The organism is Mesorhizobium sp. M0590, assembly GCF_040320905.1.
Taxonomy (GTDB): Bacteria; Pseudomonadota; Alphaproteobacteria; order Rhizobiales; family Rhizobiaceae; genus Mesorhizobium.
Genome location: NZ_JAMYQN010000024.1, coordinates 1 through 55304, shown reverse-complemented (window position 1 = coordinate 55304; position 55304 = coordinate 1). Strand labels below are relative to the sequence as shown.

Here is a 55304-nt window from a genome sequence, read left to right as displayed (position 1 = left end):
GATGACGCCCGACCTGTAGCGTTCCTTGCCTTCCTTGAGCGTGCCTGCTGAGGGCATGTCGATCTTGTTCATGGCAGGTCTCCTGTTTGCCGCTCAGGCGGCTTTCGCGGTTGCGATTTGGGGGTCGAGCTTTCCTGCGGCGTAACGTTTCGCCATCTCATCCATGGCGATCACCCTGATCTTCGACGCGTGGCCTGCGGTGCCGAAGCGTTCGAAGCGATCGCGGCAAAGGTCGCGCAGGGCGTCCATGGCGGGTTTCAGGAATTTACGCGGATCGAATTCGCGCGGGTCCTCCGTCGCAACGCGGCGGAACTGCCCGGCCATGGCTATTCGGCAATCGGTGTCGATGTTGACCTTGCGCACGCCGTAGCGGATGCCGCGCTCGATTTCCTCGACCGGGACGCCAAAGGTCTGGGGCATCTCGCCGCCATAGTTGTTGATGATGTCCTGCAGTTCCTGCGGCACGGAGGAAGACCCGTGCATGACCAGATGCGTGTTGGGCAGCTTTTCGTGGATCGCCTCGATCACCTGCATGGCCAGGATGCCGCCGTCAGGCTTGCGGCTGAATTTATAGGCACCGTGTGAGGTACCGCAGGCGATCGCCAGCGCGTCGACCCGGGTGGCGGTCACGAAGTCGACCGCCTGGTCGGGATCGGTCAAAAGCTGGTCATGGGAAAGCGCACCTTCGGCGCCGTGCCCGTCCTCGGCCTCGCCCTGGCCGGTTTCCAGCGAGCCGAGCACGCCGAGCTCGCCTTCGACCGAAGCGCCGACCCAATGCGCCATGCGTGCGACACGTTCGGTGATGGCGACGTTGTAGTCGTAGCTCGCCGGCGTCTTGGCGTCCGCCATCAATGACCCGTCCATCATCACCGAGGTGAAGCCGTGGCGGATCGCCGACAGGCAGGTGGCCTCGTTGTTGCCGTGATCCTGATGGATGCAGAGCGGAATGGCCGGATGGATTTCGGTCAAAGCCTCCATCATCTTGGCCAGCATGATGTCATTGGCATAGGAGCGGGCGCCGCGCGAGGCCTGGATGATGACCGGCGCATCGCAGGCCCTGGCGGCCTCCATGATGGCGAGGCCCTGTTCCATGTTGTTGATGTTGAATGCCGGCACCCCGTAGCCGTGCTCGGCGGCATGGTCGAGAAGCTGGCGAAGGGTGATGCGGGCCATTGTCGGTTTCTCCTAGATGATGAGCTTCAGCGCCGCTGCCGCGACGGCTTCGGGCGTGATGTCGAAATGCCGGTAGAGATCCGGGGCAGGGGCGCTGGCGCCGAAACCGGCCATGCCGACGAAAGTGCCGGTGTCGCCGATCCAGCGGTCCCAGCCGAGCCGTGCTGCGGCTTCGATGGCAATGCGGGGCGCCGAGCCGAGGACGGCCTTGCGGGTGCCGGCGTCCTGCTCCTCGAAAAGCTCCCAGCACGGCATCGAGACAACCGCCGCGGCGACGCCGTGCTCGGTCTCCAGCCGTAGGGCGGCGGCAACCGCGATTTCGACCTCCGAGCCGGTGGCGATCAGCGTCACCGCGCGGTGCCCGGCTGGCTCGCGCAGGATGTAGGCACCCCGGCTCGACCGGTTCTCGTCGCTGTGTGGCTCGCCGCTAGGTGCTTGGCGCAGCATCGGCAGGTTCTGGCGCGAGAGCACCAGCACGCTCGGCCGCTTCTCGCTTCTCAGCGCCAGTTCCCAGCACTCCGCCGTTTCGATGATGTCGGCCGGGCGGAAGACGTTGAGGTTTGGCGTCGCCCGCAGCATCGCCAGGTGCTCGACCGGCTGGTGGGTCGGGCCGTCCTCGCCGAGACCAATGGAATCATGCGTCATCACATAGATGACGCGCTGGCCCATGAGCGCCGAGAGCCGCATCGCGCCGCGCGCATAGTCGGCGAAGCACAGGAACGTGCCGCCATAAGGCACGAAGCCGCCATGCAGTGCGATGCCGTTCATGGCTGCGGCCATGCCGTGCTCGCGGATTCCATAGTGGATGTAGCGGCCGGCGTAGTCGCCCGGCGCGATGCGGTTCATACCCTTGGTGATCGTCAGGTTCGAATGCGTCAGATCGGCGGAGCCGCCGACGGTCAGTTCGGTTGCGCCATTGATCGCAGCGAGTGCCATTTCCGAGGCTTTTCGCGTTGCAACCTTGGTGGCCTTCCCGACATGCTCCTTGCGGAAAGCGCCGAGTGCTTCGAAGACCGCGTCGGGCAGGGCGCCAGCGACCGCGCTCTCGAAGGCCTGCCGCCGTGGTGAGGCGGCAAGCCGCTGCTCCCAGGCGCGGCGTGCCGCTTGACCGCGGCCGGCAATCTCGCGCCAGGCGAAAAGGATATCGTCCGGCACCTCGAACGGCGCGAAGGCCCAGCCGATGTTTTCGCGCGTCGCGGCGATCTCCGCATCGCCCAGCGGCGCGCCATGCGTCTTTTCCGAACCGCCCAGATTAGGCGCTCCCTTGCCGATCACCGTGCGGCAGGCGATCAGAGACGGCTGGTCCGATTGCTGCGCCGCTTCGATTGCCGCCGCAACGGTTTCGGTGTCGTGGCCGTTCACCGACTGGACATGCCATCCAGCGGCTTTGAACCGCGCCGGCTGGTCCATCGATGTCGACAGGGAAGTGGGCCCGTCGATCGAGATCGCATTGTCGTCCCAAAAGACGATCAGCCGGGAGAGCTTCAGGTGACCGGCAAGATCGATCGCCTCGTGGCTGATGCCTTCCTGCAGGCAGCCGTCGCCGGCGATCGCGTAGGTGAAATGGTCGACGAGATCGGCGCCGTGGCGGGCAGCAAGCATGCGCTCCGCCAGCGCCATGCCGACAGCGGTCGAAATGCCTTGTCCAAGCGGGCCGGTCGTCGTCTCGATGCCAAGCGCATGGCCATATTCCGGATGTCCGGCGGTGCGGCTGCCCAGCTGGCGAAACCGCTGCAATTCTTCGATAGGCATGTCTTCAAAGCCTAGCAGGTAATGCAGCGCATACTGCAGCATCGAGCCGTGCCCGGCCGACAGCACGAAGCGGTCACGATCGGGCCAGTTGGGGGCCGACGGATCGATATTGATGAAGCGGCTGAACAGCACCGTTGCGACATCGGCCATGCCCATCGGCATGCCCGGATGACCGGAATTGGCCTTTTGGACACTGTCCATCGCCAGTGCGCGAATGGCGTTGGCCATGTCGCGCTCCGAGACGGCGGCGACGGGCTTCAGTGCTGCTGCTTGGCTGTTCATGGCGTCCTCCTCACGACACACGGTTCTTGCGTTCGATCAATTGCAGGATGAGCGGCGTCAGGATCAGCTGCATGGCAAGGTCGAGCTTGTTGCCGGGCACCACTATGGAATTCGGCCGCGACATGAACGAGTCGTGGATCATCGAAAGCAGGTAGGGGAAATCGATGCCGCGGGGATTGGCGAAGCGGATAACCAGCATCGATTCGTCGGGCGTCGGTATCCAGCGCGCGATGAATGGATTGGACGTGTCGACGATCGGCACGCGCTGGAAGTTGATGGCGGTCTGCGAAAACTGCGGGACGATGTAGCGGACATAGTCCGGCATGCGACGCAGGATCACGTCCATCACTGCCTCGGTGGAATAGCCGCGCGTTGCGCGGTCGCGATGGATCTTCTGGATCCATTCGAGATTTATGACCGGCACCACGCCGATCTTGAGATCCGCGTGCCTGGCCAGGTTGATCTTGTCGGTGACGACGCAGCCATGCAGGCCCTCGTAGAAGAGCAGGTCGCTCGGCGGAAATTCGCGCCATTCGGTGAAATGTCCCGGCGGCGTGCCGTACTGCTTCTCCTCATCCTCATCATGGATGTATGTGCGGGTCTTTCCGGTTCCCCGGCGGCCATATTCCTCGAATACCTCTTCGAGGATTGCCAGTTCATTGGCCTCGGCATGGAAGTGGGTGAAATTCGGATTGCCCGCCTTTTCCTCCTCGGCCACCTTCGCCTTCATCGTGGCGCGGTCGTAGCGATGGAAAGCATCGCCTTCGATGAAGGCGGCCCCGATGTTCTCGCGCCGGAAGATCAGCTCGAAGATGCGCTTGACAGAGGTGGTGCCTGCGCCCGACGACCCGGTGATGGTAATGATGGGGTGCTTTGCCGACATGGTCTTCAGGCCCTGAAAAGGCCGCGGCGGCTGAACAGCGGCGCGCGCTCGCCGATGGCGCTCGGCTCGGTGTGGTAGCGGGTGATGCGCGCGACTTCCCGCGCCGATCCGAAAACCATGGGCACGCGCTGGTGAAGGTTCTCTGGTTCGATTTCGAGGATGCGGGTGATCGTATCGGTGGCGGCACCGCCCGCCTGTTCGACGAGATAGGCGATCGGGTTTGCCTCATAGACGAGGCGCAGTCGCCCCTGGCGGTAAGTCTTGCGCTTGTCGCCTGGATACAGGAACACGCCGCCGCGCATCAATATGCGGTAACAGTCCGCGACCAGGGAGGCGATCCAGCGCATGTTGAAGTCCTTCTCACGTGGGCCTTCGGTGCCTTCAAGGCAGTCGTCGATGTAGAGCCGCACCGCCTCGTCCCAGTGCCGGTAGTTGGCGGCGTTGATGGCGAATTCCTGGGTACGCTGGGGGATGACCCGGCTCTCATAGGCCTGGACGAAGGTGCCGAGCCTGGTCGAGAGAACGAAGACATGGGTGCCGCTGCCGAGCGACAGAACCAGCGCCAGCTGCGGGCCGTAGATGAAGAAACCGGCGCCCAGCTGGTTCACGCCTGCCTGCAAAAACGAGGCGGCCGGATTCCCATCCGGCGCACCAATTGCAGGGAGGAGCGAGAAGACCGTTCCGATCGACACGTTGGTGTCGATGTTGGAAGAGCCGTCGAGCGGGTCGATGGCGATGGCAAGAGGCGCTTGCCTGTCGAGCAGCACCGGCTGCTCCAGTTCCTCGGAAGCGTAGAGCGCGACCGGAGCGTGGCGCATGGCGTCGAGGAAGATGTCGTCGGCGAAGACATCGAGATCCTTCTGGATGTCGCCGTCAGCATTGGCGCCGCGGGTTCCCGCAAAGGCCGTGCCGAGCACCCCTTGATTGATGGTGTTGCGGATCGTGGTGGCCGCCTGCGTCAGCTGACGGATGGTCGCTACGACGGCGGAGCGCAGTTCGTCCGGCTCGCCAAGATAGGAGTTCAGAAAAGCGTCGAGCGTTGCCGCTGGCATCGTAACCTCCCGATCCAGCCGCCTCTCCTCGGGTCGGCTGGATTGGGAAAGGAGAACAAACGACGCTGGATAAGTAAAATTCAATAACTTTACTCGGGCAGTAAAAAAATTTTAGTATGCCATATGAGAAACCTCACGCTTAAGCAATTCAAGACCGTTCAGGCAATCATCAGCCACGGAAAAATCGTCAGCGCGGCCAAGGTGTTAGGCCTGTCTCCTCCAGCGGTGACGATCCAGTTGCGGCAGGTGGAGGAGGAGTTCCAACTGGCCTTGTTCGACCGGACGTCGGACGGCATGCGTCCCACTGCCGCAGGTCTGGCCTTCGTCGAGACGGCACAGGCCATCGAGGAGCGGCTTCGTCTGCTCGAAGACAAGATGGATGCAATCAAGGGCGTGCGCGCCGGCAGCTTGCGGCTCGGCGTCGTTTCCACGGCCAAATATTTCGCACCGCGGCTGATGGCCGCCTTCATGAAGGAACATCCCGATATCGACATGCGCCTTGCCATCGGCAACCGCGCCGAGACGATCGACAATCTGAAGAACCACGACATCGATATCGCGCTGATGGGACGCCCGGCCAAGGAAATCCCGGTGCGTGCTTCGGTCTTCGGCGATCACCCGCTGGTCATCATCGCACCGCCCGACCACCCGCTGGCGTCGGCACGCGACATTTCCAAGGAGCGGATCGCCGAGGAGCATTTCCTCATTCGCGAGCCCGGCTCCGGAACGCGCATCTCACTGGAAATATTTTTGAGCGACGTGCCCGGCCGCATCGACGATCTCGGCGTCGAGATGGGCTCGAACGAGACCATCAAGCAGGCGGTGATGGCCGGGCTCGGCATCGCCTTCATCTCTGCCCACACCATCGCTGCCGAAACCGAAGCTGGCCGGCTGGTCATCCTCGACGTCGTCGGCATGCCGATCCGTCGGCAATGGTTTTCGGTGATGCGCAGCGATCACGCGATCTCGCCGGCGATGGCGACCTTCCACGATTTTCTGATGCGCAAGGGCGCGATGTACCTGCCACTGTTCGGCAAGCTCTATCCGCACGAGGAACTGAGCAGTAGAGGTCGCGCGAGTTAGGGCGCGCGGTCCAGGCAAACGCTTCAGATAAACGATGGTGTGTATCAGCGGCGGCTGTGACCTCCTGACCGATGTTCACGAGCCGAGGCATCGCTGGTGGCACGCATTTGCGGAGCCGAGGCGACCGCCCTCCAAGCGCTGGCCCACGCGGTAGCGCCCCCCGCGTTCACGGAACGGGTGGGCTTTGACTGAGCGTCTGCTAGCCTACAATTGGTTCGGCGACAGCTTCTTCGAGGCCAGCTGCCGCTTGGGCGGCAAGACCGCCGGCCGCTGCTTGTGAATCGTAAAATTCCTCAAGTGCATAGACTCTGCCCCACTGCAGGGTGAACACGTGGAGACCACGGTTGACGTACGACGCGTCGCCATTGAGCAGCGTTGCGGTGCCGTCCCACTGGGCAAACACGGTAGTATGCCACGGCCAGCCCTTCACCCAGATGTGGTTGACCGTGAGATGGAGATTGGGCAGGACGCGGCCGAGGCGCTCAAACCAGCGGCGCATGGCTTCTTTGTCGTGGCGCTCACCACCAAGCGCGTGGGCGCCGGAAACGCGGTGATGGACATGCAGCGCGAGTGCCTTCACCGCCTCATCCCAGCGATGGTTGTTGACGTGGTCGAAGCTCTCTCGGATCGATTTCTCGACAAAATAACTGTATAGCATTTGACCTCTCCCCAAACTTATTCGATGGCGTGATCGAGGCACCGTCTGGCGAGCCGAGCGGACGCGAGAGCCCACGGCCAGCAGCACGCCGGCTGCGGTCTGAACTTCGGCTCAGCGTATTGTCGCGTCGGCTCGCAGATGCATGTCAGTCTCGGTCGAGACCGTCACCTCATCTCCGGACCTTGAGAACGCGTAGAGCGAGTCCTGGTGGCCCGGCATGGAAAAGGCCACGGAGTCGTCGTCGGCGAGACCCATGACGACGCGCAGCGGATCGCCCCCGGTCTTCAGCGCGAAGGTGGCGGTGACCTCCAGGAGGCCGCCGTCGACCGGGACGTAGTAGACCACCATGTCAAGGTGTCCCTCGTGCAGGCTGCCGCCCTCGATCGGGCGTCCGATGGTGGCCTCCTCGGCAAAAGCCGGGGCCGCAAGAAACAGCGCAGCCAGGAGCGATGCGCTTAAGGTTTTGCGGATCATTTCGTATCTCCTTTTTAGATTGCGTTCGAACTCTATATAGGCTATAGATTACGAACGCAATCAAAAAAAGAGGTCAACAATGCGCGTAAGTCGTACCCGGGCCGCAGAAAACCGAGAAACCGTAATCAACGTGGCAAGCCGCCTTTTTCGGGAGCGCGGCTTTGATGGTATCGGCCTTAAGGATCTGATGAAGGGTGCCGGACTGACCCAAGGCGCGTTTTACAAGCAGTTCGCATCCAAGGACGACCTGGCGGCGCAGGCGTCCAGGCGGGCGATGGAGAGCGCCACCCGTCGATGGTCGGCCGCGACTGCGGCAAACCCTGATGATCCGCTTGGCGCGGTGATCGCGTTCTACCTCAGTATGGACCATCGCGGAGAAAAGATGGACGGCTGCCCGATCGTGGCGCTCGGCTCGGATGCCGCCAGACAGGGCAAGGACGTGAAAGCGCCGTTCGAAGCCGGGATCAAGGAGCATCTCGAGATCCTCGGCCGTTTCATTGCTGAGACCAGTGACGGGGAGTTCGATGGCAGGGCCATGGCCATTCTCTCGACGATGGTCGGTGCGCTGATGTTATCGCGCGTCATCAACGATCCTGACCTCGCGCAGGCCTTTCTGGATGCGGCGGCCAATCAGGTTCGTGAATCAGCCGGCACTTGAACGGCGTCGCGGCGCCTGCGGCGCGCCCAAACTGACAGGAAAATAGATGCGACGGATTGTTGTTACGGGCATGGGAGCGGTTACGCCCCTTGCTGCCGATGTTGAAACGTCCTGGTCGCGTCTCCTGGCCGGCCGCTCGGGCATCCGGAGGCTTGCGGATGATGTGGTGTGCGACCTGCCGGCGAAGGTCGGCGGGGTGGTGCCCTCCACAGAAGAAGATCCGGACGCTGGTTTCGATCCGGAAGCCATCCTTCCGCCGAAGGATCAGCGCAAGGTAGACCGGTTCATTCTCTTTGCGCTGGCCGCAGCACAAGAGGCGCTCGCCCAAGCAAGATGGGCCCCCGTCTCGGAAGCGGATCGCTTGCGCACGGCCACGATCATCGCCTCGGGCGTCGGCGGGTTCCCGGCCATAACCGAGGCGGTGCGCACGGTCGACCGGCGCGGCGTCCGCCGTCTATCACCTTTTACGGTGCCGTCCTTCCTGGTGAACCTCGCGGCAGGCCACGTCTCGATCCGCTATGGCTTCAAAGGTCCGCTCGGTGCACCCGTGACGGCGTGCGCGGCCGGCATTCAGGCGATCGGCGATGCGGCTCGCCTAATCCGCGCCAACGAGGCCGATATTGCCGTGTGCGGCGGGACGGAAGCATGCATGAATCTTGTCAGCCTCGGTGGGTTTGCCGCGGCACGCTCGCTTTCGACGTCCTTTAATCACCGTCCTGATGAGGCCTCCCGACCGTTCGACAAGTCGCGGGACGGCTTCGTCATGGGCGAAGGAGCCGGCATGCTGGTCATCGAGGAATTGAGCCACGCGCTGGCGCGCGGCGCAAGACCGCTGGCCGAGCTTGTCGGCTACGGCACGACGGCGGATGCTCATCACGTCACCTCCGGTCCCGAGGACGGCGACGGTGCGCGCCGGGCCATGGAGATCGCAATCGCCCAAGCAGGGATTTCGCCCCGCGAGGTTCGTCATCTCAATGCCCATGCGACCTCCACGCCGGTGGGCGACCTGGGTGAGATCGAAGCGATCAAGAGCGTGTTCGGGCGCGATTTCGCGATAGCTGTCAGTGCAACGAAATCGGCGACCGGACACCTGCTCGGAGCCGCCGGCGGGCTCGGAGCAATCTTCGCAATCCTGGCGCTCAGGGATCAGATGGCACCGCCGACCCTCAATCTGAGCGCTCCCGATCCGGCCGGCGACGGGATCGACTTCGTCGCAAACCGGGCCCGGCCGATGGCGATGGGCTATGCAATCTCCAACGGCTTCGGCTTCGGAGGCGTTAATGCCAGCGCGCTGTTCCGGCGCTGGACGGATGATCTGGCCGGCGCGAGTACCGGAGGCGCTCATGATTGACGCCTTTCGCTCCGAGCTTTCGTGCTTCTCCCACGCCAATCCAAAACGAAGAAAGAAGTGACCTCCATGAACAAGACCAATCTAGGCGTCGCCCTGGTGACGGGGGCATCCAGCGGTATCGGGCACACAACGGCCAAAGCCCTGCTGAACGCGGGCTTTCGCGTGTTCGGAACCAGCCGTCGCGCGGTCGTCGACCGATCCGATGGCGTTACCATGCTGGCCTGTGACGTAACCGATGACACGTCCGTGGCGAAACTTGTCCAGGACGTGCTGGCCGAGACCGGGCGCATCGACCTGCTTGTCAACAATGCCGGCGTTGGCCTGCTTGGTGGCGCGGAGGAGTCCTCGATGGCCCAGGCCAAGTCGTTGTTTGACGTGAACGTCTTTGGCGTTATGCGAGTAACCAAAGCGGTGTTGCCGACAATGCGCCGCCAAGGCAAGGGCAGAATCGTCAATTTGAGCTCGGTGCAGGGGTTCATTCCAGCTCCCTATTTCGCGCTTTATTCGTCGACCAAGCATGCCGTTGAGGGCTATTCCGAATCGCTCGACCACGAACTGCGTACTTTCGGAATTCGCGTCGTGTTGGTGGAGCCCGCCTATACCCGCACCTCATTTGAAGAAAATCTCGCCAGGCCGGATCAGTTGCTTGACATCTATGACTCTGCGCGCGCCGGCATGAATGCAGCTGTGCGGAAAGCGATGGAAAAAGGCGATGCGCCGGAAGTGGTGGCCAGGACCGTTTTGGTGGCTGCGACCGATCCCGCTCCGAAGAGGCGCTATGCGGCTGGAAAAATGGCGCGCCAGGTCAGTTTCCTGCGCCGTTTCGTCCCCGCATCCGCTTTCGACAAGAGCCTGCGAAAGCAGAACGGACTGCCGGTCTGAGGTCGACAACAATGATATTCCTGTTTCGGTCGAGCCCATGCGAGAGCGCGTTCCAGGAGTCACATTTTTTGGCACTGGCACAGCCGGACGCGCATCTTCGATGCGCGCGCGTCCGCGACCGAGCCCTGCGGTCGTTGGCGTTAGATTAGCGCCATGTTATATTGCGGCGCGAAAGAGCGGGGGCCACGTTCCTTTCACACCCGTAAGTGATCCGTATGTGCGATCCCTGCAGACTGGTCGGTATCACGGAAACTCCCGGGCATGGGGTTCGGGAATCGAAGGGGACAAGGGGTAATGCTCTACACGCTCGTTATGATGGTCTGCCTGACGGATGTGCCGCAGACCTGTGAACAACGCGAACAGATGGTGGATGGCCTGGCGATGAATCCCGGGACCGCCTTCATGCAGGCGCAATCGCTGGTAGCCCAGTGGATCGAGACGCATCCCGGTTATTTCGTTCAGCGCTGGCGCGTGCTGCCCGGCCGTGGATCGTGATATCCGCCGCGAAGATCGAATGAGGTTCTATTTCTTCGCGGCGAGCGTTTCCGAGACGGCCTTGGACAATTGATAAAGCCGCTGCTCGATTATCGTCGGCACTTCACAGACGTAGGTCAGTGATTGGACGCGTTCATTGAAAATTCGCGTTGCGAATTTCAGCTGTTCGGTTCGCCGATCGATCTCTTCGGGATCCGCATCGGGCTTTGTCCGCAATGCATCGACCTCGGACGCTTCCTTGCGCAACGCGGCGGCCATTTCGAGCTGCTTGTGGGCGTAGCGGGAAATGCCGGAGATCACCTGCGAGCGCTCGGCGTCCAGGTGGTCGAACATGCCTTGCACCATCATCGCCATTTTGGGTGCACGTTGCTCGGCCGGCAAGGAGGCCGCGAAATCCCTGATCTTCTTTTGAGCTTCCGCAATCGGCATCCGGCGAGCTGCCACTTCCTCGATCAGGGCGGAGATGGTGGGGTCCTTCGACCAGTCCTTCGCGGCTGAAGGAAGATCCGGTCCGCTCCAGATCTGGCCGAGCGAGAGTTGCGGCACCTTGCGCTGCATGCAGGGCCAGTCCGGATCGGTGTTTGCCGCCATGGCGTTGACGCCCGGCGCGAGCATGGCGACCAGAGCCAGACCGCGAACATGGATCATTCGCGCCATCAGGCATTTCCTCCCGTGTCCTGTTTGCGGGTCATCAGGCCGCGCGAAGGGTCGTAGGCGATGATGGCGGCGGCAAGGAACAGCAGCGTGCAGCCGGCAACGACGCCCAGCGACAGCCAGTCAACCTGGCCGTAGAAGGCGAAGCGGATCAGTTCGACGGCGTAAGTAAATGGATTGGCGAGGCAGATTTTGTAGAGCAGGGGGCTAGCCTCCTGGATACGCCACAAGGGATAGAGTGCCGGAGAAGCGAAATAGCCGGGAAAGATGACGAAGTTCATGATGCCAGCGAAGTTTTCGAGCTGCTTGATCATTGAGGACAGAAGCATGCCGAGCGCGCACAGCATCATGCCTGACAGGAACAGCGCCGGCAGCACGGTGAGATAGCCAAGCGGCGGCGCCTTGACGCCCCAGAACCAGGCAACGATCAGGAACGCGTAGACCTGCGCGATCGACACGGCGACACCGGCGAGCATCTTCGAGATCAGTAAAAACCAACGCGGGAAGGGGCTGACCAGCAGGGTGCGCATGTTGCCCATTTCGCGATCATAGACCATCGACAGCGAAGACTGCATGCCCGAAAACAGCAGAATCATACCGCACAGGCCCGGCGTGATGTAGACCTCGTAGAGCACGTAGGTCTTGTAGGGCGGGATGATCGATACGCCGAGCACCTGCCGGAATCCGGCGGCAAAAATGAACAGCCAGACGAGCGGCCGAACCAGCGAGGATATAAAGCGCTCGCGCTGATGCAGGAAGCGCAGGCACTCCCGCACGACGATCCCTTTGAGGCAAACGAGGTAGTGGTGGAGCCCAAACTGTTCGAACTTCACCGGCGTGAGGGCGGCGACTTTTGCGGGCATTGCGGGAGCGCTCATGGCGACATCTCCGCGATGCCGCTTGTTTCGATGCGGTTGAGCCTGGAAAAGGCGTCGCGGATCGAACTGGCACCGCTCGTCGCAACGACATCGGCCACCTTACCCTTGGCAACCAGGTCGCCCTGCCGCAGCACGACGACATGGTCGCCGTCTTCGACCTCATCGATCAGATGCGTCGCCCACAGCACGCCGATGCCCTCGGTTTCGACGAGTTTGCGGATGGTGGCCAAAATGCCCGCACGCGACTGGATGTCGAGACCGACCGTCGCCTCGTCGAGCAGCAGCAGGGAAGGGCGGTGGAGCAGCGCCCGCGCGATCTCGATGCGCCGCATTTGGCCGCCGGAAAGACTGCGTGCCTTGTCATGCTGACGGCCCTGCATGTTGACTGTATCGAGCAGCGCGGCAATGCGCTGCCGGGCTTGGTGTCCGCCAATGCCATGCAGCGAGGTGTGGTAGGAGAGGTTCTGGTGGACGCTGAGGTCGAGGTCGAGCGTGCGTGCCTGGAATACGATGCCGACACGCCTGAGCGCTTCGCCCGAAGCGCGGCTGACGTCATGGCCGAAGATGCGGATCGATCCGCGGCGGGTGCCGTAAAGATGGCTGATCAGTGAGAACAAAGTTGTCTTGCCGGCCCCATTGAGGCCGAGCAGAACGGTGAAAGTTCCCGGCGCGATCGAGAATGAGACGTCCTGGAGCGCTCGCTTCGGACCATAGGAATGGCTGATGCCGGCAACATCGAGCGCTGCCACCTCCTCTCCAGCTCCGCTTGTCCTCACATGCTGCATGCCGCTGGCTCCTTCGGGGCGCGCTGGTCATCTAGTGCACTTGCAACATCCCCGCGGCAAATAGTCATCACGTCGGCCTCTCTGATCATTGCTGCGGTCTAGTGGGGCGATATGGCCACGCCCCAAGGCTGCTGGCCCACCGTAACCGATTGAACCGGCTCGTCCGTCGCCGTGTCGATGAAGGTGATGTCGTTGGAATTGCCGTTGGTGGTGATCAGCGTCTTCTGATCGGGGGTGAAGTCGAGATGCCAGACGCGCTGGCCGACCAGGATGTATTTTTCCACCTCGTAGGTTTCGGTGTTGATGACGGCGACGTGGTTCGCTGGGCCGAGCGCGACATAGGCTTTCTTGCCGTCCGCGCTGATTGCGATGCCGACCGGCTGGATGGTTTCGGGCCGCAGTCCCGCAATCGCGAACTGGATCTTCTTCACCACCTCGCGTTTGAGACTGTCGATGACGCTGACGGTACCGCCGATTTCGGCACTGACCCAGATCTGTGATCCGTCGGGCTTGAATTGCGCAAAGCGCGGACGCGTGTCGACCAGGACGTTGTCGGTCACCTCATGGCTGTCGGTATCGATGAAATGCGCCATGCTGGTGGTTTCGGAGGTGTTGACCATGGTTTTGCCATCGGGACTGACGGCCATGCCTTCAGGCTCCACCCCAACGGGAATCTCGGTCATGACCTGCTTGCTCTCGATGTTGATCGCGGTGACGAGATTGTCGTCCTCGTTGGCGACGTAGAGCGTCTTGCCGTCGGGCGAAAGCACAAACAGTTCGGGATCGGGGCCTGATGGCAGCGTGCCAACGATCTGCAGCGTCGCGGTATCGATGATTTCGATCGTATCGTCATCGCTGGCGCACAAATAGATGAACTTGCCGTCATGCGAGATGGTGATACCGCGCGGCCTCTGGCCGACTTCGACGGTCTTCACCACTTGCATCGTCGCCGTGTCGACGACCGTTATCGTATTGTCTTTCTCGTTGGAGACATAAACGGTGTAAGCCCACGCCGGATTGGCCATGAAGCCGAGAATGGCGAGTGCGCAAGCTCGTCTCTGCACGAAAATTCCTCCCGATTGGTTCTACTTAAGGACGCATTTCGTTTCCGGCTGATCGACGCCGAGCGTATCGAGCTCGGAGATTTGGTGAAGATAACCCTCCTGTGGCGATGTCGAGACCACGGATTTGGTGTCGCCGAGCAGGATTGGCTGGCGAAGCTGATGGTTCCACTTGCGGAAGGTCAGCTTCTGTCCTTTGAAGGCGGCGACCGAGAAATCGTCCGAGCGGATGTAGTCGCTGATCTTCTTCGGATCGTCGCCATTAGTCCGTGTGCTGGCTTCGCCCACCGCCCGCACCGCCGTCCAGGCCGACATATCCTTGGACAGCATTCGCCGGCCGGTCGTCCTCAGGAAACGGCTTTGCATTTGAATGCCACCCCATTGCTCGCTCGCGGGATGCCAGGACGATGCGACAAGACCGGCCGTGCCGGCGACCAGCCGCGGTGTCCAGGTGCGGTAGGGCACGTAGGTTCCGAACACCTCGCTCTCATCGGCGACAAGCACCACGTCATGCTCCGGCAGATCCTGCGTGAACACGGAGATCTGCTGCTGTATCTGCGTGGCGCCGGTGTCGGTGCGGCGCGCCGTGCCGGTGTCTTTGAATTCCTTCTCGGCGACGATCTGACCGCCGAAGCGGGCCGCCGCGCGGCGCAACGCGTCCGCATAGAGATGATCCTGCTCATGCGAACCGTAGAGCAGCACCCAATTCGGCCATTTCTTTACCACGAGATACTGCGCCAGCGCGTCGGCCAGCATGCTTCGTGTCGGCGCGACATGGAAAATATTTATGCGGCAGTCTTCCTCGCGCAGGCTGTCGTCTGTGGCACCGACATTGAAGACCAGAACGCCCTTGTCGCGGGCGATGTCGGCGATCGACAGCAATTGCCTGGCCGAGAGGTCAGCGACAACATAGCGGTCACCTTTGGCAATCAGATCGTTGAACGCCTGAACCGTGTCGGCGTCCGGCTTGACCTCGGCTATGTCGAGGCTGAATTTCTGGCTGAGGAACTTTCCTGTCGTGTTGTTATCGCCGATCGCCACATTGGCGCCGGCGACACCTTCGTCGCGTGGCGGCAGGTCCAGCAGGGAAAGCGCCAGTTGCGGCGCGTAGGCCCGCAAATAACCTATTCTGATTTCGGTTATCTTTCTTTCCGGCCTGTCGGCTGCGAGCGGTTGCTTGCCCGTCACTTCCTGGGCCATCACGCCTGTAACGTTGGCGGTCTGGAAAAAAAAGCACAAAAAGGCCGCGAGAGTGCCTGGCACCGCGCTCGTCATCGATAAAACTGCCCATTCTTGCACTAAAGTCCGATTGTTCCCGGACCAGCGCGAATTCAAGGTGCCCACAATGAGCTTAGCGGACGCCACAAGATTTATCAAAGCCGTGCAAGTGGACTTACGTGTCTGCTTTAGTCCTATGCCTTTTCGAGGATACGGCGATGAATGAGCGTGTTGCGGTCTCATCCGCAGCAATGGCGAAATGAGAAACTCTATGGGTCGTCATGGGAGGATTGCCTGATGAAAACGCGCGCCGCTGTCGCCGTCGCCGCCGGAAAGCCGCTGGAGATCATGGAGGTCGACCTCGAAGGTCCGCGTGATGGCGAGGTGCTGGTCGAGATCAAGGCAACCGGCATCTGCCACACCGACGAGTTCACGCTGTCGGGCGCCGACCCGGAAGGCCTGTTTCCGGCGATCCTCGGCCATGAGGGCGCCGGCATCGTCGTCGACGTCGGCAAGGGCGTCTCCTCGGTCAGGAAGGGTGACCATGTCATCCCGCTCTATACGCCGGAATGCCGGCAGTGCCCGTCCTGCCTGTCGCGCAAGACCAATCTGTGCACCGCCATCCGCGCCACGCAGGGACAGGGCTTGATGCCGGACGGCACCTCGCGCTTCTCGATCGGCAAGGACAAGCTGTTCCACTACATGGGCTGCTCGACCTTCTCCAACTTCACCGTGCTGCCCGAGATCGCGGTGGCCAAGGTCAATGCCGACGCCCCGTTCGACAAGATCTGCTACATCGGCTGCGGCGTCACCACCGGCATCGGTGCTGTGATCAACACGGCCAAGGTCGAGCAAGGCGCGACGGCGGTCGTGTTCGGCCTCGGCGGCATCGGCCTCAACGTCATCCAGGGCCTGCGCCTTGCCGGCGCCGACATGATCATCGGCGTCGACCTGAACAACGACAGACGAGCCTGGGGCGAGAAATTCGGCATGACGCATTTCGTCAATCCGAAGGAGATCGACGGCGATGTCGTGGCCCATCTCGTCAACATGACCAAGCGCGGCGCCGACCAGATCGGCGGCGCCGACTACACGTTCGACTGCACCGGCAACACCAAGGTGATGCGGCAGGCGCTAGAATCGTCGCATCGCGGCTGGGGCAAGTCGGTCATCATCGGCGTTGCCGGCGCCGGCCAGGAGATCTCGACGCGGCCGTTCCAGCTGGTCACCGGCCGCACCTGGATGGGCACCGCCTTCGGCGGCGCGCGCGGCCGCACCGACGTGCCGAAGATCGTCGACTGGTACATGGCCGGCAAGATCGAGATCGATCCGATGATCACCCACACGCTGAAGCTCGAGGACATCAACAAGGGCTTTGACCTGATGCATGAAGGCAAGTCGATCAGGAGCGTCGTGGTTTACTGAGGACGAGAAAGCCGCCGGCAAACCAGCCAGCGGCCGAAAAATGCAGATGTTCAACACGGGAGGAGACAAAAATGCCGGAAAAACTGCATCCTAAAATCGACAATGGACTGCCACGGGAAAAGGCCGACTTTGCCGGCGGCACGCTGGTCTGCGCCTGCACCAGCAACCCGGTCAAGGTGAAGGTCAAGGGCCAGATCGCCCATAACCATGCCTGCGGCTGCACCAAATGCTGGAAGCCGGAAGGCGCGCTGTTCTCGGTCGTGGCGGTTGCCGGTACAAACGACGTGACGGTGACCGAAAACGGCGACAAGCTGAAGATCGTCGATCCGGGCGCGCTGATCCTGCGCCATGCCTGCACCGGCTGCGGCGTCCACATGCACGGCCCGGTCGAGCGCGACCACGCTTTCAAGGGGCTGTCGTTCATCCATCCCGAACGCTTCCAGGAAGACGGCTGGGCGCCGCCGGGCTTCACCGCCTTTGTCTCCTCGATCATCGAGTCCGGTGTCGATCCGAGCCGCATGGACGGCATAAGGTCACAGCTGAAGTCGATCGGGCTCGAACCTTATGATTGCCTCAATCCAGGACTGATGGACTATATCGCCACCTGGACGGCCAAGAGATCCGGCGCGTTGCCGGCCTAACGACTGATCAGACACTATCCTTGGGGGCCGGACGAAATCGCCCGGTCCCACGCGTTGGAACGAACGCAGGCGAGCGCGTAGACGGACACGATTCGTAAGTCATTGCCGACGTGCTGTCAGCCTCGGGGGGCGTTGGGCTCAACGGGAATACGCTGAAATTGGTCCAACCGGATCGTATAGCTTCAAGATCAGCGACTGCGATCAGTTGGTTCTGGCTTGGCGCGGCCCAGATCGTGGACTACAGCTTGGATATCGCGGGCAAATTCGCGCCCAAAGCGCGATGGCGGCAAGGTGGTGCTCCTTACCAGTACGGCATCGAGCGCCTAGCGGGGCTTGAACGGCAACACCATCAGCTTGCTGCGTTTTGTCCAGGAAACCAGCCCGTATACCAGCGCGACCCCAGGCCAGCCGATACCATCGGTGCGGCCGCGAACAAGGCGGGCGTCGGGGAAGCGTCGTGTGGCGGCCGGCAACAGTGCGAAAGCCGGCGGTCACTGGCTGTCACGCGAAGCCGGAAGTCGGTCACGACCTGTCTCTGTTTCAATGGATCTGTCGCCGGCACATTCGGCCGATTTGGGCCACCGGGCAAGGCATTGCATTTCAGAACGGCCACATCTCCCGCATGCGCCGCGGAAATCATGGGCACATTCTGCTTTAGCCGGCCAAGATGGCAATGTACTATTTGCCAATAAGCTGACCATGGTTGCAGGATTATTCTAGGCCAGACCAAACCGAAATGAAGCTGATGACCGATCGCGCCAGGTTCCTGATCATTGACGACCATCCGTTGTTTCGCGAGGCGCTGCACAGCGCCGTGCAGATGGCCTATCCGGAGGTCGACACGGTGGAGGCGCGCTCGATTGCCGAGGCGCTCGAGCTTCTGACGGATGCCAAGCCGTTCGACCTGGCGCTGCTCGATCTCAGTATGCCCGACGTGCATGGGTTTGACGGGCTGCTGCAGCTCAGGACGCGTTATCCGCGCCTGCCGGTGGTCATCGTCTCCGGCTATGAGGAACCGAAGATCATTTCCGAGGCGCTGTCCTACGGTGCGGCCGGCTTCATCCCGAAATCGGCGCGCAAGAGCGACCTTGCGGCCGCCATTCGCTCGGTGATGGAAGGCGCGATCTATGTTCCCGAGACTTATGAAGGCCGGCCGCGCGACGCCGACAGCACCGACCGCGCCGAGATGGTGCAGCGCCTGGCTACGCTGACGCCGCAGCAGCTCAAAGTGCTGCAGATGCTGCGCCAGGGCCTGCTCAACAAGCAGATCGCCTATGAGCTGCAGGTCGGCGAGACCACAGTCAAGGCGCATGTCTCCGAAATCCTGCGCAAGCTCAACGTCTACAGCCGCACACAGGCGGTGATCGAGGTCTCGAAGCTCGACAATGCCGAGCTTTTTCGCGATCCGGCGGGGTTTTGAGAGCGCTCGCTAAAAAGCGCACTGTCACTGTAGTCGACCGCACTCGTGTCACCGCAATCGAACTAGACTAGCCACGGCTCTCACGTTCCTGACACCAGCTAAGCAACCCGCGCCTCTCTAGTCAGATCAAATTCACGCGGCGATTGCTCTGCAGCAGTTAGCCGCTTTCCCGCGTCTAGTAAAATGGCGGCCCCCGGTCCAACGTAGAATGCTTTAGTTTTACTAAATTGCTTTTTGAATGCTCTATTAAAAGCTTCATTAGCTCCTGAGCGAGCGGCGTGTCGGAGACCGTAGCCACGCGGCCATTTATCACAACATCTTCAGCCCATCGCCCACCAGGGGAAAAAGTTACTGTGTCCGGATTGCTAAGCTGATCTAGCGAATACCGGATGCCGGAAGGTGTTTTTATCGGCCTCACCTCAATGGGCACAGCGTGGCCAGTGACAAGAAATGATCGACCGCTAGAAGCCGATTCAGTGGTTGATTGCCCAAGAGTTGGAATTTGCATTCTATTGCTAAAAAGAGTCGAATTCCATCTTGGGAAAATGACCCATGAGGATGTATTTTATCGAAATTTCACGTTCTACTGCCTCCAATACGGGAAGAAGATCGTCCTTTAGCGCGAAGAAGTGAATCTGCTTCATATGAATTACCGCCTAGGCACAAGTAATGGCTGGAATACGGTGACCCGTATGCTGGGAAGATACGACCAGTTCAAGCCAGCAGATGTGCCAGCAACGCCCTCAATTGCGCTGGTTTCAGCGGCTTGCGCATCAGCTCGATGCCGGCGGCGCGGGCGGCGTTGGCGACTGTCTCCGAACCGTCGGCGGTGACGATGAGCGCCGGCACGGCGCGACCGAGATAATCACGGACCTCGGCGATTGTGGTGGTGCCGAGGTCGCCGCCGTCGAGATGCTGGTCGGCTATGACAATATCTGGCAACCAGTCGGTATCGCCAAGCATGTCGAGCGCGTCACCGGTCGAGGTGGCGGGGCGCACCAGGCATTGCCAGCGCTCGAGCAGGGAGGTCATCGCCTGCAGCACGTCGATGTCGTTCTCGACCAGCAGCACCCTTGTGCCGAACAGACCGTAGCCGCGCGGCCGTTCCATGTCGACGGTGCTGGCGATTGGATCGGCCGTGTCGCCGATCCCGACCGGAACGTCGATATGGAAAATCGTGCCATGTCCGACCTTCGACGAAAACGTGACGGGATGGCCGAGGGCCGCGGCGATGCGGCGCACGATGGCCAGCCCCAACCCCAGCCCGCCGGCGGCAAGCCCGGCATCGGTCGGGATCACGCCGCGATGGAATTCCTCGAACACCGCCTCGCGCTGGTCGTCGGGGATGCCGCAGCCGGTATCGGCGACGTCGATGCGGATGGTGTCGCCGCGATGCCTGGTGCCGACCAACACGCCGCCCGAGCGGGTATAGCGCAGTGCATTGGACAGGATGTTCTGCAGGATGCGGCGCAGCAAGGTTCGGTCCGAACGAACGAGCGCATCGACCGGCCGGAACTTCAGCGTCAGCCCCTTCATCTCCGCGACCGGCTGAAAATCCGAGCGCAGAGACGAAAACAGCGTCTCCAGGCTGACATCGGTGATGTCGGGCTGCACGACGCCGGCATCGAGCTTGGAAATGTCGAGCAAGGTGCGGAGCAGGTCCTCCATCGTCTCCAGCGATCGCTCGACCTGGCGGACCAGCTTTCTGCCTTCCTCGCTGGTCTGTACTTCGGCAAGCGCCGAGACCGACAGATGCGCGGCGTTCAGCGGCTGCAGCACGTCATGGCTGGCGGCCGCCAGGAACCTGGTCTTGGACAGGTTCGCCAGCTCGGCGTTTTCCTTGGCTGCGTTCAAGTCGATGTTCGACTGCTCCAGCCGGCGCAAGGTCGAATGCAGCTCTTCGGTGCGGCTGCGCACCCGGCTTTCAAGCGAAATGGCGGTCTGGAACAGCGAAAAGGCATTGCCTTGCTGGTCCATGGAACGCTCGACGCGGCTGATCAGCGCGGCGTTGATCTTCTTCAGCCTTTCCAGGTCGTCGATGTTCCTGAGCGGCATCCCGGATTTCCTACTCCGCCGCTTCGGCCGCCTTGCGTTCGCCGAAGGCGATGCCGGTGAAGGTCTGGTTCAGATGCATCGAACGGTACTGTTCGCCATAGGTGCCGAAGCCGAGGACGTTGTTGACCTTGTAGAGTTCCGAAATCTCGCGATAGACCTGCCGATTGCGCGCGTCGAGCCGGCGCAGCACGCAGTCGAAACCGAGGATCAGGTCAATGCCGCCAAGCCTTTCGCTGACGTCGCTGAGCGCGGCGCGGGTCGCCTCGACCATGTCCTTAGGCTGGGCGACGGCAAGCACGACACCATCGTCGATGGCGCAGAAGAACGACAGCGAGCCGTCCGCGTGCATCTTCTGGATTGAACGGCAGTAAAATTCGCCGCCGACTTTCACCACCACCGGGTGTGAGGCAAAACTCAGTGGCGTCAGCATCTGCGCGACGACGCCGACCGAGGCGGCATATTCCTCGGCGGCAATGGTGGCGTTGAATTCGCGCACGATGCGGTGGTCGGGATCGGATGCCGTCACCACCAGCTTCTCGTCGGTGGGAACGAAATTGTCGGTTTTGAACACGTGGAAAGGAATTTCCGTGGTGATCAGCACGATGATGGCGCTGTCGGAGGTCACTTTGCCGTTCGAGATCAGCCGCGTTGTCTCGAATTTCAAATCATCGCCAGCCGACCCGCCGATCAGTGGGATGTCGTCGAGCCCCCAATGGATGGCGGAGGTCACCGCTTCTTCGGCATAAGACAGGCCATCGATCAAGCAGAGCGCGAAAGTGGTGTCGGCTCGCTCGTGCCCGAGGCGCTCGTGTAACGAACGCCTCAGCGCCTCGACTTCGCCGGTAATCCCGTCCATGCCTGATGAGGACAGATTTTCGATCATGGTGCTGGCTGCCGAAAACGATACGGAGGGAAGCAGCATAGCCAGGATCTGGCCTTCCTCCAGCCCCTTGGGCGTTATCTCACCGGCTGTCGAGCAGCCGGCATAGTGGAGCGCCGGCGCGTGGGTCTTCAGCGCTTCCGACAGGGCGACGGCCTCTATGAGGCTCTGCGAGAAAAACAGGAGGGCAAACCCGGCGTCAATGGCCGCTGCTTCCGCTGCCACCGCCCGGGCGAACGCATCCGCGTCAGATTCGTCGGTCGTGAGCACCGAAAGGCCGCATGCATAGCGCGCCCGTGACTTGGCCAGCGGCTTCCTCCTCCATTTCCTCCAACGCTCTTTTTTGTGCGCGTCTGGCGCGCCGGCGTCGAGGTCATTGTTGTCTTGAAGCGGTGCTTTGGCAATGAGCCAACATGATGGATTTGAAGTTTCTGCCGTTTGACGGCGTCCGCGCAGCCACTCACAGACGAAAGGCCGCATCGCACCGCCATCCGTGCAACGAAGGCCCAGCTGAATTTGCCGCAGGCGAATGTCCACGGATCACGGCTGGCAGGCTCGACGTGCCAAGAATGGGGCAGGATATCGCGCTTAGCGGTTGCCGCTTTGGACAGGGTGCCAGTCTAGCCTGGCGGTTGTCGTGGTCAATCCGGGGCAGGTGACAGCCTACGCCAATGCGCTCGGCAAGCGGGCCAGGACCGACACCACCGATGCTGCTGTAACGCTGCCTTCGTTGGGTCGAGCAAGCGGCAAGTGCCCGTTGCGCGGCACCGAAGCCGAGGCCCTGGCCGGGCTCGTCGCTCGCCGCCGTCAGATTGTGCGGATGATCGCAGCCGAGAGAGCTATGCCCGCACCGCCATGGCAACGCAGGCACCAAAGAGCATCCAGCCAAAAGGAAAAAGACCGGCTGGAGAAGGTGTTGTTTCGCGGTTATTTCCGATCGCTTAGACTCAATTAGGCGACTTTGAGATCTTTCATCGCCTTTTCAACGACATCCTTGATCGGCCTCGATACATCTTCGGCAGCCTTGGTCGTCACGGCCTGAAATTCCTTGGCCTGCTCGACGGTCTTTTCGAGCTGCGTGCGCAAGAAGGCAGTCTGGAGTTCGATGAACTCGGACGGCGACTTCACGGCAACCAGGGCTTCGAGGTGCGAGAAGCCGGCTTCGGCATTGGCGCGCAGAGCAGCAATTGTCTTCAGCGACAACTCGTTGCCGACGGTCTTGGCGGTTTCGAAGCTCGACTGCAGAGCCTTCTGGGTCGTCTCGGTGCCTGACGCAAATTTCGCATAGGCTTCTTTCGACTGCTCGACGCCCTTTTCGGCGACAGCGCGGACCTGGTCGGCAGCCTTCGACGCGTCGAAGGTGGGGAATGAGGTATTTTCAACGGTGTCAGCGGTCTTGGCCATAGTTTCCATCCTTTCCGGTGGACGGCCTTTCACAAAAGCCGTCTCGTTCATTTACGAAACTGACGTTACGGCATTTATAGTGCATTGCAATATTTTTGTGCGACGCACCATCCCTCTTCCAGCGTTCCGAGGGGGCATGCGGAGGGTCGGTGGCATCTCGAGATCGCCGGTTCTGCAGGAAGAACTCTTCTGGACGGACCACCTGATCCAGCATAGCCTCGCAACAGAGCACGACGTTTTGCCACCTGGGTATCTACTTCAGCCGCTATTCGGCAACCGTCCAAGTCTACGTCAACGAAAGCGTTAAATTCGTGCGCCGCAAACTTTCAGTCGGCGTACCCGCTGGGCACAAGGCGATCGCTTTCCTTAGCGCGCCATCGAGAAGTTGCCTCGATATGGCGGTGGTTGACGCGAAGGCGCGCCTCTACCGCTTCCAGTGCGCCGTGAAGTGACCACCCCTGGTGGTCTATCGGTTAGCCAAGTTCCGGATCAGTGCGGATGCCTGAAGAAGACAACCGCTTTCTATCATCCAGGCATACAGTCCCACATGATCCGACGGGCTGAGGCCGGTGGGCAAATGCACGATAGGCATTCGAACCGACTCATCGTCGATCACCAACTCAACGGATCGAAGATCCGGTGGCACGTTTCCGGGAATTGCCAAAATTGGGGTGTCCTTGTCCCAGACCAAGCTTGTCGCCAGCGACTCTTCATTATAGGCAACCGAAACATCCGCCCTGTGCCCCGGTGGGCGCCAAAGCTCCAGTTTGAGGTCATAAACGCAGCCTGTCAGACGATTTTCGACCGGCACCATCCAAGGTTCCAAGGTGGCGGCCGTCGTGTCGGAAACGCCACGAGACCCACCTATGGTTTGGAGCTGACCAGCGGCATTCCCCAATAGATCCGAAATCGCAGTCAAACTCGAAGAAGCGCCCGCCGCCCCGTTAGAGGTTGATCCAGAACCCGATGCGTCGTCAGTCACCACAACATCCGCAGGTCCCGGCAACGCAGTGACCGAGCCATCGTCACCCATCAAAGTGACAGTCGATCCACCCTCGATATGCACGAGGTCGCCCAGTCTGAACAGTTTGCCGAGCTGAGGCCTGTCCGCGGGAGGATCGACAGCGACAACGACATACTCGCTGGCCGCAAGAGCGCTCGAGCAAGAACCAACTGCTGCGATGGCCGCAGCCAGTAGGAAAATGATTTTGGGTTGCCGATACATGACGCACGTTCAACCATACGCTTGTTTTACTTGCCTTCAAGATAGATCCTATCGCCAGCCTCACCCTGCTTCAGTCTTCCAAGGTGATAAGCAACGAGGCCATCGTTGGGATATTGAATGGCCAGCGATGCAAAGGCAGCAGCGGCAGTCTTGTCACGCGCGGACATCAGCAAATAAGCTTGCGAGTAAGCCTCCACCATCTCGCGATTCATACGCCCGTCCTCCAGCAACTCGAAGGCTGAGATCCACTCAGTCTTGCCTTTCAGACACAACACACCGGATGGCCGAAGCAGGTAGTCATCGGAAGAGTTCGCCACCTCCTCGCTGATGCAGTTCATGGTACCTAGAAACTTGTTCGCGCCTTCGAGCCTGGCAGCGGTGTTCACCGTATCGCCCATGGCCGTGTAGTTGAAGAATCGATTGCCCCCAAAATTTCCGACAACTGCAGGTCCTCGATGGACGCCGATACGAGTGACGCCAACGTCGTGGCCTCTAGACTTTACATCTGTCCGAAATCTTCGAGACATCGCGACGGTAGCGAGCGTTAGTTTTAGGGCCCTTTCGGCTTGGTCCTCCTGCACACCCGGTGCACCAAAAAAACCAATGACTGCATCGCCTATCAGTTTGTCTATCGTGGCTCCATGTTCAATGAAGAGACCACAAACCGCATCGAGGTATTCATTCAGAACCGCAGCAAATACCTCTGGTTCCGTCCGTTCGCCCAAACTGGTGAACCCCTCAAGGTCGGTGAACACGCACGTTATCAAGCGTTCGGATCCGCCGAGGCGCAGTGACGCCGGCTTGCTGACTAGCTCTGCCACGACTGCCGGGCTGAGATACTGAGAGAACGCGTTCTGGACGAAACGCCTTTCTTTCGAGTCCCGGTGCCATGCCAGAATTGCGACGAATCCGGAGAGCCCTAGCAGCAGCATCGACGGCGCGACCATTGGTAACAGAATCCCGGCCTTGGCAAACGCGGTTGCTTCTAAGATCAAAACCGAAACGACTGCGCCGATGATGACCATAGGTTTCACCAGCACTGATATGCGGAGCCAAGCGACCCAGATGCAGAGCGCCGTCGCGAGAACGAAGGGCCCAAACGCCGCCACCGCCCCTGGCGTAATGATTTTGTCGCCCTTGATCAATCTCGCCAGCGCATTGGCATGAATAACGACACCCGGCAGCGCTCCGGCAACAGAGCCGTTCAGCACGGCAAAGGGGGTTGCATGACGATCCTGCAGCGGGAGGTCGACGCCGATCAAAACGAACTTCCCGGCGAACCAGGCCGGGGGCGCGAAAGCGGCGGCGTGTGCCGGATATATTGTCCATCGTGCCGGATGAATGCCTGTAGCCCGATAGTAGACCATCTTCTCCGCAGCTTGCGATGCCGATATGCCGGCGGTCTGCGCGAGCGCTGATGCAAAGCTAGGTTGCCAGTTGCCATTCACCACGCGCCCTGGAAATTCTTCCCGCACAACCGCGTCGACCCTATCATGAGACAGGGCGGCCAGTCCGCGGATGGCGCTTGGCGCGAAGCGACTAAGATACGACAGTTGCTTGTCGGTAAGGTCGTCGTCGTGTGATGCAGATGCGACAATTACCGGACTTTCGGCCGCCTCGATAACCTCAGCTAGGCGCCGATCCTTTTCTGCCTCGGTTGGCTGATCGAAAAGCAAGTCAATGCCTATTGTTCTCGGATGAGCCTTATCGATTCTCTGCACAAGGTCGGCCAAGGCACCCCTATCCAGCGGCGATCTATAGGGAAACCTTTCCAATGTCTGCTCTGTGATCGTTACGATCACGATGTCTGTCGGGGGCGCGACGAAGGGCGAGATGGTCGTCATCAAGACGTCGCGCAGCAGTTTCTCGCCTGAGGGAGAGAATGTGGCAATGCAGGCGCCCAGAATGAAAAAGAATCCGAGCGACGCGAGAAGGCGCCCTTTTTGAACCATTCCGATCGGCGTGAAGACGGCCAAGCTGCGTGCAATTCGTTTCGGTGTCTATCGGCGTGAATCTACACAGCATAGACCGCTGACGAACTGTGGGCTAGCGGTGGGCCCTTCGCTAGATCCGCTGGACTTGACACTGCGAAGCACCGGGCTCAGTCTCGCAAGACTGCTCCGGTTTTATCCTGTCCATCGACTGGTGAATCCGCTGCATGAGCTGAGACTAAGGATATACAGCCATGATGGCGCTTCGCTTCGCCATTGCGCTTCTTCTAGTTTCGCTGAGCGCCCAAGCGTGGGCAGAACGGCGCGTCGCGCTGGTCATCGGTAATTCTGCCTATAGATACGCGGTTCCACTTTCCAATCCAAAAAATGATGCGGTGGATATGACCGCAAAACTGCAGGCGTTGGGCTTTGAGGTGGTTGCAGGCGAGGACCTCGATCTGAGCGGGATGCGCGGCACGGTTCGAGATTTCATCGGCAAGCTGGATGGTGCCGACATGGCGCTTCTCTTCTATGCCGGCCATGGCGTCCAGGTGAACGGCACCAACTACATGGCTCCCGTTGATGCGCGGCTATCCACATATAACGACCTCGACTTCGAAGCCGTGCCCATGGACCTCGTCTTGTCGGCCATGGAGCGAACCACGAAGGTCAACCTGGTATTTTTGGATGCTTGCCGGGACAGTCCGTTCTCACAGAACCTTGGGCGCTCGATGGGTACGCGATCAGGGTCGGTCGGTCGGGGCTTGGCAAAGCTAGGCACGGGCGTTGGATCGCTCATAGCCTTTGCAACGCAGCCCGGGAACGTTGCGCTGGACGGCGAGGGAAGGAACTCGCCGTTCACATCTGCGCTGCTGAAGAATCTTGGTACGCCTGGCCAGGACATCTCCCGCGACCTCATCAACGTCCGTAGGGATGTGCTTGAAGCAACCGACGGCAAGCAAGTGCCATGGGACAACTCCTCGCTGACGGGCGACGTCATTTTGCAACCGTTGTCCGGAAACACCGCTGTCACGGCGGGTGCGAAAGGAGGGGACGTAGAAGTCGCCTATTGGGAGACCATCAAGGAAAAAACGGACAAGCGCTTCTTTGAGGCCTATCTCAGACAGTATCCAAGCGGCGCCTTTGCGGCGTTAGCCAGCTTGAAGATCGACGAGATCGAACAGGCAGCAACAGATCGTGGCAAAGCCCCCTCGATTTCCATCGAGGGCGTGGAGGTTGCAGAAGCTCATCCTGATTTAGATGTGACGCAAGCTTTGGCTGATCCGCGCGCGTTGACAAAGGCAACGCAAACAGAGCTAACGCGAGTCGGCTGCCTTGTCGGACAGGCAGACGGCAAATGGGGACCGGGAAGTCGGAAAGCTCTTCAAGCCTTTGCCGAGCAGCGGGGATTGAAGCTTGCCAGCCTGGAGCCGACGAAAGAGGTGTTGCGCGCAATCAAGAATATCCCAGAACGTGTCTGCGCTCCGGTCAAGGTAAAGGCTTTTGATGGCGCGTGGGCACTGACGCGGCGCGCAGGTAATTCCGCCTGCGATTACACTGAACAGTCAACGACAATCTTTATCGATGGAACGGAAATTTCCGCGATGGTGCCTTTGGCCGGAACAATCACCGCCGACGGGGCATTCGACATCTATTTAAGTTTCGTCGATGACGATGGTGCGCCAAGGCAAAACCATATCATCGGCAGGCTTCAAGGTGCGAAAGGCAGCGGTGAGTTTTCTCGAGTCGGAGGCGAGTGTGCAGGTGTCGTAAGACTTGACAAGCGTACTGAATAGGGCCGGCATTTGCGGGTCCGTGCAAACGCCGACCAAACCATTCGGACGTGGTCCGTCTCATTGAACCAACGTCGAAGTCGCGTGGACTTTGCCGTCGTCGCGCACCTCGTAAAATTTGTCGTTGTCAATGTAGATAAGATGACAAACTGGTTTACCTTGGTCTTGTGAACAGGCCTTGTCACCGTCGAAAGTCAAGGGAACTTTGACCTTTATCTTAGTTTTGTTGTTCACCAAAGCTTCGCCAATGATCTGTTTTTTCTTCCAGTTCCAGACAAGAGTGGCAGTTATGGCAGCTCCAGCGTCGTATATAATTACATTTACCTTTTTCCCATTAGCAAAAGTCTTAAATTCTTCCATCGATGCTTTCTTCGCGCTACTTGGTAGATCCTCGGCCCAAGCGGACATAGCAAGTGAAAACGTAGCTGCGACAACAAGCGATAACAGTTTCATCCTATCCTCCCCATCCCCCGCCGGTTTGACTGACATGTCTATATATTCTTAAGCGAGGAGACTGAAAATTATCATGATAACAAGCTTTCAAGAAGCGGAAATCAGCGCGTCCTAGATGTCGTTGGGGACATTTGCTCAAGTTGAGCGAAGCCGCACATTCTAGCATGTTCCCTAGGATTTGCGCTTAAGCCAACGCGTTCTCAGTGTTTACAATGCGCAGGCCGCCCGAGCGTGTGATGCGCGGTGTTTGGATTGCGAGCCTCATTGCACTTACCGCCGCCTATCTTGCCGACCAAGCGGGCCTTGAGGGCATCGTCTCGAAGCGCGCCGACAGCCCGTATCGAAGCGGCCCGACGACGAATTGGCTGAAGACGAAGAGCTTCACAGTCCAGGAATACGAACTATTGGGCGTCGAGCGCGAGCCGGGCAAGGCGGCATTCGCCTTGCTGGCGAGGCCCGGTACCGGAAAATATGCCGGTTCGGCCTTCATCACCTTGAACCAGGAGATGCGCGAACGGCTGTGGAAGCGTGTCCAAGAGCACGCCGGGCCACCGCCGAAGGGCATAAAGCGGCCGGCGACCATGGGTCAGGCCGGGGTGAAAGCCCACATCAAGCATCTACGGGGCGAGTTCGGATTTCGCCACGCCTCACTGCAGGATTCAGAGAGGAGTGATACCTCCAGCGAACACGGCACGAATTAGCCGGCCTCGCCTCGGACCTTCGACGCCAGTGTGCCAGCATGATTGTTTGTCGAGGAGCATTACTCAACGCGCTTTCCAGAATGGCGGGACGTCCATGGCCCGGGCCATTCTCGGACTCGACTTTTTACTGATTACATGAGCGGATGGCCCCCCGTTGGGGGAGCCGCAGACGCGCTTGGCCGAAAGTGTCTGGCATTTGGTCTGAGATCGATCGGGTCGAAGCCAATTTCTGCCTGCCGCGCTTCACGCTATTGCAAGACATTCAAATTTGAGCTTCCGCACTCATGCTTTGTCGAGAGTATCTCCGTAGGTTTTAGCCGTTCTGAATCGCCGTCGGCGACGATGAAGACGAAATAGGAGAACGCAATGGCTCGCAATCACGTTGAACGTCTTGGAGAGTTTAGGGAAATCTTGGTCGCGACGCGGCGCGAAGGAGTCCGTAACGTGCACCATACTCGCGACGCAATGCGGGCAAGTGGCTTTCAGATCGGGGACAGCGACGGCTCCAGCTACGGAGCTGAGCTGAAGGTGCTCCAAGAGGAAATTGAGGCAGTCGATCGCGCCATCGAAGACGAGAAGCGGTTGGCCTTGGCCCTCGAGAGCGCGGCTCAATCCCGCCGACCGACTAAACCGAGAATCGTGAAGGGAACATAGAGTCCGGTAAGGCCCTTGGCGCCCGTCGCGTCGATCGCCTTCGCTACAGTGTCGGGCTCGTCGCCGCCGTGGTGCAGCGCCCTAAAAGCGGACGTTTCGCTTTCGGCCCCTAGCGCAACGTAGAGCATTTGCTCGGCAAAAATCGCTCCTGTGAACTCCGACGTCGCATGGCGGACCAACAGGTTCGGCCAACATCAGGTGAGACGTAGTCCCAACAAACATGCAGTTCAGACAAATCGATTGCGCGTCTTTGTTGAAGTCGTGCCATGCGGCCGATCCGAGAGGGTCGGCCACCTCCAGCATCCTTCACTGACTGAAATACGCTTGAAAATCGGGGGCCCCATGTAGACTAAGTTGCATGGACTAAGTCATGAGGCCCGCAATGCGCACCGTCAATATCCACGAGGCCAGGACGCATCTGTCTCGTCTTGTCGACAGGGCGGCCAAAGGCGAATCTTTCATTATTGCCAAATCCGGCAAGCCGATGGTCAAGGTCGTTGCCATAGACGCACCTGCCGCCGGCGAAATGCGTCGGGTGGGGTTTATGGCCGGGCAGTTTTCAGTTCCGGACGATTTTGATCGCATGGCCGATGACGAAATCGAGAAGCTGTTTGGCGGCGATGCATGAAACTTCTTCTCGATACCCATCTTCTGCTCTGGGCTGCGGGCGAGCCCGAAAAGCTCCCGCCCGCAGCCCTCGCTGAGATCGAGAATGCCGATAACCACTTGACGTTCAGCGCCGCAACTCCCCTGGGAGATTGCCATTAAACGCGGTCTGGGCCGCCTTGACTTGAAGGTCGATGCGCGTCTTTCCGTCGGGGCCTGATCGACAATGGCTATGATAAGCTGCCAATCACCGGCGAGCATGCCATTGCAGTGGAGGGGCTTCCACCCATCCACAAGGACCCCTTCAATCGGATCCTCATTGCTCAATCGATTGTGGAAGGCATTACTTTGACCGTCGACGATCGGGTCGCGCGGTATCCTGCGCCCGTCCGTCGTCTCTGATCAAGCTGGACCGCAAGCCCCTTGGTAGGGTAGTCAGCTATCGCTTCAGACCACCCATGAAAGCCTTTACTCGAGCAGAGTCGACTTGGTTCCACCAGACGCCGTCGTGCTTCAGCGCGCTGGCGATGATGACCCCGTCGACAATGGCAAGGATATCATTGGCGTTATCCGGGGTGACACCGCTGCCGACCAGCGTCGGCAGGCCGGCGGCCTGCTTGATCATACTTATGTAGCCCAAATCCGCGGCGTGACCGGTGCGCTGGCCAGTGGCGATGATGGCGTCGGCGTCGAAGAAGACCAGGTCCTTGACCAGTTCCTCCACCGGGCGGTCGGCGACGATGGCGTGTGCACCGTGCTTGACATGGGCATCGGCGAAAATGCGGATGCCGTTGGCGCGCAGCCTGGCGCGGTAGCGTGCCGCGCGGCCCGATTCGCCTTCGACAAACCCCTCATTGGCGACGTAGGCGTTCGCCCATTGATTGACTCGGACGAAGCCGGCGCCGGCTGCGCTGGCGATCGCCAAGGCCGGGATCGCGGCATTGGCCAGCACATTGATGCCGATCGGCCTGCCGAGTTCGCGGCGGATGCGGTCGGAAACGACCGCCATATAGGCCGCCGTCTCCGGGCCGATATCATCAGGCTTGGCGAAGGGGATGTCGCCATGGTTCTCGATGATGACGCCGTCGCAGCCGCCGTCGAGATAGGCTTTGGCGTCATCGAGCCCGCGCTGGTAGATCGCCTCGATACCCTCGCCGTCATAGCGCGGCGCGCCGGGCAGCGGCGCCAGATGAACGACGCCGATCACCACCTTTGTGCGGCCGAAAAGGTCCACGAGCGCGTTGCCGCCAGATTGGCCGAGCGGGGTCATGAGAGCTCCATTTGATCGATGATCGCCGCCATCTCGGAGGCGGAAGGACAGGATGCCAGAGTGCCCGGCCGTGTCACGGCGATTGCGGCAGCGGCGAGCGCCAGCTTCAGCGCCGAGATGACCGGCATGCTCCGGGCAAGCCCACCGGCCAGACAGCCGCAGAGCACATCGCCCGCGCCGCTGGTGTCGAGCGCTTCGACTCGCTGCCCCGGCAAGCGAAGCGGTTCCGTCCGGTCCGTGCCAAGCACGATACAGCCTGCGGCACCGAGGGTGATGACGACGGCGCCTGCGCCTTTGGCCACCAGCGCGTGAGCGGCTGCTGTCATGTCATCCCGGCCGGTCAAGATTTGCGCTTCGGATTGGTTGACCACCAGAACCTCCGCCAGGCCGAGATCGGGCAGCGAGGCCGTGTCGATCGGGCTGGCGTTGAGAACGGTGCGCGCACCGTTTCCCTTTGCTGCTCTGAGGCAGGCATTGGTCACGGCAGTCCGTAAATTTCCCTGGCAGACGAGGATGTCGCCGGGAGCGATCCAGCGGACAAGTGCTGTTTGCGCCACCGGATCGAAGGCTTCGCTGCAGGCGACGCCGCTGACGATGAAATTCTCTCCGCCTCGATCGACGACGATGGTCGAGCGGTCGCTCGGCAGCTCGAATTCGCTCACCTCAAGGCCTGACAGCTCGCTGTCGAGGCGGCTCCTCATCCACGCGCCAGCGGGATCCTTGCCGAGCGCCGTCCAGAACGTCACCTCTGCACCAGTCCGTGCTGCTGCGACTGCCTGGTTGGCGCCCTTGCCGCCGAGCCCGTCGGCATAGCTCACGGCATTCAAGGTCTCGCCCGCGGCAGGGAAGCGGCCGACGCGAAACACGGTATCGAGGCAGGCATTGCCGACGACGTGGACATGCATGGCTCAGCTCTCACCGGTCGCCCAGCCCAGCATCTGTTCGAACAGGGTCTTGTAGCCTGGCCAGGCGATGAATTGCGGCGGCAGCCAATGTGGCCCGACATCGGATGTCCAGGCCACGGTGCGGCCCTTGCCGTAATGGCCGGTGACAAGCAGCGGCAGCGAACCATAGTCCGACGACACGCTGGCCAGGACCTCGGCCCCATCCTTCAGCGTCACCTCGTTAAAACCGAGCAGGATCGGCCAGTCCGAGCCGAGGCCCCTGAGGATGGGATGGCTCGACCCTGGTTTCGGCACCGGCGCAAAACCTTCGGGAACCTCGACGCGGTCGTCGTAGGCCAGGCAGTTCACCGGCAGCACGTCCTCGACCGGCGTCTTGCGGTAGCGCGCGCCGCCATTGATGCCTTGGAAGCTGTAGTAACCGCCGAACATCAATAGACCGCCGCCGCCGCTGACGTAATCGCGGAGCAGGCGCAGGCGGTTCGGCGTCGGCTTGGAGTGGACCCAGGTGTCGGGATGCAGCAGCAGCGTGTTGGCGCCGATGTCGGAGAGCACGACCGCGTCATAGGCCGACAGCGCCTCCATGGTCTGTGGAAAGCCGCGCTGCGCCTCATGCGCCGGCATGAACGTCACGTCGAAGTCGGTCGCCTTCAGCGCGTCCAGCAACTCGTCTGCGCCGGTGTGGTAGGTAACGGTCGGAAACTGGTCGAAACCCTTGATATGGGTCGCGGTCGACACCCAGGATTCGCCGGCAAGCAGGATCTTCTTCTTGGACATTTGAACTCCAGTGTAATTCCAGGCCGCTTAGAGCCGCGCGAATACGCTTTTCGGATTGGCGATCAACATGCGGTCGATGGCCGGCTGCTCGACGCGGTGGCGTTTTAGGCGCGGTATGAAATGCTTCAGGATATAGCCATAGCCGAAGCCGCCGAAGCGCGTCAGCATGATCTTGAGGAACACATCCTGCGACAACAGCAGGCGGTCGCCGAAGCCCGCCTCGACAAGGGCGGCGATGGCGCGTGCATTCTCCTCGTCGGAGGGCGATTGCGCGTCCTGGTCGGCGTAATAATAGTCCATGCCGATCATGTCGTATTCGAGGAACGCGCCGCGCCGGGCGAGGCTTTTCTGGTAGTCGGGATCGTCGTGGCTCGGGTTCATGTGGCAGAGCACGGTGTGGCGAAGATCGGCGCCTTCGGCCTCGACGATATCGAGCACCTCGTGCGCCAGCCGCTCCCAGCCAGGCAGATGGATCGACAGCGGCACGCCGGTGATGCGCGAGGCGCGCGCCGAAGCTCGCAGCGACTTGCGTTCCTCGGCGGTGAAATCCTTGCTGACGCCGACTTCGCCGATCAGCCCGGCCATGATCGGCGGCTGCGTCTCGCCGCCGCCGACATCGTTGACGATGAACTCGGTCACGGCGTCCACATCCATCGCCTTCAGCCATTCGGGATGGGTGTGCTCGAGATAGAAGCCGGTGCCCATGACGATCTTCAGGCCGGACATGCGGCTGATGCGAGCGAGCTTTTCGGGGGCGCGGCCGATGCCGATATTGGTGGCATCGACGACGGTGTGGCCGCCCAACGCGCGATAGCGCTGCAGCTCAGACAACGCCAGGTCGGCGTCGTCGAGCGAGACGTTGTCGCGGTTGACGTATGGGTTCATGCGCAACTCGCCGATGATCTCGATGTTCACCGGCTGCTCGGCGATCGCCATGTCATCGGGATGGCAGGGGCATTTCCAGCTGCGCGCCCCATCGAGCAAGATGTGCTCGTGCATTAGCGTAATGCCCATCTCCTCGACCGGAACCGGGCCGAGCACGGTCATCACATGGCCGGTTTCGACCCCGATTGGCAGCCGCCGCCTGGGCACCGCGTCATCGAACAGATCGCTCATCGGCTCAACGGCTCCGCACGGCGCCGCGGAACAGGCGGAAGTTCAGCCAGATGGCGATCAGGATGATCGTTCCGGTGACGATCGGCGTCAGGAAAGGCGACAGATGCGCCAGGATCAGGCCGTTGCCGATGACGGCCACCGTCAGCGCGCCGAGCACCGTGCCGATGATCGTTCCGCGGCCGCCGAACAGGCTGGTGCCGCCGAGCACGACGGCGGCGATGACTTCCAGCTCGAAACCCTGGCCGGCATTCGAAGATCCCGATCCAAGCCGGGCAGCAATAATGATCCCGGCAAGGGCTGCCGCGATGGCGGAAATCACATAGACGAAGAGCGTCGTCTGCCGCGTGTTGACGCCGGCGCGCCGCACCGCCTCGGCATTGGCGCCGATACCGGTGACATAGCGGCCGAATGGCGTCTCGTTGAAGGCGAGATACGCGATGGCCAGGATCGCCAGCGCGATCAGCGCCGGCACCGGCACGCCAAGGAACCAGGCGCGGCCCAGCACGGTGAAAGCGCTTCCGGGCTCGATGGGGATGGAATAGCCGCCGGTGATCAGCAGCGCCACGCCACGGATCACCGAAAGCCCGGCAAGCGTGACGATGAAGGACGGGATGCCCTCATAGGCAATGAAATAGCCCTGTACCGCCCCAAGCAGGGCACCGAGCGCCAACATGGCGAGGATAACGACTGGCCACGGCAGGCCAAACTGCAAAAGCGTCGCCGACAGCGTCGCCACCAGCGCCAGCACGGAGCCGACCGAAAGATCGATGCCGCCAGTGGTGATGACGAAAGTCATTGCCGCGGCGACGATCAGCAGCGGCGCCGACTGCCGCAGGATGTTCAACAGATTGGGCGATGTCAGAAACGCGTCGGTCGCAACCGAGAAGATGATGCAGACGACCAGAAAGAACAGCGCGATCGAGACGACGCTGCCATTGGCGAGCAGCGCATCGCGCCAGGTGCCCCTGCGTACTCGTGAGGGCTGGGCGGTGTGGATCGCGTCGCTCATGCCGGCGCTCCACCGCGATAGCCATTGGTGGCGGAACGCGCATTGAACTTGCGGCCGACGATCAGATTGACCACGTCTTCGATATTAGTGTCGCCGATCAGCCGCTCGGCGACATTGCGCCCTTCATACATGACCTGAATGCGATCGCAGACGAGGAAGAGATCCTGCAGCCGGTGGGTGATCAGAATGACGCTGACACCGCGCGCACTGACCGCGCGGATCAGTTCGAGCACCGCCTCGACTTCGGCCACGGCAAGCGCTGCCGTCGGCTCGTCCATGATCAGCACGGCCGGCTCGAACGAGGCGGCGCGGCCGATCGCGATCGACTGGCGCTGCCCGCCGGAGAGGTTTTCGACCTTGAGCCGCGTGTCGGCAATGACGATGCCGAGCCGATCGAGCATCTGGCGCGTCTCGTCATGCATGCGCTTCTTGTCGAGAAAGGAAATGCCTGCGATGCGGCGGCGCGGCTCGCGGCCGAGAAACAGATTGCCGGCGACATCGACCGTATCGCAGAGCGACAGGTCCTGGTAGACCATCTCGACGCGCGCCGCACGTGCGTCCGCCGGCGAGCTGAAGATCACCGGCTTGCCGTCGATTTCGATGGTGCCGGCGTCGGGAACCACTGCCCCCGACAGCACCTTGCTCAATGTCGACTTGCCGGCGCCATTGTCGCCGACCAGCCCCAGCACCTCGCCCGGCTTCAGCGTCAGCGACACGTCATCGAGCGTCTGGATGGCGTTGTAGCGCTTTGAGATGCCGCTCATCCGCACCCGATAGGTCTGGCCACTGCTCATCTGGAATTCCACGCGATTGCAAGGGATCCGCGGCGCAGCCTCGGGCGGCGCCGCGGCTCGGTCGCCGACGCAGTTTACTTGAACATCGCGCGATATTGGTCGACATTCTTCTTGGTCACGATCGTCACCGGGATATTGATGATCGGGTCGATTTTCTCGCCCTTCTTGATCTTGCCCAGCGCTTCGACCGCGGCCTTGCCTTCGCCGGCCGGATCCTGCTGCACGACCGCCACCACCCAGCCGTCGTCGATGCCCTGAACGGCCTGCTTGGTCAGATCCCAGCCGAACACCTTGACGTCGCCGGTGCGGCCCTGGCTGGTCACCGCCGAAACGGCGCCGAGCAAGGCCGGTTCGCCGGTCGCATAGAGCGAGTTCATGTCCGGATTGGCGGTCATCAGGTTTTCCGAAGCGCTCAACGCGGTCTCCTGAACGTTCTGGCCGTCGACTGTGTCGAGGAAGGTGACGGCCTGGCCGCTTTCGGTCACCGCCTTCTTGAAGCCGTCGAGGCGCTGGTTCTGGATGAATGAATTGAGTGCGCCGACGATACCGATCTTGGCCTTGCCGGCCATATCGGTTTTCACATAGTCGGCGTAGAATTTGCCGATGTCCTCGCCGGCCTTGGTGTTGTCGACGCCGATGAACGAAATATTGTCGCCGTCGGGGATCTGCGCGTCGATGGCTATGACGGGAATGCCGGCCGTCTTGGCTGCAGTGATCGCAGGCTTGACGCCGTTGACGTCGATGGCGACCAGAATGATGCCGTCGACTTTCTGCGTGATGTAGTTCTCGATCGCGTCGTTCTGCGCGCTCGGCACATTGTTGGCGTTGAAAATGACCAGCTTGGCGCCAGCGGCGTCGGCTGCCTTTTGCGCGCCCTCGTTGATCTGGTTGAAGAACAGGGCCTGCTGGTTGATGTTGACGAGAGCGAACGTATCGGCAAGCGCCGATCCCATGGCTGCCGAGCCCATGGCAATGGCGGCGGCACAGCCGGCGAGAAGTTTGAACAGACGCATTTCGGTTCCCCTTGCTTGCGGACCAGACCTCGGCTGGTCCCGTTGGTGCTACAGGCACGAGGCAAGCATTCAAGAGACTTGAATATTTGTCAATCCAAATGAACGCAGAGCGTTGCTCAGAAAGTCGCCGGCGTGTTGACCCAGAAAATGCTAGCGCGTTCCTCGCCGATGTTGCGGTAATGATGCGGCAGCTCCGACCTGAACACGAAGGCATCACCCGTGGCGAGAGCATGGCTCTTGCCGTCGACGATCAGTTCGATCCGCCCGGCGAGCACGTAGCCGACTTCCTCACCGGCATGCTGGATCGGACCTTCGCTCGAGCCCTCTGCCTCGATGTGATGGATGTTGCATTGTAAGAGGTGGCCAGGCGAATACGGGATGATGCGTTCGAGCGAAATTCCTTCGCCACGCCGTAGCGCGTCGAGCGCGATCAAAGGCCTTGCGCCCGCCCGGAATACGATCGCCTCGTCGTCGTCGACTTGCTCGAACATCCAGCCGATGTTGGTGTCGAGAACCTCGACCAGACGGTGAAGCATGGGCAGGGACGGCGAAGCCTTGCCGTTCTCGATCTTGGACAGCAGGCTTTCCGAGCAATTCGCAGCCGCGGCCAGCGTCTTCAGCGTCATGCCGCGTGTCTGGCGGGCGAGGCGCAGCCGAGTTCCAAGTCTTGCGGCATTTACGGTGGCGTCCGTTTCTGACTCTGGCCGCCGTCGATCGATTTTGTTCATCTGTTCGCCAACCATTCAACGGTCAAGGGCAACTATCGCGCGAGCAAAAGACCTCGGCTGACGATTTGCAAGTGCTGATGCGTCAAATTCGAGACTGCAGCGGCAGCTATCTCATCCGGCGAATGCCGCTCCCGCATGAACCGTGCTGATGATCCCGCGCCAGTTATCCCCTATCGCTTGGCTGTCCATCGTGGTCGAAATCGCCAGCCGTTACCGCGTTTGCGTCACGTGGCGAGTGGACTTGGAACAACAATGCGGGCAAGGCGGGCCACGCAGCCAATCTACACAACCACGGCCGCGCCGACATGATAAAATCTGGACTGTCACCGAATTTGCGGAGCGCGCCCAGAAGTCACCCGCGGCAGCGCCCCATGGAGTTACGCCCAGGGCGCGCAGGCTCTCGATAGCCGCGACGTACCCAATGAAATCGCTGGGGCAGTCGCGCACCGCTTGAGCTTCGGCGATTTTGAAGAAAGTCCAACAGAATTAATGGACTAGCATCTTGCTTATGTAAGTTGCGGAAGCGATGCGCGGTTAATGCTTTAGAAGTATAGACACATCGACACGAGGTGCGAAGAAGCAACGCCAATACAGCTGGTTGGTTACAACATATTTATTTTCGCAGATATGGTATTGCCCGTCCGGGGATTCCTGTACACGGTCCCGTGGGATGGTGAAATTATGCGGCAAATAAGTGTACCCGCCGTCTACCCTGGACCGCACCGAAGACCGAGGTATGGCGCGGCAATCTGAACCGCCGCAGCACTTGAATTTGGTCTGTGGGTCAATCTTATCTTCGTACCAATCATGGGCGTTAGCGGCTGTTGCGGCGGCGATACACATCGCCGTGAAGATGAGCCTTCGCATGGCATTCCTCAAGTATCTGGCAGGCGCTGCTCGTTGGGGTTTCCATGTATATTAGCGTTCCATTGAAAATACCATTGGCCTCCGACCGACTTAACGCAGCCCCAGCAACGCTCGCAACGGAAGACCGCATTGGGTCACGTCAGGACGACACTTGCGCCGACCAAAGGTCAGCTCTTGTCGCTCCGGGTTAGAAACCCGACCGTCTGCTCTGCGCCTGATGTCGGCCATAGAGGCGAACTTTGCCTCCGCCCGGAAGCAGACACTGCAATTGACCACGCTGAAGGTCGTGGTCGCGCCAGAGCCTGCAAAGGCACAACTCGGCACACGAGGGCGAACATTCCGCTGCGGAAACAACTTGAAGAAACGCTTCGCGACCCATAGCATGCCGCGCCATGGTGAAATCTGATCGGGAGGTCAGTGAGATCGGTCGGGTTTTTGAGCCAGTGCAAGGTAGGGAGGATAATAATTATGGCTTCCGAAGTACAGGCAAACAACGGCGTTAACGTAGAGGCGCTGCTCGGCGCACGCGAAGCGCTTACCAACGCCCCGGAGGCAGCGCAGTTCAAGTGGCGCGCGGCCTGCGAATGGAAGGATGGCACCCACAGCCACTCGTCGGTCGAGAGCTTCTACGGTCTCGGCGAGGATCAGCATCGCAAGACCACCTTCACATTCGACGCAGACCATCCGGAGGTCTTCGCTTCCCAGGACAAGGGCGCCACGCCCGTCGAATACGTGCTGGTCGGACTGGCGAGTTGCCTGACCGCCGGCATCGCCGCGGTTGCCCAGAACCGGAACATCCAGTTGAAGTCGGTGAAGGCGACCATCGAAGGCGACATGGATCTCGCCGGAATACTCGGCATCGACAGCGACGTGCGCAACGGCTTCAGCGGCATCACGGTGAAATACAACATCGACGCCGACGCCAAGCGCGAGGACATCGAGGCTATCGTCGCTCAGTCGCAGAAGCGGTCGGCCGTCTATGACATTGTCACCAATCCGACGAACGTCACGGTCGTGGTGAATTGAAAGGCGCTTCGAACCGTAGACTCTCCTGATGAGAGGGTGCGATTAGTTCCGTCACCACAGTGATCGTCGGCGCGGGGCACGCGGGGCTCGCGATGAGCCGCTGCCTCGCAGAGCGCTCTATCGACCATGTGCTGCTGGAGCGCGGCGAGATCGCCCATACCTGGCGCACCGAGCGATGGGATTCACTGCGGCTGCTCACCCCGAACTGGCAGAGCCGGCTGCCGGGCTTCCGCTATGACGGCGACGATCCCGACGGCTACCGGACGATGCCTGAGGTGATCGACTTCCTCGGGAACTATGCCAAGGCGATCTCGGCTCCGGTCAGAACCCACACGACCGTTACCTCGGTTCGCAGCGACGGGGCGGGATATCTTGTGCGCACGGACCGCGGCGAGTGGCGGTGTCGGACCGTCGTGCTGGCGTCGGGCGCGTGCAACATCGCGCGCCTGCCCGACGTCGCCAGCCGCGTGCCGCCGTCGGTCGCCATGCTGACGGCACAGTCCTACCGCAATCCGGGTCAGGTCGCCGACGGTGGCGTGATGGTGGTGGGCGCGTCGTCGAGCGGCACCCAGATCGCACAGGAGCTGCAGCGTTCGGGGCGTCAAGTGACCCTGTCGGTGGGCGAGCACATCCGGGCGCCCCGCGTCTATCGCGGCAAGGACCTGGAATGGTGGATGGACGCCGCCGGCGTGCTCGACGAGCGTTACGACGAGGTGGACGACATCAGGCGGGCGCGACGGGTTCCTTCGCTACAGCTTGCCGGCACGCCCAACCGCATCACCCTCGACCTCAATGCGCTCGACGACCTCGGCGTCGGGCTCATCGGTCGTCTTGCCGGCATCACCGAAGACGGCAAGGCCCAGTTTGCGGGGTCGTTGCGCAACATGTGCGCGCTTTCCGATCTCAAGATGGCACGGCTGCTCGACCTCATCGACGAATGGGCGCGCGCCAACGGCCTGGACGCTACGGCCGGGCCGCCGGATCGTCCGCCGCCGACCCGTGTCGAGGACAACCCGCCGCTCGGCCTCGATCTTGCCGGAGGCGCTATCAGGACGATCATCTGGGCCACCGGCTACCGGCCGGACTACTCCTGGCTGGAACTGCCGGTCCTCGACCGCAAGGGCCACGTCCGTCACGACGGCGGTGTAGCGGAACATCCGGGCCTGTACCTGATGGGGACGCAGTTTCTGCGCCGCCGCAAGTCTGCTCTGATCGACGGCGCTGGCGACGACGCGCGTGATCTCAGCGATCATCTGGCATCGTACCTCGGGCAAAATTCAATCTGCTAGCAGAATCAACGTCTGAGACTCCAGAGGGAACAGGTTGGTTGCCGCGACAACCCCGAATTCTGCGCCCCTGCAGTCATATTCCCAAGTGCAGCTTTGGCTTCCAGAAGGGGCGGAACAACTCAATCTTGGGACAGCGGTTCATCACCACTTTCAAGCCCGCTTCCTCCGCCAACTGGGCGGCAGCGTCATCGCGCACCCCAATCTGACCCCACAGAACCTTGGCATTGATTGCGATGGCCTCCTGTGCAACTTCCAACAGATCTTCGGAGCGGCGAAAAACCTCAACCATATCCACAGGCCGGTCGATGGCCGCTAGTGACGCGTACACCTTAAGCCCTCGAATCTCAGCCAGACCGGGACTGGGGTTGACCGGGATCATGTCGTAGCCGATTTCGTGCAGCACCCTGAGTACCCCATAGGAAAATTTAGTTTTATCGGGGCTGGCCCCAACCATCGCGATGGTTTTGACCGATTTCAGAATGTCTTGCAGATAAGCCTCCGAATAGGGCTCATCATGATTCATATGGGTCATTTCTTTGCTTCCAACGGGGTCGCAATATCGGCTTTCAATTCATGAGCGGCCAGCGGGTCAAGGAAGGGGTTGCGATAGAGCTTGTCGTGGCTCTCAACGCCGACCTCCAGCGTGCAGTCGCTCATAGGGCGGGCGACGCAGAGGATTATATAGCCATTGTTGATCTGGCGGTTGTTCAGCGCCCGCTGCGCTTTTTGATCGACTTTGCCGCTGATTATTTTGGCCGCACAGGTTATGCAGCCGCCATACTTGCACCCATACGGCAGATCCACGCCCTGCTCGCGCAAGCTTTGCAAGAGGGGTTTGCGGTGATCGACGTCAAAGGCCGCACCGCCTTGATTGGCGAGAATGATGGTGAAGCAGGTCATACCCAGATGTCACTCGTGCAATCACCCCCGGGATAACGGGTTTCGTGGCAGCGGCTTGGTCCATTTGGTTCCTTACCAAAATCAACAACGAATAGCGGATCGATTTCCATGCCGCCGTTTTCCGTATCGCAATTGACCATCAGCATGCATCCGCCATTGGTGCGGATTTCCGGATAGAACTGATTATCCCACGTCGAGAAGAGTGAGGTCGTCACATAAAGGCGCTTGCCGTCGAGGCTGAGCTGTATCATCTGCGGCCCGCCAGTCACTTTCACGCCATTGACCTCAGGCGCACGTCCGAGAAGTCCGCCCATCCACACTTGTCCGGTAAGCTTGGCGTTGTGCGGGTCCGAGATGTCGTACTGACGAATGTCGCCATGCAACCAGTTGCACAGATAGAGGTATCTATCGTCCATGCTGAGCAGAATGACCGAGATCACGCCCGGTATTGGTATCGGCCATTCGGGATGCGGCTCATTGCCGACATCGACAATTTTTTCCCATTGCCAGTCACCCGCCGCGTCCTTCCACCAATGGATGATATTTGCAGAAAGGGCCGCGCCAACAAAGCCGTGACTGCTGTCGGGGTTATGATGGAATCGCACTTCCAGTGGGATCAAGCCATCTTCACCGAGATAGAATGTTTGCTTTGGCTCCTTCTTTTCAAAATCCCAGAAATGGATTTCTCGGCCATATTTCAGATGACCAACCTCTTCCAGGTCAAAGCCAGGCATGAAGGTATTGGGCGCGGCCCATTCCGAGCTGACCATTACGTTGTGTCGCGGCTGGTACCAGAAATCATAACCAAACTTGATACTGCCCATGGAGTTTTCCCAGCGGCCGACAATCTCGAACTCCTTGCTGAGTTGCAAATAGCCGCCGGGGGCATTGCCCTGGGCGTCACCAAGCATGGAAACGATGATGTCCGAGCCGAGGCAATGCACCGTGTGTGGCGCCGACAGGTTAGTCCTGGCTTTGATTTCAGCGCCGTCTATCACCTTGAACAGTGTCGGGCTGCGCGGATCGGTACCGCAATCGACAATATGCAGATTTGACGAGCGCACACCTGGCACGATCAGATATTTCCGCTCCATGCTCGCATCGCCGTGGCACGACGAACAGGCATTCCAGCCCGAGTGATGAAGCTCATCGCCAATACCCGGCATTTGCAAACGCGAAATCACCTGGCTGTAGGTCGAACTCTCCGGGTCGACATCAATGGTGCACAGATAGTCCGGCCTCTGAATGCCCGTGCCGGTGTAGATGGCAATCGTATAGAGCAGCTTTTCGCGAGGTGCCGTCATCGCCTCGGCTGGAGAAGCATAGCCCGGTCCACAGCAATGATTGGTCATGGGTACTTCCCTTTGAACAGATCACTGGCCAGCCCCAAAGGGGCAAGCTGGAATGTTAGTGCATGCTTGGCATTGGCGCTATGGCCGGGGTGGCTTGTGAAGTGCGCACGTGACGTACAACTTGGCGACAGAGCCCCCGTGGGACCACCCAACGCCAGCTTCTTATCCCGAGGGAACGTTGGCGGAGTGATCGGAGAGCAATGCCTGGACCAAGCCCAAGTGAAAGCCCCCGGCTTCTTTCCACGGTTTCAAGACAGTATTCCAGCGGTCGGGAACGTCTGGGTTGGGTCAGTTCGAGACTTCGAACCCCGGATTGGATGTCTGCATTCTCGCGCGTTCTTACCGCAATCGATCGGACCGCTTCCGGCCATTACCTGATCCTCAATCGCAATCGCGCATGGTCATCCTATCAGGTTGAGCTACCATCGGCGCAATGCGTGTTGGGTCTGAGCGGGTGTGCAAAATGAGAGCAAGTCTCCTTGCAATCGCTACCTCGACGCTGCTGAGCGAACCCAGCACTGCGTGCACGATGCCTGGTTCTTTGAGTGCGGAGGAACGAGCACTCGCCGACAGTGTCTTCGTCGGACCGTTGTCCGCTTGGATCATCCGAAGCAGAGAAAAACCGTAGCGCGCGGTGAATCCTCACGCAGCGGGCTGAGGCCATCCAAGCCTCCGGCTCAGCCGCTACAGCCCGTCAGACGCCCGACCAATTACGGCACGAACCTCTGTCGCTTGGCTACATCCGCCAAAACCTGCTCTGCCTTTTTGGTTGATCGCCTGGGAGTTCGGCCGGCCTTCGCGAACTCGAGCCTGCCTCAGCTTACCTCAGCAACGACTGTCCCCGAGACCGGGTCGGTAAGGCCGAGGTCGCCGCCGAGGTCTTCGAGCATATCGCGGAACGTGTCGAGAATACCGATCATCGACGGCCGCGCGGCGGCGAGGCTGTCCATGTCCTGCCACTCGCCGACAAAGCAGAATGTGGGCTCGCCAGTCTTGATCAGGGCGCCCTTGCGAAAGCCTGTCGCGTTGAGCGCGATAGTCTTGTGCGCTTCGACGAAGACCTTTTCTATGCTTGGCTTTGTGCGAAAGCGGACTACATTGTAGGCGGTCATAGCTTCCTCCGATCGATTGGAGCAGCAACCTTTTTGAGCAGCAATCTTCCTGCGGCAGCCATCCTACTACGGGGGGGCCTCCAGCACCATGTTGGACGGCGTCTCCGCGGTGCGGCGGAAGCGGTGAAGCCACCGCTGGTGACGACCTCCCTCAGCCTTGCCTCTCCGGCCTGGGCGCCAGCCCCGGAGCCCGACATCCTGCGCCAGCGACGCGGGCGTGCACACAAAGGCGGAGGCGGCATAATAGGCGCGCCCGACGGGGTTAACAGCCAGATGATCGTGCGCGAACGGCTCGACGATCATCCACGTGCCGTCCGGCTTGAGCGAGCTACGAGCATGCGTGGCATGGCGTCGAGGCTGCCGATCTCCCCCACAACAACGGTACAACAACGGGGAGGTTGCGCTCTCTGCCAAAACGCGGCTCCGCCTCGCTTTTTTATTGATCACGACAAAAAAACAACGCTAACTGGCTCCCGCGAGGGGCCATGCTGACAAGTGATGAAGTGGGAGCGATCCCGTTGTTTTCGGGTTTGCCGGCGGCAGAGCTGGAGCGGCTGGCGCGGACAGCGGCCGATCTTCACCTCAGCCCCGGAGAGTTCGCGATTCACGAGGGTGGAGAGGCCGCGCTGTTTGCGGTTCTCGCCGGCAAGATCGAAGTCCTAAAGACCTTCGACGGCATCGAGCGAACGCTGGGTTGGCGTCTGCCGGGAACGATCTTCGGCGAGGTGCCGATTGCGCTTGGCTCGGGTTTTCCCGGTGGCTATCGCGCCGCCGAATCTTCCCGCGTCATGCGCATCGAGGTTCAGCAGTATTATTCCATCGCCGCGGTTTCAAAGGACGTGGCCCAAAAGGTCAGCGCGCTTGCCCGCGAGCGGATGGGCGGGCTGCAAAGCGTCACTGCCGAGCCGCAGAGGCCGCGCGTCACATTGGTCGGCCATCGCTGGGACACGGCGTGCGGCGAACTGCGCCGGTTTCTGGCCCGCAACCAGATTTCGTTCACCTGGCTGTTGCCCGACACGTCGGATGCCGAGGCTTTCTGGTCTGCCCTCGGCAGGCCGGCTCTCGATGGTCCCGTTGCCCGGCTGGCGGACGGGGAGATTATCGAAGCACCCGCCGTGCGCGATCTTGCCATTCGCCTCGGGCTGCAGACGCGCCCGCGCGGCGCCGAGTACGACGTCGCGATCATCGGCGGCGGACCGGCCGGTCTTGCGGCTGCGGTCTATGGCGCCTCCGAGGGGCTGCGCACCATCGTCGTCGAACGCGAGGCGCCCGGCGGGCAGGCGGGAACATCCTCGCGCATCGAGAACTATCTCGGCTTTCCAAGCGGCATTTCCGGCGACGAGCTTGCCAGCCGCGCGCTGCAGCAGGCAAAGCGGCTCGGCGCCGAAATCCTGGTCACCCGTTCGGTCGCCGGCATCGACCCGACGACGCACGAGGTGGTGCTCGACGGCACCGATGTCGTGCGCGCCCGCAGCCTCATCCTGGCAACCGGCGTCGCCTGGCGCCGTCTTGCCATCGACGGGTTCGACCGGTTGATCGGCAAAGGCGTTTATTATGGCGCCGCGCGCAGCGAGGCGAGCAGCACGCATGGGCAGGATGTCTACCTGATCGGCGCCGGCAATTCGGCCGGCCAGGCGGCGATGCATTTTTCCGGCCATGCGCGCAGCGTGACGCTGCTGGTGCGCGGCCCCTCGCTTGCCGACAGCATGTCCCACTATCTGATCGAGCAGCTCAGGGCGAAATCCAACGTAAAGGTCCAGCTTCGCTCCGAAGTCCAGGCCGTGCACGGCGAGACGCACCTGACGGCGATCGACATTCTCGACAAGACCGGCAACGAGGTGAGCCGGCACGAATGCGGCGGGCTGTTCGTGTTCATCGGCGCCAACGCCGAGACCGAGTGGCTGCCGGCCGACGTAGCGCGCGATGCACGCGGTTATGTGCTGACCGGCGACGACGTGAAGAAGGCCGGGCTCTGGTCGCATGGCCGCGACCCCTACCTGCTCGAGACCAGCGCGCCCGGCATCTTCGCCTGCGGCGACGTACGCCTGAGCCCGGTCAAACGCGTTGCCTCGGCGGTCGGCGAGGGCAGCATGGCCATCGCCTTCGTCCACCAGTATCTGGCCAATGAAGAGAAAGTAGACCGCAACCAAAGCTAGAGGGTCAAGTAACCAGAATGTCATCAGCCGGTCGATGCGGCGTGAAAACCGCCAATTAAGCATCGAAAGCACGCTTGAAGGCTGGCCGCACTTCGCCGCGGGCTACATAAGCGGAGAGGTTCGGATATTCGTTTAGTATACCCGATCCGTTCAACCTGCGCAGCACCGCCACCATCAGAAGGTCACCGGCGCTGAACGCACCATCGAGCCAGTCGGCATTGCCCAGGCGATCGGAAAGTTCGCCCAGCCGGCCACGGATGCGATCCTCGACCATGGGCAGGCGCTGCTTATGCCAGGTCTCGTCGCGGGTCGTCAGCGGAAGGGCAGTTTTCTGACTAGGTCGTTCGAGAACCGGACCGTCCGCATCCAGCCCCGAAACGGTCATTCTGGATGCCAATTTGCGTGAAGCGGTCCGCATGGTGCAGGGTGGCGCAAGCATGGTTCAGTCGAAGAAGCCTGCATCCTCTTCCCGGAGATACTTCCTGGCTGCTTCGGCGTCGATATCGAGGCCCAGCCCCGGCGCTTCCAGCAAGTCCACCATGCTGTCCTTCACGATCTGCGACGGCAGGCCGATTACGAGGTCCTCCCACCAGGGGTCGGAGGCGCTCGGGTATTCGAAGGCAATGAAGTTGGCGGGCAGGGTGGCGCAGACATTGATCAGCGCGCCGAGGCCGAGAAGGCCGTTCGCGGTGCCGTGCGGTGCCATCAGGATCGAGTGCATACAGGCGTGCTCGGCGACCCATTTGAGCTCGGCAATGCCGCCAATATCGGCCGGATCGGGGCCGATGACGCGCACCGCCTGCGTTTCGATCAGCTCCTTGAAATTGTGCCGCAGGTATATCTGCTCGCCGGTATGAATTGGCGTCGAGGTGGCGGTGGTCAGCTCCCGATAGGCCTGCGGATTGACCCACGGCACATAGTCGCCGGTCAGCATGTCCTCGAGCCACATCAAATTGTACTTCTCGACCGCGCGAGCGAACTTGATCGCATCGGACAGCATCCAGCCGGGGCCGCAGTCTAGCGCCAGGCCGACCCTGTCGCCCAGGAAATGCTGGCGCGAATGAATGCAAAACCCGATCGCGTGCGGTTTTCGAAGAGCAATTTGAGGTGAACTTCCTCAGACCACGCCCGGGCGGAGCCATCCCCCGCCCGCGTCGCGGCAGGCAAGCCCGGATACTCGAACGTGTGCGTCCAATCCTCCTGACTCGTTCGTGTCGACATGGCTTGCGATCTCCGACTCAGGCGGAACCCATGATTCACAACCGACCCCAAGGGACACTGTTGCCGCCCATCTAGCCGTATTATCGGTATCGGCGAAGCCGCTGATCTGTGCTAAGCCGCCGCCCGAATAGCCAAAGGAGTACACCCGTGAGCGAGCCGACCGTGGCCGAGGCGACCGACAGCATCTATGCATCGCTCCGGGTGAACAATGCCGACATCGACGCACATATCGCGGCGCTCAAAGCAGCGCTGGCGCGAGAGGGGATAGAACAAGCGGTGTTCGATCCGACCAGGCTGGCGCAGAACAACCGTTCGGGCCGCAAGCTAATGCAGGCTTATTTTCGGCAGCGCGGCGTGAGCGTGAGGTTTTCGGCCTCGTAGGGGCGCACGCTGCGGCGCCACGGCCCGCCGGCAATCATTGTGGTCCAAGATCCCGCAGGGAGTTCAGGCAAGTCCGCTTTTGGCTTCTGTAGGCCGGCATGCGGCTTCCGGCCCCGCCGACGTCAAAGTACCTAGGAAATCGGCCGACAAATGGTCAATTCAATCACCTGCTCCGGCTGCCGAGTACATCAGCGACCGATTCGCCGCTTCTGGCTTGCGGATTTGACCGGATCAATCGCATGAATCTGCCGCCTTGAGCGCTTCGGCGCGGTCAGATTTGTCTAACGCTCCTATCCATCGAACCGACGCGAAGAATCGTGGATAGTCGCCCGAACACAAATCGAACAAGCGGAGAAACGTCGCCACCCGATCGCCGTAGACGGAAGTCGCGGCGAGCTTCGCGTTGTTGATCGGAGAATCGAACCAGACATCGTACCTCCGGTATCCATGCCAGCGACTGTCGCGCATCTCTCGGTAGCGCATCCGCAGCCGTTCGATCGCGGCTATCTTTGCGGCCCGCTTTTGCTCAGAGGTAGCGCTGTCGTCATAGACGTGCCTTAGCTCGTCTCGGGTCTGCGACACCAGCGCAAGAAATTGAGCTCTGCGCCTCCGGTCGGCTTCGTAACGGCGCAAACCGGCAGTATCCCCATTCGCGCGCAGCCATTTTCTTACACCGGTTGTTTCGACAGCGGTAGCGAACGCCTCGTTGAACCCGGAATCGTCCTGTACGTAGACGCGCTGGTGGGCCAGCTCATGGAACACCAGCCCTGCAAGACCCGCTTCATCTTGGCTGAGCATGGTGCTTAGCAGCGGGTCACTTGACCAGCCGAGTGTGGAATATGCAGTGATGCCCGTCACATAGACGTCCAGGCCCTGTCTCTGAAGTTCGACAGCGGTTTCAATCGCAGACCTTTTGGAGAAGTATCCTCGGTACGGAACGCATCCGAACACTGGAAAGCACCATGTTCGTGGCGTCAGCGAGAATTCCGGCGCTGCGAAGATGGCCCATGTCACCGCGTCCCGACCAACGTCAACATAGCTGCGGTAGCTATTGTTGTCCGGCAGCGCTAGTTCATCTATCGCAAACTGTCGGATGGCGCTCGCCGATGCCATTCGAGCGCGCAATATCCCAGGGGTCGAAGGATTGTCGATCAGCTTTCCTACATCCTGCCGCGCCGCCATGATCTCCAGGTGACCCTTCAGGGATTGTGCGTAGTAGGAAATGCTGGTGCAACCTGCCACGCCGGACATCACGATCATCGCAGCAACCGAACGAAAAAAAGCATGCATCATGCCCACAGCATCGCTCACACGTCCGGATAGGGCAAATGTCGCAACTACGCCCGGTCCGAAACCATCGCGCCAATTTGGTTAAGATCCTGGATGGGGTTTAGGCTAGACGTTCGTCCTCGGCAAGATTGTCACAATTCGGTCACACGCCGCCAAATTGCCGAATGTCCGGACACGGCGGCCTGAAGCAACGCAGCATTTTCCACTTTGAGGCGAAGTAATTCTCAACTATGGTCCGCCAGGCTTTTGGCATGGGGGGGAATATTGCCGATGGTTTTATCACGCAGGGATGTCGTGCTCGGCGGCCTGGCGCTGGTCGCGGTGGGTGCAACCGGCAACATTGCTCAAGCAGCGGCGGCAAAATCCTTTTTCGCCGGTACCGCCAGCGACAACAATTTTGTGTATCGCAAGACCAACTTCGCGAAGATCGACAAGAGATGGCATCGCCAGATCGTCAAGTATTTCAGCAGCGAGCCGGTCGGCACCGTCGTGGTCGATACCCGCCACCATTTCCTCTATGTCATCATGGAAAACAAGACCGCCATCCGCTACGGCGTCGGCGTCGGCAAGGACGGCTTCAAATGGTACGGCCGCGCGACGATCGACCGCCGCGCGCTGTGGCCGCAATGGGTCCCGCCCCCCGAAATGCGGAAGCGCAGGCCGGACCTACCGCCCATGGTCGCAGGCGGCGCGTCCAACAATCCGCTCGGGCCGCGCGCGCTCTATCTGCACCGCAACGGCGCCGACACCGGCTACCGCCTGCATGGCACGCTGGAGCCATGGAGCATCGGCACCGACGCTTCCAGCGGCTGCATCCGCATGTTCCCGGAAGACATCATCGACCTCTACCAGCGCTGCCCGATCGGCACCGCGGTGCAGGTCCTGCCGCACATCGCCGACCAGGCGCCCGCTTCCACCACTGTCGAATGATTGGCGCCTCATGAACCGCATGATTGAAAACACCCGCCGGCTGCTCGCCGCCGGCCTGCTGGTGCTGGCCGCATCCTGCTCGACCAGTAACACGCTGGCCCCTTCCACGCCCGACGTCACCAACACCGAGGTTGCCGGCTTCCAGAACGTGCAGCCGGGCAGCGAGGAGGATTTTATCCTCAATGTCGGCCGCCGCACCTATTTTACGCAAGGTTCGGCCGCGCTCGATTCTGTCGCCAAGGCCACCCTCGACACCCAGATCGCCTGGTTAGCAAAGCATCCGCGCTGGCTGCTCAAGCTGCAGGGTTTCGCCGACGACCCCGGCGCAAGTGAAATGGCGCTGTCGCAGCAGCGCGCCGATGCGGTGATGGACTACCTCGCCGCCGGCGGCATAGATCGCAACCGCATGTGGGCCAAGGGCTACGGCAAGGACAGGCTCGTCCGCGAGTGCCCCGACACCGCCTGCAGGTCGCAGAACCGCCGCGTTGTGTCTAATTTGCGCGATGAGAGGGACGAGCCGTAGGGGGCTGCTGTTCTGCTTGTGACCCGAAGCAGAGTCTCACACGCGACGGCGGCATGGCTGCTTTGCGCCTAATGTCGGTCATCTGGCTCGCGTTCTTTGATTTCCCGAAGCGGACGCAGCGGCATGCGTCGCTAGGATAGTAATTGCGGACGCAGCTGTCACTGGTTCAGGCAAGGCGGCAAGTAGACGACCAAGGTCAGTCCGGAATACCGGCACGGCGCAGGAGCGTGACAATCTTATCGAGCACCTCCGCCTCCCTGTAGGGTTCCTAGCGACGAAAGACTTTGAGTGTGAAGCGCGGATGGGCCTGGGGCATTACCGCGATCGTCTCCGCGGCCGCATCAGGCTGGCCATCGGCCAGCCTGGCAAGTCGCAACATAAAACTGAGGAAATGAAGGTGTTTGGTACGCATCGGCGCCCTGAGCGTGAGCGCCACCAGCGCTCGTGGCCCACTTCAAGGGTCGTTTGCAGCCCATGACTTCTGCTGGGCCGCATACGGTCGGCCGTCACTCCGGCAACCCCGCGAACCGCATCTGCTTGATCCAGCGGTCGAGGCTTCCGGGTGCGGTCCAAATCTTGTCCCACTCCCTGCGTTCTTTACTGATGGATTCACTGGGAGTGTTCTGGAGGAAAACCGCAAGCGCTTCCTTTGCCTCTCGCTTGTTTCCTAGACAAGCGTGGATCCCCGCAAGCATGCGCTGTGCGCCGCTCGGGATCCTGGACATTTTCCGCATCGCAGCCAGCGCCGCCCCACAATCGTTCTTTTCCCAGAGCGCCCAGCCCATCTGCCAGTGAAACCAGTCAGGGTGGAAGGGATCGATGCCTTTGGCCTGCTCGATCCGATCGATCGCTTCGTCGGCGCGGCCAACATACAGCAGCACGTTCGTACTCATGACGAGGATATGCGAGTTGCTCGGGTTCAAGGCGATCGCCTGATCGTACTGGGCAAGGGCCTGCTCGACCTCTCCGGCTTCGGTGTGGATGCTGGCGCGGACCTCATGCGCTTCTGCGTCATCAGGAGCGAGCAGGATGGCCTTGTCGGCGTATTTGGCAGCGAGTTTCAACGCCTCGTTCCGGTTGTGTTCCTGCGCGTGCCACCCGAATACCGCGTCATTGCGATAGTACCAGGCCAGCCCGATATAGCCGAACTGGGAGTTCGGATCCTCTTCGATCGCCTTGAGGCTGAACTGCCTTAACAGCTCGTTCCCCTCGGCTGAGATATCCTCTCCGATCTTGGCCCTCCCCATCAGGTAATAGCGGAGCGCGCTGACCTGCGCGGCATCGCTCTGTGGCAACGGTCGCTCGATCCTTATTCCGACCCGATCCGCAAGCGTGCGGATGATTTCCTCCTGGACGACGAAAAGATCGCCAATCTCCCGGTTGTAGGAGTTGGCCCAGACATGTGATCCGTCATGCGCATTCAGCAACTGGGCGGACACTTTCAGCCGGTCTCCGATCTTCTGCTGGCTGCCTTCGAGCAGGTAGTCGACGCCGAGTTCATCTCCAATCTGTCTGGCGTCGATCGGCTTACCGCGGTACCTGAAGCTCGAGTTCCGGGCGATGACGGCATAAGTCTTGCTCCGCGCCAGCTCGGTGATGATCCCCTCGGCAACGGCATCGCTGAGATATCCCTTGTCCGCACCTGCACTCATGTCGTCGAAGGGAAGGATCGCAATCCTGGGCATGTCGCTCGAACGAACGGGAGCGGCTCGCCAGGCTTCCGCGCCGTAGTATGCGCCGATCGCTGCCGCAAGGAGAGCGAGTGCAGCAAGAATGAAGCCGCGCTGCGAGAATCGGGTCCTGGCACGTTCCGTGCCGGCTGCGGCGTTTGGGTCCGCCGCGTCCGATAGATCGGCGTTCAGTCGGTAGCCTCTCTTTGGGACGGTTTCCACCATCACGTGCGCGTCGTCCCCCAACGCGCGGCGAATATCGGCAATGCATTGAGTGAGGCTGTCGTCGGTCACGAAGGTATCGGGCCAAACCGCCTGCATCAGAGCATCCTTGGACACGATTTCGCCCGGTCGCGCCGCGAGCACCGAGAGCACCTCGGCGGACTGGCTGCGAAGATTGACCGCTTTGCCTTCGACGGTTCGGAGTTCTTTGCTTTTGCTCAGGAAGACGAAACCGCGGAACGTGATCGTTTCAGCAGATTTCAGGTCAATTTCAGGGGCCGTTCGGGACATTTCACCTTCCTGGCGCGCTTCCTAGTCTAGCCCATTCGGCCTTCGCCTCCAAGCGACCCCAGCAGCACCGGATGAAACGGAGGACGACATGAATCGCACCAAGCTCATCATCGCTCTGGCTCTTCTCTTGGCAGTGCCAACGGCTGCGAAAGCAGATCCTCAATCTCTAAATGCAACCGCGCATGTAATTTCTCTTGTATTTATCGATGGCCGCATCGATGAACGCCGAGAACAAAAATCTTTCGACACGATCAAAACCTGCCTCGCATGGAAGCACCAGGGGGAATTTCTTCCGCCGCAACCGGGTTCTTTTGCTTCTTTCACGTACTGTGAGCTAACTAACGTTGGTCCTGCTCGGACGGCCAGTATCTTCCAACTTACCCAGGAGGGTCAGTGAGGGCGATCCTCGACTGCCCCTGCCGCGCCGCCCGACGACGGCGACCCCGACGAACCGGACGACTTCCGCCCGCCGTGCCCGTGCTGCGGCGGCCGCATGATCGTCATCGAGCTGTTTGAACGGTGGAGGCAACCGCGCGGACCACCACACGGCTCCCGGTCGACCGGGAGCAGCACGCCATGACCCGGCATGGAATGGTTCAGCCTTCAGCTGCAGGCACTCAGCCTCCGGCAACGGATCGACGCACGTCCATGATGATCCTCGATGCTGAAGAGGTCGCGTCCAGCTGCCGACCAAGCCGACAACACCGCGCGGGGGCGCAACGAAGCGGTCTGTCCGCATTCACCCCAGCGCTTCCCGACGGCGGTCACGCCATCGCCGACGTCTGCCGAAATCCGAAATCCCCATAGCCATCGTCTGCGGCCCGCGGGTTCCTTCCTCGGGGACTTTCGTACGCCTGCCGGCGCCCGAAACTCTTCACGTGAGCCGAACGGCGGCTTTAACTGGTCCCGCGGCAATAACCGGACGGACAGCAAACGGCCCCGTGCCGCAGGCAAGATCGGTGAAGACGAAGCGTCCCGGCCCCTCGGCCCTCGGACTCCATGCAGCAGGCCATAGGGCCTCGCGATGGGCCATATAGCTGGCTTCGATGACTTTCTGGTTGGCCGCCAGCCCGTTGGCGAACAACTCCTGATTAGACGCCATTTGCCGCCCGGCCTTGGAACTTGACGTTCTCCCGCGCAGTCCCATCCAATTGCCGCCCGCGTGGGTAACGCGGATACTTCACCAGGTCCCGAAATCACATGCGCGCAGCCGCCGTCTCTGTCTGATCTTTGGACTTAAACATATCAGTAGAAAATAGCTGTAACCATCTTTCATCTTGCCGCGTATGGTCCGATCATCTGCCGGTGCAAGTTTGAGGACATGCAATGAAGAAGGTCGCTGCTCTCCGGGTACTTTCCCTTGTTACCATGCTGCCCGCCATGGCAGCCGCGCAGTCCTACGTGCCGGAGCTTGGGCCATCGCCGCCGCAGGATGCTGTGCAGCTGTATCCCGGCGGTGTCGAGAAGGCGCTGGCCGCGCTGCCGGACATCGTCAAGAAAGTCGAGGAAGCATCCGACGTTCCCGGCTTCGCCGTGGCGGTGGTGCATGGCGGCAAAATGATCTTTGACGAGGGCTATGGCCTTCGCGACAACCGGGACGACACTTCTAAGGTCAGCAGCACCACCATTTTCCAGGTCGCCTCGGTGTCGAAGTCGATCTCGGCCATGGTGGCCGCGATCGCCATGACGAAGGACCACAGCTTCGACTGGGATACCCCGGTCCGCAAGGTCTGGGACGGCTTTCGCCTCAATCTCGACTATGTCTCGGGCAACGCCACCATCGGCGATTTCTTCGCCCATCGCTCGGGCCTGCCGATGGCGGCGGGCGACGAACTCGAGGATCTCGGCTTCCGGCGCAAGCAGATCGTCGGGAGCCTGTGGATGGTGCCGCTCGATCCCTTCCGCATCTCCTATCACTACGCCAATTTCGGCACGACG

55 protein-coding genes and 4 pseudogenes (1 of these 59 running past the window's edge) are annotated in these 55304 nt (G+C 60.9%); 23 read left to right on the top strand and 36 right to left on the bottom strand.

Annotation, left to right across the window (positions count from 1 at the left end):
• The 5 genes in view from NKI52_RS28380 to NKI52_RS28360 are tightly spaced (at most 21 nt apart) and all read right to left on the bottom strand, a layout consistent with a single transcriptional unit that may run on beyond the window.
• A protein-coding gene (locus NKI52_RS28380; protein ID WP_084641467.1) for a ribulose-bisphosphate carboxylase large subunit crosses the window boundary here: on the bottom strand, window positions 1-72 show its 5' portion. It extends 1422 nt beyond the left edge of the window; only the first 72 of its 1494 coding nucleotides appear in the window; it begins with the start codon at window positions 70-72; the stop codon falls past the left edge of the window.
• Window positions 73-93: 21 nt separating this feature from the next.
• Window positions 94-1173: a class II fructose-bisphosphate aldolase gene (gene fba, locus NKI52_RS28375; protein ID WP_352700418.1), complete on the bottom strand. Its 1080-nt coding sequence runs from the start codon at window positions 1171-1173 to the stop codon at window positions 94-96.
• A gap of 12 nt (window positions 1174-1185) precedes the next feature.
• Window positions 1186-3207, bottom strand: coding sequence for a transketolase (gene tkt / locus NKI52_RS28370; protein ID WP_352700417.1), 2022 nt, complete (start codon window positions 3205-3207; stop codon window positions 1186-1188).
• Between the two features lie 10 nt (window positions 3208-3217).
• On the bottom strand, window positions 3218-4090 hold the full coding sequence (locus NKI52_RS28365; protein WP_023678839.1) for a phosphoribulokinase: 873 nt from the start codon (window positions 4088-4090) through the stop codon (window positions 3218-3220).
• 5 nt (window positions 4091-4095) lie between these two features.
• Complete coding sequence (locus NKI52_RS28360; protein ID WP_352692469.1) at window positions 4096-5142, bottom strand: class 1 fructose-bisphosphatase; 1047 nt, start codon at window positions 5140-5142, stop codon at window positions 4096-4098.
• A 123-nt stretch (window positions 5143-5265) separates the two neighbouring features.
• On the opposite strand from NKI52_RS28360, the gene NKI52_RS28355 reads away from it, so the two are divergent.
• The gene (locus NKI52_RS28355; RefSeq protein ID WP_352700416.1) at window positions 5266-6225 is read left to right on the top strand and encodes a LysR family transcriptional regulator; all 960 of its coding nucleotides are present in this window, start codon (window positions 5266-5268) and stop codon (window positions 6223-6225) included.
• Between the two features lie 199 nt (window positions 6226-6424).
• Here the strand turns inward: NKI52_RS28355 and NKI52_RS28350 are convergent, their stop codons facing one another.
• Together NKI52_RS28350 and NKI52_RS28345 are read right to left on the bottom strand one after the other, a co-directional pair.
• On the bottom strand, window positions 6425-6883 hold the full coding sequence (locus NKI52_RS28350; protein WP_023678842.1) for a nuclear transport factor 2 family protein: 459 nt from the start codon (window positions 6881-6883) through the stop codon (window positions 6425-6427).
• A gap of 111 nt (window positions 6884-6994) precedes the next feature.
• Window positions 6995-7357 carry a hypothetical protein gene (locus tag NKI52_RS28345; RefSeq protein ID WP_352700415.1) on the bottom strand — a complete coding sequence of 121 codons (363 nt, stop codon included), beginning with the start codon at window positions 7355-7357 and terminating at the stop codon, window positions 6995-6997.
• 79 nt (window positions 7358-7436) lie between these two features.
• On the opposite strand from NKI52_RS28345, the gene NKI52_RS28340 reads away from it, so the two are divergent.
• The 4 genes from NKI52_RS28340 to NKI52_RS28325 all read left to right on the top strand — a co-directional run bounded on the left by NKI52_RS28340 (window position 7437) and on the right by NKI52_RS28325 (window position 10743).
• Window positions 7437-8015, top strand: coding sequence for a TetR/AcrR family transcriptional regulator (locus tag NKI52_RS28340; protein WP_352700414.1), 579 nt, complete (start codon window positions 7437-7439; stop codon window positions 8013-8015).
• Between the two features lie 46 nt (window positions 8016-8061).
• The gene (fabF, locus tag NKI52_RS28335) at window positions 8062-9366 is read left to right on the top strand and encodes a beta-ketoacyl-ACP synthase II (RefSeq protein WP_352578012.1); all 1305 of its coding nucleotides are present in this window, start codon (window positions 8062-8064) and stop codon (window positions 9364-9366) included.
• Window positions 9367-9432: 66 nt separating this feature from the next.
• Window positions 9433-10248, top strand: a complete 816-nt coding sequence (locus NKI52_RS28330) for an oxidoreductase (protein ID WP_352700413.1) — start codon at window positions 9433-9435, stop codon at window positions 10246-10248.
• A gap of 294 nt (window positions 10249-10542) precedes the next feature.
• Window positions 10543-10743: a hypothetical protein gene (locus NKI52_RS28325; protein ID WP_023678847.1), complete on the top strand. Its 201-nt coding sequence runs from the start codon at window positions 10543-10545 to the stop codon at window positions 10741-10743.
• A gap of 27 nt (window positions 10744-10770) precedes the next feature.
• Here NKI52_RS28325 and NKI52_RS28320 read toward each other — a convergent pair whose 3' ends face one another.
• The 5 genes from NKI52_RS28320 to NKI52_RS28300 all read right to left on the bottom strand — a co-directional run bounded on the left by NKI52_RS28320 (window position 10771) and on the right by NKI52_RS28300 (window position 15321).
• Window positions 10771-11400 carry a hypothetical protein gene (locus NKI52_RS28320; protein ID WP_352700412.1) on the bottom strand — a complete coding sequence of 210 codons (630 nt, stop codon included), beginning with the start codon at window positions 11398-11400 and terminating at the stop codon, window positions 10771-10773.
• Window positions 11400-12260 carry a lanthanide ABC transporter permease protein PedC gene (locus NKI52_RS28315; protein ID WP_352458846.1) on the bottom strand — a complete coding sequence of 287 codons (861 nt, stop codon included), beginning with the start codon at window positions 12258-12260 and terminating at the stop codon, window positions 11400-11402. Before NKI52_RS28315 ends, NKI52_RS28320 begins: the two co-directional genes overlap by 1 nt.
• 11 nt (window positions 12261-12271) lie before the next feature.
• Complete coding sequence (locus NKI52_RS28310) at window positions 12272-13060, bottom strand: lanthanide ABC transporter ATP-binding protein PedB/LutE (RefSeq protein ID WP_352700411.1); 789 nt, start codon at window positions 13058-13060, stop codon at window positions 12272-12274.
• A 98-nt stretch (window positions 13061-13158) separates the two neighbouring features.
• Window positions 13159-14124, bottom strand: a complete 966-nt coding sequence (locus NKI52_RS28305; protein ID WP_352700410.1) for a YVTN family beta-propeller repeat protein — start codon at window positions 14122-14124, stop codon at window positions 13159-13161.
• Between the two features lie 21 nt (window positions 14125-14145).
• Complete coding sequence (locus tag NKI52_RS28300) at window positions 14146-15321, bottom strand: ABC transporter substrate-binding protein (RefSeq protein ID WP_502894470.1); 1176 nt, start codon at window positions 15319-15321, stop codon at window positions 14146-14148.
• A 315-nt stretch (window positions 15322-15636) separates the two neighbouring features.
• Here NKI52_RS28300 and NKI52_RS28295 point away from each other — a divergent pair, with 315 nt between their 5' ends.
• The 3 genes from NKI52_RS28295 to NKI52_RS28285 all read left to right on the top strand — a co-directional run bounded on the left by NKI52_RS28295 (window position 15637) and on the right by NKI52_RS28285 (window position 18825).
• On the top strand, window positions 15637-16764 hold the full coding sequence (locus NKI52_RS28295; protein ID WP_352700408.1) for an S-(hydroxymethyl)glutathione dehydrogenase/class III alcohol dehydrogenase: 1128 nt from the start codon (window positions 15637-15639) through the stop codon (window positions 16762-16764).
• Window positions 16765-16835: 71 nt separating this feature from the next.
• A complete protein-coding gene (gene gfa, locus NKI52_RS28290; RefSeq protein ID WP_352697755.1) occupies window positions 16836-17405 on the top strand; it encodes an S-(hydroxymethyl)glutathione synthase in 570 nt (189 codons plus the stop codon).
• A 736-nt stretch (window positions 17406-18141) separates the two neighbouring features.
• The gene (locus NKI52_RS28285; protein WP_023679211.1) at window positions 18142-18825 is read left to right on the top strand and encodes a response regulator; all 684 of its coding nucleotides are present in this window, start codon (window positions 18142-18144) and stop codon (window positions 18823-18825) included.
• A 714-nt stretch (window positions 18826-19539) separates the two neighbouring features.
• On the opposite strand, the gene NKI52_RS28280 is transcribed toward NKI52_RS28285, so the two are convergent.
• Entirely contained in the window at window positions 19540-20880 is a 1341-nt protein-coding gene (locus NKI52_RS28280; protein ID WP_352646163.1) for an ATP-binding response regulator, read from the bottom strand.
• 10 nt (window positions 20881-20890) lie between these two features.
• A complete protein-coding gene (locus tag NKI52_RS28275) occupies window positions 20891-22030 on the bottom strand; it encodes an FIST N-terminal domain-containing protein (protein WP_352646160.1) in 1140 nt (379 codons plus the stop codon).
• A 367-nt stretch (window positions 22031-22397) separates the two neighbouring features.
• Here NKI52_RS28275 and NKI52_RS28270 point away from each other — a divergent pair, with 367 nt between their 5' ends.
• The gene (locus NKI52_RS28270; protein ID WP_023679214.1) at window positions 22398-22715 is read left to right on the top strand and encodes a hypothetical protein; all 318 of its coding nucleotides are present in this window, start codon (window positions 22398-22400) and stop codon (window positions 22713-22715) included.
• Here the strand turns inward: NKI52_RS28270 and NKI52_RS28265 are convergent.
• The 3 genes from NKI52_RS28265 to NKI52_RS28255 all read right to left on the bottom strand — a co-directional run bounded on the left by NKI52_RS28265 (window position 22712) and on the right by NKI52_RS28255 (window position 26365).
• Entirely contained in the window at window positions 22712-23173 is a 462-nt protein-coding gene (locus tag NKI52_RS28265; RefSeq protein ID WP_352616184.1) for a phasin, read from the bottom strand. The genes NKI52_RS28270 and NKI52_RS28265 overlap by 4 nt on opposite strands.
• A gap of 457 nt (window positions 23174-23630) precedes the next feature.
• A complete protein-coding gene (locus tag NKI52_RS28260) occupies window positions 23631-24389 on the bottom strand; it encodes a hypothetical protein (RefSeq protein ID WP_352646158.1) in 759 nt (252 codons plus the stop codon).
• Between the two features lie 26 nt (window positions 24390-24415).
• Complete coding sequence (locus NKI52_RS28255; protein ID WP_156937424.1) at window positions 24416-26365, bottom strand: adenylate/guanylate cyclase domain-containing protein; 1950 nt, start codon at window positions 26363-26365, stop codon at window positions 24416-24418.
• 209 nt (window positions 26366-26574) lie between these two features.
• Here NKI52_RS28255 and NKI52_RS28250 point away from each other — a divergent pair, with 209 nt between their 5' ends.
• Window positions 26575-28116, top strand: a complete 1542-nt coding sequence (locus NKI52_RS28250) for a caspase family protein (RefSeq protein ID WP_051406215.1) — start codon at window positions 26575-26577, stop codon at window positions 28114-28116.
• Between the two features lie 57 nt (window positions 28117-28173).
• On the opposite strand, the gene NKI52_RS28245 is transcribed toward NKI52_RS28250, so the two are convergent.
• On the bottom strand, window positions 28174-28566 hold the full coding sequence (locus NKI52_RS28245; RefSeq protein WP_031212493.1) for a hypothetical protein: 393 nt from the start codon (window positions 28564-28566) through the stop codon (window positions 28174-28176).
• Between the two features lie 236 nt (window positions 28567-28802).
• Here NKI52_RS28245 and NKI52_RS28240 point away from each other — a divergent pair, with 236 nt between their 5' ends.
• From NKI52_RS28240 to NKI52_RS28225, 4 genes are all read left to right on the top strand, one after another.
• Complete coding sequence (locus tag NKI52_RS28240) at window positions 28803-29267, top strand: hypothetical protein (protein ID WP_352700407.1); 465 nt, start codon at window positions 28803-28805, stop codon at window positions 29265-29267.
• A gap of 366 nt (window positions 29268-29633) precedes the next feature.
• Entirely contained in the window at window positions 29634-29921 is a 288-nt protein-coding gene (locus NKI52_RS28235) for a hypothetical protein (RefSeq protein ID WP_023679221.1), read from the top strand.
• Between the two features lie 382 nt (window positions 29922-30303).
• The gene (locus NKI52_RS28230; RefSeq protein WP_352700406.1) at window positions 30304-30549 is read left to right on the top strand and encodes a type II toxin-antitoxin system Phd/YefM family antitoxin; all 246 of its coding nucleotides are present in this window, start codon (window positions 30304-30306) and stop codon (window positions 30547-30549) included.
• A complete protein-coding gene (locus tag NKI52_RS28225; RefSeq protein ID WP_352700405.1) occupies window positions 30546-30689 on the top strand; it encodes a PIN domain-containing protein in 144 nt (47 codons plus the stop codon). Before NKI52_RS28230 ends, NKI52_RS28225 begins: the two co-directional genes overlap by 4 nt.
• Window positions 30690-30966: 277 nt before the next feature.
• Here NKI52_RS28225 and NKI52_RS28220 read toward each other — a convergent pair whose 3' ends face one another.
• From NKI52_RS28220 to NKI52_RS28185, 8 genes are all read right to left on the bottom strand, one after another.
• Entirely contained in the window at window positions 30967-31797 is an 831-nt protein-coding gene (locus NKI52_RS28220) for a BtpA/SgcQ family protein (protein ID WP_023679223.1), read from the bottom strand.
• Window positions 31794-32702 (bottom strand): ribokinase, encoded by a 909-nt coding sequence (locus tag NKI52_RS28215; protein WP_023679224.1) that lies wholly within the window; start codon window positions 32700-32702, stop codon window positions 31794-31796. The genes NKI52_RS28220 and NKI52_RS28215 overlap by 4 nt, the downstream gene beginning before the upstream one ends.
• Window positions 32703-32705: 3 nt before the next feature.
• Complete coding sequence (locus tag NKI52_RS28210) at window positions 32706-33476, bottom strand: glutamine amidotransferase (protein ID WP_023679225.1); 771 nt, start codon at window positions 33474-33476, stop codon at window positions 32706-32708.
• Between the two features lie 27 nt (window positions 33477-33503).
• A complete protein-coding gene (locus tag NKI52_RS28205; protein ID WP_352700404.1) occupies window positions 33504-34592 on the bottom strand; it encodes a phosphotriesterase family protein in 1089 nt (362 codons plus the stop codon).
• A 4-nt stretch (window positions 34593-34596) separates the two neighbouring features.
• A complete protein-coding gene (locus NKI52_RS28200; RefSeq protein WP_023679227.1) occupies window positions 34597-35601 on the bottom strand; it encodes an ABC transporter permease in 1005 nt (334 codons plus the stop codon).
• Complete coding sequence (locus NKI52_RS28195) at window positions 35598-36395, bottom strand: ATP-binding cassette domain-containing protein (protein ID WP_352449199.1); 798 nt, start codon at window positions 36393-36395, stop codon at window positions 35598-35600. Before NKI52_RS28195 ends, NKI52_RS28200 begins: the two co-directional genes overlap by 4 nt.
• A 74-nt stretch (window positions 36396-36469) precedes the next feature.
• Window positions 36470-37408: an ABC transporter substrate-binding protein gene (locus NKI52_RS28190; RefSeq protein ID WP_023679229.1), complete on the bottom strand. Its 939-nt coding sequence runs from the start codon at window positions 37406-37408 to the stop codon at window positions 36470-36472.
• Window positions 37409-37524: 116 nt separating this feature from the next.
• On the bottom strand, window positions 37525-38136 hold the full coding sequence (locus NKI52_RS28185; RefSeq protein ID WP_023679230.1) for a cupin domain-containing protein: 612 nt from the start codon (window positions 38134-38136) through the stop codon (window positions 37525-37527).
• 1335 nt (window positions 38137-39471) lie between these two features.
• Between NKI52_RS28185 and NKI52_RS28180 the strand changes: the two genes are divergently transcribed.
• Window positions 39472-40029: an OsmC family protein gene (locus tag NKI52_RS28180; protein WP_023679231.1), complete on the top strand. Its 558-nt coding sequence runs from the start codon at window positions 39472-39474 to the stop codon at window positions 40027-40029.
• Window positions 40030-40088: 59 nt separating this feature from the next.
• Window positions 40089-41318: an NAD(P)-binding domain-containing protein gene (locus tag NKI52_RS28175; protein ID WP_352693467.1), complete on the top strand. Its 1230-nt coding sequence runs from the start codon at window positions 40089-40091 to the stop codon at window positions 41316-41318.
• A 73-nt stretch (window positions 41319-41391) separates the two neighbouring features.
• Here NKI52_RS28175 and NKI52_RS28170 read toward each other — a convergent pair whose 3' ends face one another.
• From NKI52_RS28170 to NKI52_RS28150, 5 genes and pseudogenes are all read right to left on the bottom strand, one after another.
• Window positions 41392-41841 (bottom strand): CoA-binding protein, encoded by a 450-nt coding sequence (locus NKI52_RS28170; RefSeq protein ID WP_352645845.1) that lies wholly within the window; start codon window positions 41839-41841, stop codon window positions 41392-41394.
• A 5-nt stretch (window positions 41842-41846) separates the two neighbouring features.
• Entirely contained in the window at window positions 41847-42218 is a 372-nt protein-coding gene (locus NKI52_RS28165; RefSeq protein ID WP_352449195.1) for a 2Fe-2S iron-sulfur cluster-binding protein, read from the bottom strand.
• Window positions 42215-43570: a selenium-binding family protein gene (locus NKI52_RS28160; RefSeq protein ID WP_352645692.1), complete on the bottom strand. Its 1356-nt coding sequence runs from the start codon at window positions 43568-43570 to the stop codon at window positions 42215-42217. Before NKI52_RS28160 ends, NKI52_RS28165 begins: the two co-directional genes overlap by 4 nt.
• An 815-nt stretch (window positions 43571-44385) precedes the next feature.
• A complete protein-coding gene (locus tag NKI52_RS28155; protein WP_352693463.1) occupies window positions 44386-44682 on the bottom strand; it encodes a DUF718 domain-containing protein in 297 nt (98 codons plus the stop codon).
• Window positions 44683-44748: 66 nt separating this feature from the next.
• A pseudogene (locus tag NKI52_RS28150) lies at window positions 44749-45006 on the bottom strand (SAM-dependent methyltransferase); the annotation flags it as partial.
• A gap of 161 nt (window positions 45007-45167) precedes the next feature.
• Here NKI52_RS28150 and NKI52_RS28145 point away from each other — a divergent pair.
• Window positions 45168-46838 (top strand): FAD-dependent oxidoreductase, encoded by a 1671-nt coding sequence (locus tag NKI52_RS28145; RefSeq protein ID WP_352449192.1) that lies wholly within the window; start codon window positions 45168-45170, stop codon window positions 46836-46838.
• Between the two features lie 55 nt (window positions 46839-46893).
• Here NKI52_RS28145 and NKI52_RS28140 read toward each other — a convergent pair.
• Window positions 46894-47142, bottom strand: a pseudogene (locus NKI52_RS28140) (glutathione S-transferase family protein); the annotation flags it as partial.
• A gap of 138 nt (window positions 47143-47280) precedes the next feature.
• A pseudogene (locus NKI52_RS28135) lies at window positions 47281-47886 on the bottom strand (enolase C-terminal domain-like protein); the annotation flags it as partial.
• Between the two features lie 320 nt (window positions 47887-48206).
• Here NKI52_RS28135 and NKI52_RS28130 point away from each other — a divergent pair.
• Entirely contained in the window at window positions 48207-48440 is a 234-nt protein-coding gene (locus NKI52_RS28130) for a hypothetical protein (RefSeq protein ID WP_023679240.1), read from the top strand.
• 231 nt (window positions 48441-48671) lie between these two features.
• Here NKI52_RS28130 and NKI52_RS28125 read toward each other — a convergent pair whose 3' ends face one another.
• Window positions 48672-49733, bottom strand: coding sequence for an aminopeptidase (locus NKI52_RS28125; RefSeq protein ID WP_352700403.1), 1062 nt, complete (start codon window positions 49731-49733; stop codon window positions 48672-48674).
• Between the two features lie 267 nt (window positions 49734-50000).
• Here NKI52_RS28125 and NKI52_RS28120 point away from each other — a divergent pair, with 267 nt between their 5' ends.
• Both NKI52_RS28120 and NKI52_RS28115 read left to right on the top strand, forming a co-directional pair.
• Window positions 50001-50660, top strand: coding sequence for a L,D-transpeptidase (locus tag NKI52_RS28120; RefSeq protein ID WP_352700402.1), 660 nt, complete (start codon window positions 50001-50003; stop codon window positions 50658-50660).
• A gap of 10 nt (window positions 50661-50670) precedes the next feature.
• Window positions 50671-51183, top strand: coding sequence for an OmpA family protein (locus NKI52_RS28115; protein ID WP_023679243.1), 513 nt, complete (start codon window positions 50671-50673; stop codon window positions 51181-51183).
• 268 nt (window positions 51184-51451) lie between these two features.
• Here NKI52_RS28115 and NKI52_RS28110 read toward each other — a convergent pair whose 3' ends face one another.
• The gene (locus tag NKI52_RS28110; RefSeq protein WP_352700401.1) at window positions 51452-51619 is read right to left on the bottom strand and encodes a hypothetical protein; all 168 of its coding nucleotides are present in this window, start codon (window positions 51617-51619) and stop codon (window positions 51452-51454) included.
• Between the two features lie 70 nt (window positions 51620-51689).
• Window positions 51690-53366: a winged helix-turn-helix domain-containing tetratricopeptide repeat protein gene (locus NKI52_RS28105; protein WP_352700400.1), complete on the bottom strand. Its 1677-nt coding sequence runs from the start codon at window positions 53364-53366 to the stop codon at window positions 51690-51692.
• Between the two features lie 88 nt (window positions 53367-53454).
• Here NKI52_RS28105 and NKI52_RS28100 point away from each other — a divergent pair, with 88 nt between their 5' ends.
• From NKI52_RS28100 to NKI52_RS28095, 3 genes and pseudogenes are all read left to right on the top strand, one after another.
• A complete protein-coding gene (locus NKI52_RS28100; RefSeq protein WP_156937426.1) occupies window positions 53455-53763 on the top strand; it encodes a hypothetical protein in 309 nt (102 codons plus the stop codon).
• Between the two features lie 21 nt (window positions 53764-53784).
• Window positions 53785-53946 (top strand): annotated as a pseudogene (locus NKI52_RS32800) (IS91 family transposase); the annotation flags it as partial.
• 746 nt (window positions 53947-54692) lie between these two features.
• On the top strand, window positions 54693-55304 hold a 612-nt coding region (locus tag NKI52_RS28095; RefSeq protein ID WP_352700399.1), incomplete at its 3' end, for a serine hydrolase domain-containing protein.

Excerpts from the sequence above, each read along its gene's own strand:
- fba (WP_352700418.1), bottom strand. The coding sequence starts at position 1,173 with ATGGCCCGCATCACCCTTCGCCAGCTTCTCGACCATGCCGCCGAGCAC.
- tkt (WP_352700417.1), bottom strand. The coding sequence starts at position 3,207 with ATGAACAGCCAAGCAGCAGCACTGAAGCCCGTCGCCGCCGTCTCGGAG.
- NKI52_RS28365 (WP_023678839.1), bottom strand. The coding sequence starts at position 4,090 with ATGTCGGCAAAGCACCCCATCATTACCATCACCGGGTCGTCGGGCGCA.
- NKI52_RS28360 (WP_352692469.1), bottom strand. The coding sequence starts at position 5,142 with ATGCCAGCGGCAACGCTCGACGCTTTTCTGAACTCCTATCTTGGCGAG.
- NKI52_RS28355 (WP_352700416.1), top strand. The coding sequence starts at position 5,266 with ATGAGAAACCTCACGCTTAAGCAATTCAAGACCGTTCAGGCAATCATC.
- NKI52_RS28350 (WP_023678842.1), bottom strand. The coding sequence starts at position 6,883 with ATGCTATACAGTTATTTTGTCGAGAAATCGATCCGAGAGAGCTTCGAC.
- NKI52_RS28345 (WP_352700415.1), bottom strand. The coding sequence starts at position 7,357 with ATGATCCGCAAAACCTTAAGCGCATCGCTCCTGGCTGCGCTGTTTCTT.
- NKI52_RS28340 (WP_352700414.1), top strand. The coding sequence starts at position 7,437 with ATGCGCGTAAGTCGTACCCGGGCCGCAGAAAACCGAGAAACCGTAATC.
- fabF (WP_352578012.1), top strand. The coding sequence starts at position 8,062 with ATGCGACGGATTGTTGTTACGGGCATGGGAGCGGTTACGCCCCTTGCT.
- NKI52_RS28330 (WP_352700413.1), top strand. The coding sequence starts at position 9,433 with ATGAACAAGACCAATCTAGGCGTCGCCCTGGTGACGGGGGCATCCAGC.
- NKI52_RS28325 (WP_023678847.1), top strand. The coding sequence starts at position 10,543 with ATGCTCTACACGCTCGTTATGATGGTCTGCCTGACGGATGTGCCGCAG.
- NKI52_RS28320 (WP_352700412.1), bottom strand. The coding sequence starts at position 11,400 with ATGGCGCGAATGATCCATGTTCGCGGTCTGGCTCTGGTCGCCATGCTC.
- NKI52_RS28315 (WP_352458846.1), bottom strand. The coding sequence starts at position 12,260 with ATGCCCGCAAAAGTCGCCGCCCTCACGCCGGTGAAGTTCGAACAGTTT.
- NKI52_RS28310 (WP_352700411.1), bottom strand. The coding sequence starts at position 13,060 with ATGCAGCATGTGAGGACAAGCGGAGCTGGAGAGGAGGTGGCAGCGCTC.
- NKI52_RS28300 (WP_502894470.1), bottom strand. The coding sequence starts at position 15,321 with ATGGCCCAGGAAGTGACGGGCAAGCAACCGCTCGCAGCCGACAGGCCG.
- NKI52_RS28295 (WP_352700408.1), top strand. The coding sequence starts at position 15,637 with ATGAAAACGCGCGCCGCTGTCGCCGTCGCCGCCGGAAAGCCGCTGGAG.
- gfa (WP_352697755.1), top strand. The coding sequence starts at position 16,836 with ATGCCGGAAAAACTGCATCCTAAAATCGACAATGGACTGCCACGGGAA.
- NKI52_RS28285 (WP_023679211.1), top strand. The coding sequence starts at position 18,142 with ATGAAGCTGATGACCGATCGCGCCAGGTTCCTGATCATTGACGACCAT.
- NKI52_RS28280 (WP_352646163.1), bottom strand. The coding sequence starts at position 20,880 with ATGCCGCTCAGGAACATCGACGACCTGGAAAGGCTGAAGAAGATCAAC.
- NKI52_RS28265 (WP_352616184.1), bottom strand. The coding sequence starts at position 23,173 with ATGGAAACTATGGCCAAGACCGCTGACACCGTTGAAAATACCTCATTC.
- NKI52_RS28260 (WP_352646158.1), bottom strand. The coding sequence starts at position 24,389 with ATGTATCGGCAACCCAAAATCATTTTCCTACTGGCTGCGGCCATCGCA.
- NKI52_RS28250 (WP_051406215.1), top strand. The coding sequence starts at position 26,575 with ATGATGGCGCTTCGCTTCGCCATTGCGCTTCTTCTAGTTTCGCTGAGC.
- NKI52_RS28245 (WP_031212493.1), bottom strand. The coding sequence starts at position 28,566 with ATGAAACTGTTATCGCTTGTTGTCGCAGCTACGTTTTCACTTGCTATG.
- NKI52_RS28240 (WP_352700407.1), top strand. The coding sequence starts at position 28,803 with ATGCGCGGTGTTTGGATTGCGAGCCTCATTGCACTTACCGCCGCCTAT.
- NKI52_RS28235 (WP_023679221.1), top strand. The coding sequence starts at position 29,634 with ATGGCTCGCAATCACGTTGAACGTCTTGGAGAGTTTAGGGAAATCTTG.
- NKI52_RS28230 (WP_352700406.1), top strand. The coding sequence starts at position 30,304 with ATGCGCACCGTCAATATCCACGAGGCCAGGACGCATCTGTCTCGTCTT.
- NKI52_RS28225 (WP_352700405.1), top strand. The coding sequence starts at position 30,546 with ATGAAACTTCTTCTCGATACCCATCTTCTGCTCTGGGCTGCGGGCGAG.
- NKI52_RS28220 (WP_023679223.1), bottom strand. The coding sequence starts at position 31,797 with ATGACCCCGCTCGGCCAATCTGGCGGCAACGCGCTCGTGGACCTTTTC.
- NKI52_RS28215 (WP_023679224.1), bottom strand. The coding sequence starts at position 32,702 with ATGCATGTCCACGTCGTCGGCAATGCCTGCCTCGATACCGTGTTTCGC.
- NKI52_RS28210 (WP_023679225.1), bottom strand. The coding sequence starts at position 33,476 with ATGTCCAAGAAGAAGATCCTGCTTGCCGGCGAATCCTGGGTGTCGACC.
- NKI52_RS28205 (WP_352700404.1), bottom strand. The coding sequence starts at position 34,592 with ATGAGCGATCTGTTCGATGACGCGGTGCCCAGGCGGCGGCTGCCAATC.
- NKI52_RS28200 (WP_023679227.1), bottom strand. The coding sequence starts at position 35,601 with ATGAGCGACGCGATCCACACCGCCCAGCCCTCACGAGTACGCAGGGGC.
- NKI52_RS28195 (WP_352449199.1), bottom strand. The coding sequence starts at position 36,395 with ATGAGCAGTGGCCAGACCTATCGGGTGCGGATGAGCGGCATCTCAAAG.
- NKI52_RS28190 (WP_023679229.1), bottom strand. The coding sequence starts at position 37,408 with ATGCGTCTGTTCAAACTTCTCGCCGGCTGTGCCGCCGCCATTGCCATG.
- NKI52_RS28185 (WP_023679230.1), bottom strand. The coding sequence starts at position 38,136 with ATGAACAAAATCGATCGACGGCGGCCAGAGTCAGAAACGGACGCCACC.
- NKI52_RS28180 (WP_023679231.1), top strand. The coding sequence starts at position 39,472 with ATGGCTTCCGAAGTACAGGCAAACAACGGCGTTAACGTAGAGGCGCTG.
- NKI52_RS28170 (WP_352645845.1), bottom strand. The coding sequence starts at position 41,841 with ATGAATCATGATGAGCCCTATTCGGAGGCTTATCTGCAAGACATTCTG.
- NKI52_RS28165 (WP_352449195.1), bottom strand. The coding sequence starts at position 42,218 with ATGACCTGCTTCACCATCATTCTCGCCAATCAAGGCGGTGCGGCCTTT.
- NKI52_RS28160 (WP_352645692.1), bottom strand. The coding sequence starts at position 43,570 with ATGACCAATCATTGCTGTGGACCGGGCTATGCTTCTCCAGCCGAGGCG.
- NKI52_RS28155 (WP_352693463.1), bottom strand. The coding sequence starts at position 44,682 with ATGACCGCCTACAATGTAGTCCGCTTTCGCACAAAGCCAAGCATAGAA.
- NKI52_RS28145 (WP_352449192.1), top strand. The coding sequence starts at position 45,168 with ATGCTGACAAGTGATGAAGTGGGAGCGATCCCGTTGTTTTCGGGTTTG.
- NKI52_RS28125 (WP_352700403.1), bottom strand. The coding sequence starts at position 49,733 with ATGATGCATGCTTTTTTTCGTTCGGTTGCTGCGATGATCGTGATGTCC.
- NKI52_RS28120 (WP_352700402.1), top strand. The coding sequence starts at position 50,001 with ATGGTTTTATCACGCAGGGATGTCGTGCTCGGCGGCCTGGCGCTGGTC.
- NKI52_RS28115 (WP_023679243.1), top strand. The coding sequence starts at position 50,671 with ATGAACCGCATGATTGAAAACACCCGCCGGCTGCTCGCCGCCGGCCTG.
- NKI52_RS28105 (WP_352700400.1), bottom strand. The coding sequence starts at position 53,366 with ATGTCCCGAACGGCCCCTGAAATTGACCTGAAATCTGCTGAAACGATC.
- NKI52_RS28100 (WP_156937426.1), top strand. The coding sequence starts at position 53,455 with ATGAATCGCACCAAGCTCATCATCGCTCTGGCTCTTCTCTTGGCAGTG.